We start from the raw sequence: 55,205 nt of genomic DNA on the forward strand, positions 1-55,205 counted from the left end.
GTCGCTCAGCTCGCGAGCTGAGCGACATACCGCCTTGCTCACCCGGTCGTGGACCAGGTCGTCGCTCGGGTCCTCGCGCCTTGGCGTCAGGCGCATTCGATGGCGCCTGACGCCGAAGCGGCGCTCCGGGCCTCACTCGATCCCTTTCCCCGGTCTCCTCGCGGCTCCGGGCCTCGCTCCTTCGTCGCTCGGGTCCTCGCGCCTTGGCGTCAGGCGCAGACGCCGTCCGTGCAGTCGTGGTCCAGCAGTGCCGTGGCGAGAACCTGCTGCATGTCCTCGGGCCGCGGGGCGGGGTAGTACGCCGAGTGCATCGTCGTGGAGATCTGCGTCAGGGCCTTCGCATCGACGTCCGAGCCGATCCCGATCGTCGTGATCGCGACCGGGCGCTTCGGGTCGGCCTTGGCGAGGCGCGCCGTCAACTGCGCCAGGCTGAGCCCGCATGGGTCGTCGTTGCGGCCGTCGGTGAGGATGACCACCGCGTTGACCTGTCCGGGCTTCCAGCCGTCGAGCACCTCCTGGTAGGCCGCCCAGATCGTGTCGTAGAGGCCCGTGCCGCCCCCGACCCGTCTGGACAGGGACGCCGTGGCCTGCGAGACCCTCGCGAGGTGTTGTTCGTCGCTGAGGGGCCCGATCGGGGCGAGCTGCTTGTAGTCGGCACCGGCCGGTCCGATGCCGATCGAGAACGCCCACAGCCCCAGCTCGCTCGACCTGGGCAGGGAACCGAGCGCGAGCTGCGCCGCCTGCTGGGTGATGCCGATGCGCGTCGAGGCCCCGGCGCGTTCCTTCATCGAGCCCGACACGTCGATGACGGCGAGCAGGCGGAAGTCGAGCGTCGCCGCCTGCCAGGCGTTGCCCGCGGTGGTGACCGCCTGCAGCGTCGGCGCGGCAGCGGTGAAGGTGGCCGTCACGGCCCCCGGGCCGGCCGGGACGGCCCTGGTGTCGACGGTCGGTCGCAGCCCACTGCCGGCGAGGGCCTGCACGGCGGCGCCACTCGACAGGAAGGTGCGCAGGTCCCGGATGGCAGCCACCTTCGCCGGCTCGGTCGCAACGCTCACGAGGGAGTACTCGAACGACGCCGTCCGCTCGCCCGGCACGACGGCGGCGAACGGACGCGTCGTGGCGGCCAGGTTGTGCGCGATGACATCGACCTCGGCCGCGGGGAAGATCGCTGCCGTGCTGGACCCCTTGTCGGTGGCGAAGAGGTCCTCGGTCGAGGGCGCCACGCCCTTGGCAAGGTGGGGCAGCGCCGCGCGGGCGTCGCTGCCGAGGACGGGCAGGGCGGAGGCCAGGGCGAGCATCCCCGCCGTGGTGGTGCGTGGGTCGCTGAGCCGGACCGGTTGGCCCGAGGCGAGGAGAGCTTTCCAGTTGGTTCCGGCCGGGACGGTCGACGCGGACTGGCGCGATACCGCGAGGACGAGCGGGCTCGTCGCGAACGGCTGCGCCGGCTCGAGGGCGACCTTCTTGGCCGAGGTCACCTTGTCCGCCCAGACCGCCGAGTCGGTCACCCAGGCATCGGGGCGCTCGCCCTCGCCGCCGCTCAGCCTCTCGGCAACGTCAGCCGACGGGTGCGCCTCCACGGTGAAGTCGGCACAGGTGGCGCCAGACTGTTCCCCGTAGGCCTTGACGGCAGCCTGGAGCGCCGGTCGCGCCGACGGCGGTGCCCAGATCCGGACCGGTGCGGACGTCTGGCAGCGCTGCTGCGCCGCCGGGCTCGCGGCAGGGGTGCCGGCGTCGGGCCGCCCCAGCCACCAGACGACGGTCCCGACCGTCGTCGCGACGAGGAGGACGACTGTGAGCGCCGCAGCTGCCCTGAGCCGCCGCAGCCGCTGCCGGGCCGCCCTGCGCTCGGCCTCCCGAATGGCGGCGCGTGACTCCAACAGGCTGCGCTCGTAGGGTCCGATCTTCCGACGAGGCGCCTCGGGCTGGTCGCTCACCCGTCTCCTCCACCTGTTCGCGGCCACATGGACAGGGGCCTGGCCCCGCTGACCCGGCGGCCCCACGGGATTGTTGCCTCCCGTGGGGGTCGTTGTCGACCCTGTGAACCGGCTGGATGCTCAGCCGAGCTCGGCGCGGGACGGCGCATACGCGCCCGCCACGGCGACGGTGCGGGCGGCCGTGGCGAGCGCCCGCTCGACGGCGGGCGCGACCTCGCGAAGGGACGCCTTGCAAAGGCGTCCCCGGGCCTCGACGGAGCCCAGCAGGTCCGCATCGAGCAGCCCGGAGAGGAGCCCCGCCATGAAGGAGTCGCCCGCTCCCACCGTGTCGACGAGCCGCGTGGCGGCGGCCGGCAGGGTCTCCTGCTCGCCCGAACCCGTGACCCGCACGAGGGCGCCGTCGCCCCCGCGCGTCACGACCACCAGCGCCGGTCCGAGCGCAGCCCACTCGGCGGTGAGCTCGTCCAGGGGGCGGCCCGGCGAGAGCCAGGCGAGGTCCTCGTCGCTCGCCTTGATGACGTCGACGAACGGCAGGATGCCCGTCACCGCCGCCCGGGCCTCCTCCAGGCTCATGAGGGCGGGCCGGAGATTGGGGTCGTACGAGACGGTGGCCAGCTCGGCCGCCTGCTCGAGGAACCGCCGTACCTGTGTCGCCCCGGGCTCGAGCACGGCGCCGATGCTGCCGACGTGGACGTGCCCGAAGGACGCGGGGCTCGGGAAGTCGTCCGGGGCCCACTCGAGGTCGAAGGTGTAGGTCGCCGAGCGCAGCTCGTCGAGGTGTGCGTGCGCGACCGGGGTCGACCGCGCCCCGCGCGAACCGGGGCTGAGCGCGATGCCGTGTGAGCGGCATACCGTCTCGATGCGGTCGCCGCGCGCGTCCGCGCCGATCCAGGTGGCGAGCTCGACGTCGTGGCCGAGGGCACCGAGGCCGAAGGCGACGTTGGCCGGGCTGCCGCCGACGTGCTCCACGACCGAGCCGTCGGCGCTCGTCACCCGGTCGACGAGCGCCTCACCGACGACGAGGGTGCGCACGTCAGGGTTCGATCATCTCGGTGCTGCCGAACCACCCCGGCCGGCTGAAGTTGTGCTCGCTCTCGATGGTGCGGATCGTGCCGCTGCGCGACCGCATGACGAGGGAGTGGGTGCGGGCCGAGTTGCTGCCGTAGCGCACACCGCGGAGCAGCTCGCCGTCCGTGATGCCTGTCGCGACGAAGAAGCAGTCGCCCCGGACGAGGTCGTCGGTGGACAGGACGCGGTCGAGGTCGTGCCCGGCATCGAGGGCCTTCTGCCGCTCGTCGTCGTCCTTGGGCCAGAGCTTGCCCTGGATGACGCCGCCGACGCACTTGATCGCGCACGCCGCGATGATCCCCTCCGGCGTACCACCGACGCCGAGGAGCAGGTCGACGCCGGTGTTGGGGCGAGCTGCCATGACGGCGCCCGCGACGTCACCGTCGGTGATGTAGCGGATCCGCGCGCCCGTCTCGCGGACCTCTTCGGCGAGGCGCTCGTGGCGCGGCCGGTCGAGCAGGACGACCGTCACGTCGGCCGGAGTCTCGTGCTTGGCCTTGGCGACACGTCGGATGTTCTCGGCGACCGGGAGCCGGATGTCGACGACGTCGGCCGCCTCCGGCCCGGTCGCGAGCTTGTCCATGTAGAAGACGGCCGAGGGGTCGTACATCGCGCCGCGTCCGGCGACCGCCATGACCGAGACGGCGTTGGGCATCCCCTTGGCCGTCAGGGTCGTCCCGTCGATGGGGTCGACCGCCACGTCGTACTCGAGGCCGGTGCCGTCGCCGACGTGCTCGCCGTTGTAGAGCATCGGCGCGTTGTCCTTCTCGCCCTCGCCGATGACGACGATGCCGTTCATGCTGACCGTCGAGATCATGGCTCGCATCGCCTCGACGGCCGCGCCGTCGGCCTTGTTCTTCTCACCTCGGCCGACCCAGCGGCCACCCGCCATGGCGGCGGCCTCGGTGACTCGCACCAGCTCCAGTGCGAGGTTGCGGTCAGGGGTGCTGGCTCTCATCATCGAGTCCTTCGTCGGCGCGGCGTGTCGCAGCAACTCTATCGGTGCCCGTGGCCCCGTTTTGGTCTGCCCGACGGCGTCGGGGAGGATGTCCGGGTGAGTTCTCCCCAGCCCCGGCGCAGCGCCTACTCCATGGGTTCCCTGCCCAACATGGTGCGCTCGATGCTCGTCCTCGGGGTGATCGTCGCAGGACTCATCGCCATCGTGCCGCGCATCAACCACGTCGAGCGCCCCGCTGTCGATGCCGCCGGCAAGGGCGCCTACGTCGCCCAGCTGACGGGCTGGCCGGTCGAGCTGCCCACGGGACTCGGGAAGGACTGGGTGCCGACCGTGGCGACCGACTCGCCGCTGACCGACAGGGTGCGGACCTTCACGACCGTGTGGTCCACCCCCAGCGGCGCGGACATCGCGCTCAAGGAGGCAACCAACGTCACGTCCGGCTGGATCTCGCGATCGGCCAACGACGGGACGAGGTCGGGTCAGGTCCAGATCGGCTCACGCACCTGGGAGCGCTACGTGGTGCAGACCCGTCAGGAGTTCTCCTACGTGCTGAAGGGGTCGGCCAAGGACGACCTGACCATCGCGGCCACCACAACGGGGTCCGAGGAGGAGCTGAAGACCTTCCTCGCTGCCCTCGAGCGGGTCAAGCCCGCCACCTGACCGCTCAGGACTGCTCGTCGTCGAAGACCGCGTCGTCGGCGTGCAGCTCGGGCTCACCAGCAGCCGCGCCGCTCCCGGCCGCCGCGGCGGGACCACCGGTGGGAGCCGGACGCGTGGCCCGCTCGATCTCGGCCTGGGCGCCGTCGAGCCACCGCTGGCAGTGTGCTGCGAGTGCCTCGCCCCGGCGCCACAGCTGCATGGAGTCCTCGAGAGGTGCCTGCCCTGCCTCGAGCTTGGCCACGATGGCGATCAGCTCCTCGCGGGCGTCCTCGTAGCGGAGGTCGGCGATGTCGGGGAAGGTGGAGGCGTCGGGCATTCGGTCACCCTATTCCGCGGCCGGGGCCGGCCGCTTGCGTCGGTTGCGGGCAGGGGAGGAGTCGCTCGCACTCGCGGACGAGGCGCGGTCGTCTGCCGCGGGGTCGCCGTCGCCGTCCGCCTCGGTGCCCGCCGCGACCGGGCGGACACCGAAGTCGCCTCGGGCGACCCGCACCCGGAGCAGCTCGCCGATGCCGATATCGGTCCGGTCCATGACGATCCGGCCGTCGCGGTGCTGCACGACCGCGTAGCCGCGCTCGAGGGTCGACTGTGGCGAGAGGGCGGTGACCTGGCGCCGCAGGTGCTCGACCTGGTCGGCTGCCCGGTGCAGGCGGGCCTCGATGCGAGTGTCGGCGCGTTGCCGGAGCGCGGCGACCTCCGTGCGCCGCAACCGCACGAGCGCGACCGGGTCGGCCATGACGGGACGGCTCGTCAGCGCCCGCAGGGACCGGCGCTCGGACTCGACCCGGCGGGCGAGCGCCTGGCGCATCCGCTGCCGAGCGGTCGCAACGGCCGCCACCTCCTGGGCGGCATCGGGGACGAGCCGCTTGCCGGCGTCGGTCGGCGTCGAGGCTCGCCAGTCGGCGACGAGGTCGAGCAGGGGCTGGTCGACCTCGTGGCCGATGGCGCTGATGACCGGGGTGCGGGCCTGCGCGACCGCCCGGACCATCGCCTCGTTGGAGAAGGGGAGCAGCTCCTCGAGGGCGCCGCCACCCCGCGCGATGACGATGACGTCGACGCTCTGGTCGGCGTCGAGCTCGCGCAGTGCCGCCACGACCTCGCTCACGCAGCTCGCCCCCTGGACGGCCACCTCTCGGATCTCGAACCGCACGGCCGGCCAGCGGCGGCGCGCGTTCTCCACGACGTCGCGCTCGGCGGCCGAGTTGCGGCCCGTGATCAGGCCGACCCGACCGGGCAGGAAGGGGACGGGGCGCTTCCGAGCCGGGTCGAAGAGGCCCTCGGCGGCGAGGGTGCGCTTGAGGATCTCGACGCGGGCGAGCAGATCACCGATGCCGACCGGGCGGATCTGGCGAGCCTCGAGCTGGAGGGTGCCGCGCTTCGTCCAGAAGGTGGGCTTCGCCTGCAGCACCACCCGGGCGCCCTGGGCGAGGGGGATCGGCATCGCGTTGACGGCGTTCATCGGCACGGAGACCGACAGGGACATGTCGACGTCCGGGTCGCGCAGCGTCAGGAAGGCGGTCGCCCCCCGTGCGTTGAGCTGCACGACCTGTCCCTCGACCCACAGCTGGCTCATCCGGTCGACGTAGTCGGAGATCTTCAGGCTCAGCACGCGAACCGGCCAGGGCTGCTCCGGCGTGGTGTCGGCCGCCCTCTGGGGCAGCGGGCTCGTCATGCTCACGCGAGCAACGATAGGTGGAGCGGCGGACAGCCGGCCGTCGGACATCGGGTCATCCACAGGCCCCACGTACGATGGACGCATGCCTGAGCCCGAGAAGAAGGTCCTGCTCGCTGCCCCGCGGGGCTATTGCGCCGGCGTCGACCGGGCCGTCGTGACGGTCGAGAAGGCGCTCGAGCTGTACGGGCCGCCCGTCTATGTCCGCAAGCAGATCGTGCACAACAAGCATGTCGTGACGACCCTCGAGAAGCGTGGTGCGATCTTCGTTGACGAGACCGACGAGGTGCCGGAGGGCGCGACGGTCATCTTCTCCGCCCACGGCGTCGCACCGATCGTGCACGAGGAGGCCCGCGCGCGCTCGCTGAAGACGATCGATGCCACCTGCCCGCTCGTCACCAAGGTGCACCGCGAGGCCGTTCGCTATGCGGACGACGACTTCGACATCCTGCTCATCGGCCACGAGGGACACGAGGAGGTCATCGGTACCTCCGGTGAAGCACCCGAGCACATCCAGCTCGTCGGTGGCCCGGACGACGTCGACCAGGTCGAGGTCCGCGATCCGGAGAAGGTCGTCTGGCTCTCGCAGACCACCCTGTCGGTCGACGAGACGATGGAGACGGTCCGGCGGCTCAAGGAACGGTTCCCGGCCCTGCAGAGCCCCCCATCCGACGACATCTGCTACGCCACCCAGAACCGGCAGTCGGCCGTCAAGCAGATGGCCAAGGACACCGACCTGATGCTCGTCGTCGGCTCGCGCAACTCGTCCAACTCGGTCCGTCTCGTCGAGGTGGCCCTCGAGCACGGCGCCCGATCGGGTCATCTCGTCGACTACGCCGAGGAGATCGACGATGCCTGGCTCGAGGGCGTGACGACCGTGGGCGTCACCTCAGGCGCCAGCGTGCCGGAGATCCTCGTGCGCGACGTCCTGAAGTGGCTCGCCGACCGCGGCTATGGCGCCGTCGAGACCGTGGTCTCCGCCGAGGAGTCACTCCTCTTCGCCCTGCCGAAGGAGCTGCGCCGCGACATGAAGCAGCTGTCCGGGCAGAAGCCCGACAAGGTCCGTCACGACGGTGCGTTCGAGGACGCCGGCTCGCTGCACTGACCCGCGTCGCTCGAGAGTGTCCTCTCGTCGGGGTTGTGCTCTCGACCGGCGATGTTGTGCTGTCGGTCGGGGGCTAGACCGCTTCACTGGTGTCCCGGCCGCCGCTGGCACCCGGGCCGTGGCCACGGCGTTCCTCGGCGAGGAAGTCGTCGTCGCGACGGTCGCTCGAGACGGGGATCAGCTCCGGCGCGCTGAGCGACCGGGGCCCCGCCGCGAGCGGCTCGAGCAGCGGCGCGTCCTCGGAGACGAGGTCGAGCTCGTGCATGCGCCGGGCCGTCACGAGCACGCGGGACTCGAGGGTGCCGACGAAGCGGTTGTACTGCTCGACCGACCTCGCCAGGCTCTGCCCCATCCCCGCGACATGGCCGCCGAGCGTCACCAGCCGGGCGTGCAGCTCCTGGCCCAGCCGGAGCAGCTCGAGGGCGTTCTGCTCCAGCGCGTCCTGCTGCCAGATCGCCCCGATGGTCCGGAGCACCGCGAAGAGCGTGCCCGGCGAGGCGAGGACGACCTTGCGCGAGAGCGCGTGCTCGTAGAGCCCCGGGTCGTCCGCGAGCGCGGCCCCGAGCACCGCCTCGCCCGGCACGAAACAGATGACGATCTCCGGCGACCGGGCGAACGCGGTCCAGTACGCCTTGCCGGCCAGCGACTCCACGTGCCGCCGCAGCGCCGTGGCGTGCGCCGCCAGCAGCTCACCGCGCTCCGTCTCGCCGACCCCCTCGCCCTGCGACTGCAGGAAGTGCGACATCGGCGCCTTGCTGTCGACGACGACGTGCCGGTCGCCCGGCAGGTGGATGACGGCGTCGGGGCGCACCGTCGCACCGTGCCGGCTCACCCGCGTCACCTGCTCGTCGAAGTCGCACTGCGGGAGCAGGCCGGACAGCTCGAGGACCCGGCGCAGCTGGAGCTCGCCCCAGGCCCCTCGGGTGGTCGACGCGTTGAGCGCGCTGGCCAGGGTGGCGGTCTCGGAGCGCAGGGAGTCGGTGGAGCGGCCGACGGCGGTCAGCCGCTCGGCCAGCTCACCGAACTGGTGCACCCGGTCCCGCTCCAGCGCGCCCACCTGGCGCTCCACCCGGCCGATCGTCTCGCGGAGCGGGGCGAGGAGCAGCCGCGTGGCCGCGTCGTCCTCGCGCGCCGACTCGAGGTGGACGACCCGTGCCCTGAGGACATCCCGCTCCGACTCGGCGCTCGCCGCCCGCGCGAGCAGGCCGGCGCGCGCCCACGACCACGCCAGCGCGGCACCGAGGACGACACCCACGAGGAGCCCGGCCAGAAGCGTCACCACGTCCATGCCCACACCCTGTCAGCCCGCACCGACACTCTCTGCTAGAGATGGACCCGTGCACGAGTTCGACACGGCCATGCAGCTGCGCGACGAGGGTGACGGCACCTGGAGCGGTGCCTTCCACGACGACTGGGCGATCGGCAACGCGATCAACGGGGGAGTGGTCATGGCCCTGGGCCTGACCGCGCTCGGCCGGCACCTCGAGGCCGACCCGGCCGAGGCGAACCGGCACGTCGACCCCGTCGTCATCTCCGCCTACTTCATGACCGCCTCGCTCGGCGGAGCCTGCCGGGTCGAGACGCAGACCCTCCGGTGCGGGCGCCGCCTGTCCACCGGCCAGGTGAGCGTCGTGCAGGAGGGGCCCGACGGGGCTCCGGTCGAGCGGATGAGAGCCCTCGCGTCGTTCGGCAACCTCGACACCGTCGACACCACCCGGCAGTCCGACCCGCCCGACCTGCCGCCGCCCGACCAGTGCCTGAGCTCCGACCTGGCCCCGCCGGACTTCCTCAACCACAGCGCCTTCCTCGACCGGGTCGACCTGCGCCTCGACCCCGACACCGCCGGCTGGGCCATGGGCCGCCCGTCGATGCGCGGGGTGATGCAGGGCTGGCTGCGCCTCAAGGACGGCCGCGAACCGGACTCGACGATGCTGCTGTGGGCCCTCGACGCGTTCCCTCCGGTGGCGTTCGACCTCGGCATCTACGGATGGGCGCCGACTCTCGAGTTCACCGGACACGTCCGTCGCCGGCCGGAGCCGGGCTGGCTGCGCGTCGTCATCTCGAGCGACACCTTGACCGGCGAGCTCATGGAGGAGGACGCCCGGATCTGGGACTCGGCCGGCCACCTCGTCGCCCAGTCGCGCCAGCTCTGCAGCGTGCGGACCCAACCGACCGGCTGACCGCGCCTGCCGACGCGAGCAGGCTGAGCGGCATACGGCATGGTCGGGAGGCCACCGAACGGCCACTAGACTCTTGACCCCGTGGCACTCACCATCGGAATCGTCGGACTGCCGAACGTCGGCAAGTCAACGCTCTTCAACGCGCTGACCAAGAACCAGGTCCTCGCCGCGAACTACCCGTTCGCGACGATCGAGCCGAACATCGGCGTCGTCCCCCTGCCGGACGAACGGCTCGACCGGCTCGCCAAGGTCTTCGGCTCCGAACGGATCGTGCCGGCGACGGTGAGCTTCGTCGACATCGCCGGGCTCGTCCGCGGCGCGAGCGAGGGAGAGGGGCTCGGCAACAAGTTCCTCGCGAACATCCGTGAGTCGGACGCCATCTGCCAGGTGGTGCGCGCGTTCCAGGACGACGACGTCGTCCACGTCGACGGCAAGGTCGACCCCGCCGGCGACATCGAGACGATCGAGACCGAGCTCGTGCTCGCCGACCTGCAGACGCTCGAGAAGGCCGTCCCGCGCCTCGAGAAGGAGGTCAAGGGCCGGAAGACCGACAAGGGGGTCCTCGACACGGCCCTCGCCGCGCAGCGCGTCCTCGAGGAGGGCCGGACGCTGTATGCCGCTGGGCCGGCTGCCGGGGTCGACATGGAGGCCGCGACGGGGCTGGGGCTGCTCACGACGAAGCCGTTCATCTACGTGTTCAACCTCGACGAGGACCAGCTGACCGACGACGCGCTGAAGAAGCAGCTGGCCGAGTCGGTCGCGCCGGCTGACGCCGTGTTCCTCAACGCGAAGCTCGAGATGGACCTGATGGACATGGAGCCGGACGAGGCGCTCGAGATGCTGCAGGGCTTCGGGGCGGAGGAGTCGGGGCTGAACCAGCTGGCCCGCAAGGGATTTCACACCCTCGGGCTGCAGACCTATCTCACGGCCGGCCCCAAGGAGGCGCGGGCGTGGACGATCAAGCAGGGCTGGACGGCGCCGCAGGCAGCCGGGGTGATCCACACGGACTTCCAGCGCGGCTTCATCAAGGCCGAGATCGTCTCGTTCGAGGACCTCATGGAGGCTGGCTCCATGGCGGCGGCCAAGGCGGCCGGCAAGGTCCGCATGGAGGGCAAGGACTACGTCATGCAGGACGGCGACGTGGTCGAGTTCCGCTTCAACGTGTGACCGGCCGCCGCCGGCCGGCCCCCTGGCTCACGGCATCGAGCACGAGGCTCATTCCGAGAGGTCCCGCGGCAGTGGTGTCCGCGCGTCCGAGCGCCCGATTCGGCGGACCGTCACGACGCCGAGCGCCATGAGCGCGACGCCACCGAGCGAGACGAGGACCCAGCCGCCCATCCACCCGCCGGCGAGCGCGGTCGGGTAGCCCACGCCATACAGCAGGACGGCGATCGCGATGAGCCGGCCCTGGGCGCGGTTCGGCCGTGGCAGGTCGCTCATTGCCCGGACCTCGTGACGGCGGCCGGGGTCACGGCTGCCCCGACGAGCGCGGTTGTCGCGCGGGCGGCGGCCCCCCGGGCGGATCTGCCGCGTGCAGCCGCGAGATGTAGTCCTGCCAGGCGGCGAGCTGTGGGTCCGCCTCGATCGCCGGGACGGTGGCGCTGCCATCGGGCGTCGGCGCGGCCGCGGTGGCCTGCGCCCCCTGCCGCGCCTCCGACCGGAGCTTGTGCCAGATGTAGACGACATACCCGGCGATGAGCGGCCACTCGAACGTGTAGACCCAGCTGAGCGGGTTGCCGCCCAGCGCCCGACCGAGCTCGACGCCGGCGGCGGCGAGGCAGACGGCGACCCCTGCGACGGTGGCCGTCGTGAGCCGGAGGGTCCCGTGGGACCGTCCAGCCGGGGGCTGCTGCGGCGTCACTGGGCACCTGCCGGGCCAGTCGGGACGAGCGTCTCGTCGAGGCGGCGCGCCTTGCGCTCCTCGGCGCGCAGCCACACGGGGACGGCGAGGGCCACCCAGCCGACCTGGACGACCATGCCGAGGCACCACATGATGGCCCCCGCCAGCTGCTGGTCGCCCAGGGCATCGGACCCGAAGGGCCCGTCGACGGCCAGGTAGGAGGGGTACAGCACCGCTCGTGCCGTGTAGATGAAGAAGCCGGTCATGCTCATCGGGCCGGCCATGAGGAACAGGGACAGCACCCGGGCGAGCGGCGACGGGCCATGGGGGACCGGGTTCGAGCCCACCAGCGGGTAGTAGAAGACGAGCGCCACGCCCAGGTACAACGGGTGCTCGACGTAGTCGTGCACGAACGGGTGACGAATGGCGTAGTCGTAGAAGGGCGAGAAGTGGGTCGCCACGATCGTGCCGGCGAAGAGCACCCAGCCCACCCAAGGAATGGTCAGCCAGGTCGCCAGGCGGCTGCGCAGCACAGGGACGATCCAGGTCCGGCGGACCCGAGGGGAGCTCACCTCGAGCAGCAGGAGGACGGGAGCGCCGAGGACGAGCAGGGGAGCGGTGACCATCGTCAGCACGAGGTGCTGCACCATGTGCGCGCTGAACAGCGTGTCGTCGAGGGCACCCGGCGGCCCGACGACGACGAACAGGCCACTCAGGACTCCGGCGGCATGGGCCACCATTCGGCGGGCCGGCCAACCGGACGGCCGGGTCCGACGAATGCGGCGCACGGCCATCCCGTAGACGCCCAGGGCGAGGGCAGCGAGCAGGATCGGCGCGGGCCTCGGCGCCCAGGTGGAGAGGACCTCCCGCCACACCTCCATGGTGTGCAGGCTAAACCTGAACACCCCGTGAGCAACCTGAGTGCAACCTAGGAGTTTCCTGCCAGTTTCGCGTCCATCTCTGGCAACTTCTTGTGAACTTCCCGAGCCGGTGTCAACGTGAGGCGTATCACATTGCGTGTTTCTCCTCAGGGAGAAGGGGTGGGGGCTCGATGAAGAGTCTCGTGGGGATTGGGGCCACCGTGCTGGCCGGTGGCATTGCGCTGGGTCTGACCGGGGTGGCGGTGTCCCGTGCGCAGAGTGATCCGTCGACGGTGACGGCGGTGGTCAAGGGGACCGCCCAGACGCCGCAGGGCACCGTCCCGCATGCCTTCCTGGAGCTGCAGACCTGGCCGGACAGCATGGCCGGCCCGCACGGCAAGGATGGCGGCCCCCATCCGGACTGGGTCAGCTACGGGCCGGGGACCCATCTCGTGCTGCCGGCGCACAGCCTCGTGACGCTGACGATCCAGCAGTACGACTCGGGTGAGGAGATCACGAACCACTACTTCGCCAAGGTGCTCGGCACCGTCGATGGCACCGAGACGGTCGACGGCAAGGTCGTCTCGGAGGTCGACCCGACGGCCATCGGACACACCTTCACGCTGCACGGGCTGGCGCAGGACGGGCAGGACGAGCTCTTCGTCAACGCCCCGCTGCCGGCCATACCGGACGGGGCGAAGAACCTGGCCAACGGCTATCCCGAGCCCCATGTCGTCACGTTCTCGTTCCTGACCAAGGGGCCCGGCGAGTACGTCTTCAACTGCGAGTTCCCCTGCGGTGACGGGACGTACGCCAAGTTCGGCGGCCCGATGTCCACCCGGGGATACATGTCCGGCACCGTGACGGTGACGTCATGAGCACCGGGCGCCACGAGGGCCAACGCCTCGACACCCGGACGACGTGGCGCCGGCCGCCGGTGCTGCCGATCCTCGTCATCTGGGCCGTCCTCACCGTCCTGCTGCTCCTCTTCGCGCCGGTCCCGGCGCGGCTGATGGGCCGGCCGGCCTCCCCGACGATGCAGGAGATCGAGACGACGGTGACGTGGTTCACCGGGCTGTCCGCTCCGGTCGCCGCGCTCGTGTGGGCGATCCTGCTCTACTCGGTGTTCCGCTGGCGCCACCGCGGCCCGCAGCCGCCGCCCGAGGACGGCTCCGGGCGCCGGGACAACCGACGCGTCTTCACGATCTGGGTCCTCGGCTCGGCGGTCCTGTGCCTCTTCCTGCTCGTCTGGGGGCTCGTCGTCATCGCGCCGCGGACGTCCGAGGCGAACCCGGCGCAGGAGCCGATCCTCGTGGACGTCACCGGGCAGCAGTGGGCGTGGAGCTTCACCTATCCCGACGAGGGCAACAAGAGTGCCACCGAGCTCTACCTTCCCGTCGGGCAGACCGTGGCCTTCCGGGTGACCTCGAAGGACGTCATCCACTCCTTCTGGCTCGTGCAGCTGGGCATCAAGGTCGACGCCAACCCCGGCGAGACGACGGTCGCGACCGTGCGGCCGACCCAGATCGGCACCTTCCAGCTCAGGTGCGCCGAGCTGTGCGGGCTCTACCACTCGTACATGCAGACGACGGTCCACGTCGTCAGCGTGGCGGACTACGAGGCCTGGGCGCAGAGCCCGGCGGAGGCCCACTCATGATCCCGACCCAGCTTGTCCTCAGGAGGTCATCGTGACGACTTCCGTCACTGCTGCTCCGTCACCGCCGGTTGCTCCCGTGACCGCGGGCGGCATCATGCGGCACCTCAACGTCGTCACCGGCATCGTCATGGGCGTGCTCCTCGCCACGGCGACGTGGTGGGTGACGAGCTCGACCTTCCCTGTCCTCGATGAGGGGGACCACAAGGACGACGCCGTCACCATCCTCACGTTGGTGGCATGGGTGATCGGCTTCCTCATCGGCGTCGGCGCCTTCGTCGGCCCGGCCCGGTGGCTGCTCGGCCGGGACCTCACCGTCGAGGACGAGCACTACCTGGCCGGCAAGGACGCGGGCGTCGCGCGGTACTTCCGGTTCACGACGGACCACAAGGTCGTCGGGATGCAGTACCTCGTCACGACGATGGTGCTCTTCGGCTTTGGCGGCACCCTGGCCATGCTCATCCGCACCAACCTGATCACCCCCGGATCGCGCTTCGTCGACCCGGCGACCTACAACTCCCTGGTCGGGATCCACGGGATCACGATGATCATCGCGACGATCATCATGGTGAGCGGACCGTTCGGCAACTTCATCCTGCCCATCATGATCGGCGCCCGGGACATGGCGTTCCCGCGGCTCAACGCGCTCAGCTTCTGGCTGCTCTTCGCCGCGGTGCCGGTGCTCATCTCGTCGCTCTTCCTCGGGGGCATCTCGACCGGATGGTCGGCCTACGCGCCGCTGTCCGACCAGGCGAACCGCGGCATGGACGCGTTCCTCGTCACGATCGTCACCTTCGCGATCTCGACGGGGGTCGCCGGCATGAACATCACGACCACCGCGGTGCGGATGCGGGCACGCGGGATGACGTGGTCCCGGACGCCGATCTTCGTCTTCGGCACCGTCGCGAGCGTCGCCCTGGGACTCGTCGCCTTCCCGATGTTCGAGGTCGCGATGATCGAGCTCGGGATGGACCGGGGGATGGGCGCCGGGTTCTACGACCCGTCGATCGGCGGCAGCGGCTGGCTCTACGCGAACCTCTTCTGGCTCATGGGCCACCCCGAGGTCTACGTCATCCTGCTCCCGGCCATCGTCGCCCTGATGGAGATCACGCCGGTCTTCACCCGCAAGCCGCTCTTCAGCTTCACTAGCGCGATCCTCGGCATCATGGGGATCGCCGGCCTCAGCCTGTTTGTCTGGGCGCACCACATGTATGTCGCTGGGTGGGCCCCCGTGCTGGGCGGTCCCTTCATGGTGACGACGGAGCTGATCTCCATCCCGACCGGCCTGCTCTTCCTCGTGCTGCTCGGCACGTTGTGGCGCGGCCGGGTCTGGATGCGGCTGCCGGTCATGGCGGTCTATGCGCTGCTGTGGAACTTCACGATCGGCGGCATCACCGGCATCTACCTCTCCGACATCCCGGTCGACCAGGCGATGCACGGGTCGATGTTCGTCACCGCCCACTTCCACTACACGCTGATGGGGGCGGGCCTCACCGGTGCCATGGGGGCGCTCGCCTACTGGTTCCCCAAGATGACCGGCCGCATGCTCCACGAGAAGGCGGGCGCAATCGGTTTCTGGGTCGCCCAGGTCGGCTTCAACGTCACCTTCATGGGGATGTTCGCGGTCGGGCTGGCCGGGCAGCCGCGTCGGGTCGCCGACCCGGGCACGTACTTCCGCGTGGGCAACCTCATCTCGTCCATCGGCGCCTACACGATCATGCTCGGGATGCTGACGTTCCTCGGCGCGATCATCTACTCGTGGCGGGCCGGATCGGTCGCGAGCGCCAGCCCATGGGGTGCCCGCACGCTGGAGTGGCAGACGCCGACGCCGGTCCCGCTCGAGAACTTCGAGGTGCTCCCCGTCGTCACGCAGGACTTCTACGGCTACGGCGAGGACGGCCACCGCGCGGCCGCAGGAGCTCCGGCTCCTGGCACGCCGGGAGGGCCCGGGGCGCCACCGCCGCAGGGGCCGGACGCGCCGCCCCAACGGGTGGAAGTCGGTGCGCCATGACGTCGCCCACCCCCGCGCTCGTCGCGGGCCACCTCGACCCCGAGGCCGCCCGGCGGATGAACAAGCTCGGCGTCATCCTGCTCATCGTCGGGGACGCCTTCTTCACCTTCTCCCTCGTCTTCACCTACCTGTACCTGCGGGGGCTCAACACCAACGGCCAATGGCTGACGCAGAAGGGCGCCCACCCGGTCTCCGCGACCTATACCTGGCTGGTGGTGCTCGTGGTCGCCGCCAGCTGGCTCGCCTACCGCTGGGCCGAGCGAGGCGGGACCGACAAGGCGCGCATCGTGCTCGGTGCCGGGCTGGCCTCCGCCCTGGTGGTCCTCGACCTGGGCCTGCAGGTCGGTCAGATGGTCGGAGCCGGGTTCACGCCACGGGACGGCGCGTACCAGTCCGCCTGGATGGCGCTCGCCGGCTACCACGTCGTCCACCTCCTCCTGACCCTCTTCCTCGGAGTGGCCATCGTCAACCGGGCCCGGCTGGGGCGCTTCGCCGAGACCGCCTGGCACGTCACGATGGTCGGCTACTGGTGGACCTGGCTGGTGCTCGCGACGGTGATCATTGCCGCTGCCACCTCGCTCGCCACGACCGTGCCGCGGGCATGACAGCCGAGGCGCTCCCGACCACCCGGGTCCTCGTCCTGCGCACCCGGGTCGCGGCCTATGTCGCGCTCACCAAGCCGCGCATCGTCGAGCTGCTGCTCGTCACGACGCTGCCCGCGATGCTGCTCGCCGCCCGGGGCTGGCCGCCCACGGGCACCGTGGTGGCGACCCTCGTCGGCGGCAGTGCGGCGGCCGGCTGCGCCAACGCCTTCAACTGCCTCATCGACCGTGACATCGACGAGAAGATGCGCCGCACATCGCGCCGGCCGCTGCCGCGGACGGAGGTCTCGCCGAGCGGGGCCGCGACCCTGGCCACGGCCCTCGGGGTCGGCTCCCTGGCCCTCCTGGCGGTGACGACGACGCCGCTCGCCACCGCGCTCACGGCGACGGCGATCCTCGTCTACGTGGTCGGCTACACGATGGTGCTCAAGCGCCGGACCCCGTCGAACATCGTGTGGGGCGGCGCCGCGGGATGCCTGCCGACGCTCATCGGCTGGGCGGCCGTCACGGGATCCGTATCGTGGTCGGCGGCGGTCATGTTCCTCATCGTCTTCTTCTGGACGCCGCCGCACTTCTGGGCGCTCGCCATGCGGTTCCGCGAGGACTACGCCACAGCAGAGGTGCCCATGCTCCCGGTCGTCGTGGCGCCGGCCGTCGTGGTGGCCCGGGTCCGGTGGTACACGGCCGCCATGGTTGCCACCTCGCTGCTGCTCGTTCCCGTCGCGCCCACGGGGCCCCTGTATGCCGTGTCCGCCGTCGCCCTCGGCGCCTACTTCGGGTGGGAGGTGCACCTGCTCTCCGTGGCGGTCCGCGCGGGCGGCCGCGCCCGTCCGTTGCGCGTCTTCCACGCCTCCATCACCTACCTCAGCTGCCTCTTCCTGGCCCTGGGGATCGACGTCTTCCTGCACCGGTGAGCACTCGGCGCGGAGGCCCGAGTCGGCTGCCGTGGTCCGGTGCTGCCGTGCTCCTCCTCGTGCTCCTCCACCTGCTCAGCGGCGCGGGCCCGGCGGCAGCCCACGCCGAGCTGCAGAGCGCCGACCCGGCTGATGGCGCCACGCTGACCGCGCCGCCCGCCCTCGTCACGCTCCAGTTCAGCGAGGCGGTCTCCGTCGTGCCGCGCTCCATCGTGGTCCTCGACGACCGGGGCAGCCAGGTCGACTCGGCCGACCCGCACCACCCCGGCTCCGACGCCACCCGGGTGGTCGTCACGCTCCGACCACGGCTGCCGTCCGGGACCTACCGGGTCGTCTGGCGGGTCGAGTCCGACGACGGCCATCCGGTCTCCGGGAGCTACTCCTTCGGCATCGGAGTGGCCCCGAGAGCCGCCGTGGCGCAGAGCCCGTCGACGGATGGGGTCGTCGGCGGGCTGCACTGGCTGGGTGAGCTGCTCGCACTCTCGGGGCTCGTCGTGCTGGCCGGTGCCGCCTTCTTCATCGTCTGGCTGTGGCAGGCGGGACGGGACTCCTGGCGAGCCCGTCGAGTGCTCGGCTCGGCCCTCGCCGGGACGCTGCTCGGCAACCTGCTCCTGCTCCTCGTCGGCGGAATCTACGGCGCCGGCGGGTCGGCGTCGGACCTCTTCAGCCCCGCGGCGGCGCCTGCGGTCGGCACCACCGCAGGGCGGCTCACCGCCGTGCGCCTCACGGTCCTCGTCCTTGCCGCGCTGTGGTGGCGCCGCCGGGACCGCTCCGGGCAGCTGCCGTCCCGGTTCGACGTGGTCGGCCTGTGGCTCCTCGTCGCGGTCACCCAGGCCGTCGGCGGTCACCCCGGGCACACGACGTCGCCCCTGCTCACCTCCCTCGTCGACGTCGTGCACCTGACCGCGGTCAGCACCTGGATCGGCGGCCTGGCCCTGCTGGTCGTGGCCGTGCTGCGTCCGCAGGGGGAGGGCCACGACGTGCCCGCCACCTTGCTACGTCGCTGGTCGAGGGTCGCTGCCGGCGCCGTGGGGGTCCTCGTCCTGAGCGGTGCCATCTCGGCTCTCGTCGGGGTCGGCAGCTGGGCGGCGCTCGTGGGCACGACGTATGGCCGACTGGTCCTCGGCAAGGTCGCCGTCCTGCTTTTGGTCATCGCCGTGGCCGCCTTCAGCCGTCGGCTCGTCGCCCGGGTCGTGCGCCCGGACACCGTCCGGACGCTGCGCAGGCTGGTCGCTGCTGAGACGTCGGGTGCCGTCGTGGTGCTGGGGCTCACCGCCGCGCTCGTGTCGACCGCGCCCGGGCGCGAGACGTACGTGCCGAGCATGTCGACGACGGTGGCCGCAGGTGCCGGCCCCGCAGCCGTTCGCCTCCACATCACGGTGCGGCCCACCACGCCGGGGTTCGAGGGGCTCACCGTCGAGGCGACGTCCCGCGACGGCAGCGCAGTGCCGATCGACGCCGCCCGCGTCCGGCTCGTCAACCCCGCCCACGGGATCGGGCCCATGGAGTATCCCGTGGCGACCTCGACCGGAGCAGTGCGCGACGTGCTGATCAGCGTCCCGGCGCCCGGCCGCTGGGACGTCGGCCTGACGCTCCGGCTGTCGGGGAACTGGGTGACCGCGGGCTTCTCCTACGCGGTGGGCTGAGCGTCGTCCGGCGAAGGACACCGGTTGGTTGGCGTTCTCGGCCGTGAGCGGCCACCATGACGGTGTGGAGCAGGAGCAGACAATGACCGTGGGATCGGACCAGCCGTGCGCATCGTGATCGGAGCCCCGGGCAACGGGGCAGCACTGAAGGACGCCATGAAGGCGTGGCTCGAGGCGGACGACCGGGTCAGCGAGGTGCTGGACCTCTCGACCCCAGAGATCACCTACCCGGACGTGTCCTTCCGGGCGGCTCGGGCGATCGTCGAGGGCCGGACCGACCGGGGCATCCTCGTCTGTGGCACTGGCATCGGGACAGCCATCGCCGCCAACAAGGTCGCCGGCGTGCGAGCCGCGACGGCGCACGACCTGGTCACGGTGCGAGGCTCGGTCCAGAACTACGACGCACAGATTCTGTGCATGGGACAGAACGTCATCGCCGCCCCGGCGGCCAACGCCCTGCTCGACCTGTGGCTGGACCTGCGCCATGACCCGGCCGGCAGCTACGCGCCGAAGCTCGAGGAGATTGCCGCCCACGAGGCGCGCTGACGACGGGGTCGATCGCCAGCTCCGCGCCGTCTCACGCACCGTCCTGCGGATCACCGGGGGTCGTGACCACGTCGCTGACCCACTCGACGAGAGGGCGCACGTCCCGCCAGGAGTCTCGAACGTGGACGGCGAGGGCCGGGGTCGTGACGAGGTCGGCGTCCGTGACCCACCGGCTCACGCTGAGGGACCGGTGCCGGAGCAGCTCGATGCGCGGATGGTCCCGGCTCCACCCGCGCGGTGCGGACTTGAGCCGGTCGCCGCCGACCTCCCACCCGGAGGCCGCCAACGTCGTGACGAGCCGTGCCAGCTCGCCCCCTGCCGGGCTGTCGACGGCGCGCCGGAACGACGCCAGTGCCGGCGGATCGAGGTGGTAGGCGCCGGCCCCGACGCGGAAACCGTCGGCCGACACCTCGGCGTACCAGCCGACGCGTGGACCCACGCCGACGAACACCCCCTGGTGCGTCTTGTACGGGCTCTTGTCCCTGGAGAAGCGCAGGTTGCGGTTCGGCCGGAACACCCGCCCCGGACCGAACTCGTCCTCGAGCGCGGCGAGGAGCGCCGCCATCGGGCCGCGCACCTCCCGCTCGTACGTCTCGCGCTCGGCGTGCCAGAACTCGCGGGTGTTGTTCTCCTCCAGCGCCACGTAGAACTCGACGGCCGCGTGCGGAAGCCCGGTGAACGTCATACGGGAAGGCTATGGGCCGGGACGGAGCCCTCGATGGTCGCCTGCCGTGAGCAGGACGGGGGACCATCGCACCCATCGCTGCTCACGAAGGCTCCGCCTGATCACTGTCCGTGTACGTGAACGAGGTGGTAGCGGTTGGTGACCCGGAGGAGGTCCAGCATCCGAGGCAGCAACTGCTCTGGCGTCTCCGTCGGGTCGGTGCCGAACTCGACGTCGAGCGGGTCGCGGCCCACAGCGCGGTGGATCTTCTTGGCCTCCGCAGAGGAGAGGTCAATGGTCGCGTCCCGCCCGAAGATCCCGAGAGTCCGGGCGAGGTGTTCCCGCGGCTCGCCGGACACCTCCCCGAGCACGGTCACCGCGTCGTCGATCCACCTCGTGTCGCCGTCCTCGGCGTCCTCCATCGCTTCGCTCAGCTCCTCGAACAGGGCGAAGTGCGTCGCCAGCGCCCCCGGCCACACCTCCTCGTGTGCGTCCCAGGGGAGGCGGGACGCCTGGGACGTGTAGCGCACTGCACGCTCCTCGTCCCCCTCTTCGAGGGCACGGAGCGCCTTGGTGACGAGATTCTCCGCGCCGGCGTGCAGGCCGCTTGCCGCTCGCGACTCGGTCTGTCCCGAGACCGCGAGGATGTCGCCGAACCCCCTGTTGCGTCGCTCGTCGAGGTAGCTGGCCCATGCGTCCGTCACCAGAGCAAGACTAGGGCAAGCCGCCGGGACGGCTCAGTGCCAGCCGAGCTCCGGCGCGACGTGCTTGAGGATGCTTTCGATGACATGGGCGTTGTAGTCGACGCCGAGCTGGTTCGGCACCGTGAGCAGCAGCGTGTCGGCGGCGGCGATGGCCTCGTCCTCGGCGAGCGCCTTCACGAGCCGCTCCGGTTCGTCGGCGTACGACTTCCCGAACCGGGCGAGGCCGCCCTCGAGCATGCCGACCTGGTCCTGGCTCGCGGCCTCGTGCCCGAAGTAGGCACGGTCCATGTCGCTGACGATCGGGAAGATGCTGCGGCTCACCGACACCCGGGCCTCGCGCGTGTGGCCGGCCGCCTGCCACGCGTCGCGGAACCGCTGGATCTGCTCGGCCTGCAGCTGGTGGAACGGCACGCCGGTGTCCTCGGTGAGCAGGGTCGAGCTCATCAGGTTCATCCCCTGCTCGGCCGTCCACTCCGCGGTCGAACGGGAGCCGGCGCCCCACCAGATGCGGTCGCGCAGGCCGGGGGACTGCGGCTCAAGGCGCAGCAGACCCGGTGGGTTGGGGAACATGGGGCGGGGGTTCGGCTCGGCGAAGCCCTTGCCATCGAGCATCTGCAGGAAGACGGCGGTGTGCTGACGCGCCATGGCGGCGGCGTCCGAGCCCTCCTCGGGGACGTAGCCGAAGTAGCGGAAGCCGTCGACGACCTGCTCGGGTGAGCCGCGGCTGATGCCGAGCTGGAGCCGCCCGCCGGAGATGAGGTCGGCGGCGCCGGCGTCCTCGGTCATGTAGAGCGGGTTCTCGTAGCGCATGTCGATCACGCCCGTGCCGATCTCGATCCGGCTCGTCCGGGCGCCCACCGCGGCGAGAAGGGGGAACGGCGAGGCGAGCTGACGCGCGAAATGGTGGACCCGGAAGTAGGCGCCGTCCGCGCCAAGCTCCTCGGCGGCGACCGCCAGCTCGATCGACTGGAGCAACGCATCTGAGGCGGTGCGGGTCTGTGAGTGCGGTGACGGCGTCCAGTGGCCGAACGAGAGGAACCCGATCTTCTTCATGCCCATGCAACTCCGTTCATGTCGTGTTCCTTCCGTGGGCGACCGCAATCAGGTGGCGGCCGCCCGGTCGATGATCCCGAGCCGACGCAGCAGGTAGAGCACGGCAGCGGCGAAGTCGTTGCCGGACGTGTCGCGCTCGACCCGCTCCCAGTCGACCTGCTCGCGCAGCGCCCGAGCCACCGCGAGCGGCATCGTCAGGTCGCAGTAGTGCTCGTCGAGGGCGTTGAGCTTGGAGGCGACGAGCTCGGTGGCGGGCATCACGGGCATGTCGACGGAAAGCACCTGCATGACCGTCGCCCGCTCCACCAGGTCGCGGCCGGCGGTCAGGTCCGAGTCGCGGAAGATCACATCGACCATCGCCCCGTTGGTGAAGACCTTGAACAGCCAGTCCTCGGGCGGCTCGACGACGTCGAGGCCCTCCTCGGCCAGGAACTTGGCCGCCGCCGCGGAGTCCTCCTCGGCGATGAGGAAGTCGACGTCGTGGTCCGGCTCGGGGCCGCCGCGGGCCCAGGCGGCATACCCGCCCATGAGGGCGAAGGGCACGCCCGAGCGCTTCAGCGCCACGGCGACCGTCTTGAGCGCCTCACGCAGGTCCGGTGTCTCCTCGCTTCCCATGCCTCCTCTCTACCCGAGCAGCCGCCGTCGCACCCGCCCGGACGAGTCACCGCGCGCCGGGCGGGTAGGGGCACGGCCATGAGAGTCGCGACGTTCAACATCCTCAACGGGCGTGTGCCGACCGACCAGCACGTCGACCTGGAGGGGTTCCGCAGGGCCATCCGGGAGATCGACGCGGACGTGCTCGCGCTGCAGGAGGTCGACCGCAACCAGCACCGGTCCGACCACGCGGACCTCACCGCGATCGCGGCCGAGGCGATGGGCGCGCAGGAGCACCAGTTCGTCGCGGCCCTCGCGGGCAGTCCCGGATCCACGTGGATGGCCGCCACGGGCGAGGAGCAGCCGGACACGGCGGCCTACGGGATCGCGCTGCTGTCGCGCTACCGCGTCCAGGGCTGGCAGGTCGTCCGGCTCGCGTCGCTGCCGTTCCCCGTCCCGATGCGCTTCCAGGGCAGCCGGGTGCCCGAGCTGGTCCGTGACGAGCCCCGGGTCGCCGTGGTGGCCGCCGTGGAGACGCCGCACGGCTGCGTGACCTTCGTCAACACCCACCTGTCCTTCATCGACCGGTGGAACGGCCGCCAGCTGCGCCACCTCGTGACGAGCCTCGCCGACGAGTCGGGGGCGTTCGTGCTCATGGGGGACCTCAACATGGGGCCGGAGCCGGCGGCCCGGATCAGCGGCCTGCGGCCGGTGGCGTCCCAGCTGACGTTCCCCGCCGAGGCGCCGACGCAGCAGCTCGACCACATCCTCGTCGGCGGCCCGATCCGTGGCGGTGGCGACACGGCGCTCGCCCTGCCCGTCTCTGACCATCGGGCTCTCGTCGCCGAGCTGTCGCTCGACGAATGAGGGGCCCAGGGGTATGCCGCTGTGCTGGATCCCGCTCGTCGGTCGCGTCCGTCGGGTCGGGGCGCGCGGCGTGCCTCAGCGGGCAGCGCCCTGGCCGAACGCCTCGGTGATCGGGGTGTCGCCGTCGTTGAACTCGTAGACGCCCCGGACGCTCGCCGGCGACTCGAGGACGGCAGCGATGGCGGCCGCGACGTTGGCCCGAGACACGTGGCCCGCGGGCTGGTCCGCGCCGACACTCACCTTGCCGCTGCCGGGGTCCGTCGTGAGGCCGCTCGGGCGCAGGATGGTCCAGTCGAGGTCGCTGACGGCGAGGTGGGCGTCGGCAGCCGTCTTGGCCTCGGCGTAGGCGTGGAACGAGTTGTCCTCGGGCACGCCATGGTCCGCGCCGGCACCGAAGTAGGAGACCATCACGAACCGGCGGGCCCCGACTCGTGAGGCGGCGTCGATCGTGCGGATCGCCGCGTCCCGGTCGACGGCATACGTGCGCTCCGGGTCGCCTCCGCCCGCGCCCGCGGACCACACGACGGCGTCGAACCCCCGGACGAGGTCGTCCGTGCCGGCGTCATCGAGCGTCTCGACGTCCAGGACGCGGGCGACCGCTCCGGTCGCCTCGACGTCGCTTACGTGGTCGGGGTTGCGCACCACGGACACCACGTCGTGGCCGGCGCCGACGAGGATCGGTGCAGCGAGGAGCGCGACCTTGCCGTGTCCGCCGATGAGCGCGATGCGTGCCATGGGTCCTCCTCGGGGCTACAGGTGCCTTCGTCCCTCGTCAGGCTAGCTTCGCGCCGCGGTGTCGGTCTCGGCCGCCGAGATGGTGGGGAAGTGACGAGGCACGAGGAGCAGGAGGATGCCGAGCGTCGCGACGGCGGAGACGAGCAGCGCGACGAAGACCGCGTGCGTCGACGCGTGCAGTGCCGACCGCATGAACTCGGCGGCGTCGGCGGCGGGATGGCCGGTCAGTGCGCGGCTCACCTCGTCGACGGTGCCGGCCACCTTCCCCTGCAACGAGGGCGGCGCACTTTCCAGTCGCGCGGCGAGGACGGCGTTCGTGACCGCACCGAACACGGCTGCGCCGAGGCTCTGGCCGAGGAAGCGGGAGAACATCGCCCCGCCGGTCACCACGCCGCGCTCACCCCAGTCGACGGTCGACTGGAGACCGACGAGGAGCGGTGCGGTGATCAAGCCCATCCCCGCCCCCATGAGCAGGCTGCCGAGGACGGGCTGCCAGACCGGGGCGTTCTCGCCCATCAGCACGAAGACCACGCCCGCAGCGATGGCGAAGAGTGCGCCGACGAGGGCGGTGTCCCGGAACCCGATCCGCAGGTAGAGCCGGCTGGACAGCCCGGAGGCGAGCGGCCAGCTCATGCTCATCGTCGCGAGGACGAAGCCGGCGGCGATCGGGCTCAGGCCGCCGACCGCCTGGGCCCAGGTGGGCAGGAAGGTCGACAGCCCGATCACGGCCAGTCCCGCCATCGCCGTCGCGAGATAGGACCCGGCGGTGAGCCGTCGCGTCCACAGCCATGGCGGCATGACCGGCTCGGGGGCCCGCCGCTCGACGGCCACGGCCGCGAGACCGATCAGGAGGGCGACCACGAAGATGACGACGCTCGGCGTCGACCACCATGCCCAGGCGGTGCCGCCCTCGAGCAGGCCGAACATGCCGAGACCGGCCGCGGTGAACAGCAGCGCGGCGCCGAGCCAGTCGATCCGGTGCTGGTGCCGCTCGACGTGCTCGTGGACGTCGCGGACGATGAAGGTCAGCGCCAGCGCGCCGATCGGCACGTTGACCAGGAAGATCCAGCGCCACGAGGCGTACTGCGCGAAGACGCCACCGAGGGTCGGCGCGACGACGGCGGAGATGCCCCAGACGCTCGAGAGGTAGCCCTGGATGCGGCCGCGCTCCCGGATGTCGTAGAGGTCGCCGGCGAGCGTCTGCACCGTCGCGCCGATCGCGCCCGCGCCAAGACCCTGCAGGCCACGGAAGACGATGAGCGCGAGCATGTTCCACGAGAACGCCGACAGGACCGACCCGAGCAGGAAGATGACCGAGCCGAGGACGAGGACCGGCTTGCGGCCGTAGAGGTCGGCGAACTTCCCGTAGATCGGGATCGTCATCGTCTGGGCGAGCAGGTAGATCGAGAAGACCCAGCCGATGAGGGAGAACCCACCGAGGTCGCTCACGACCTGGGGGATCGCCGTGGCGACGATCGTCGTGTCCATGGCGATCAGGGCCATGGCGAGCATGAGGGCGATGAGGACTGGCGTGCGGTGGTCACGCTCACGACGGGGCCGGCTCAGCGGCATACCTGCTCCTTCACGCACATCACTCCATCCTGCCCTCGTAGTCTTCCCGTATGCCGCTCACCTCGTCCGTCGTGCTCCGTCCCCTGCGCTCCGGTGAGTTCGCCGAGGCCCGTCCCCCCGACTCGGAGTTCGACGACTTCGGACCCCGGGGCGGCTACCCGGCCCCGCCGCCGTGTCGTCTCGACGACGACGGCGCGCTCGCCGTCGTCGTCGACGGCCAGCCGGTCGGGACGGTGAGCTGGACCTGGGTGCAGTGGGGCCCGACCCGGGCCTCGCGCTGCCCGATGATCGGCATCTGGGTCCAGGCGGGCTCGCGGGGCTCGGGGGCCGGCACGGAGGCGCAGCGCCTGCTCGTCGACCTGTTCTTCAGGCACACGGCGACGAACCGGGTCCAGGCGCACACGGACGTCGCGAACCTCGCCGAGCAGCGGGCGCTGCAGCGGGCCGGGTTCACCGACGAGGGGGTCGTCCGGGGTGCCCACTGGCGCGACGGTGCCTGGCACGACGGCCACCTCTACTCGGTGCTCCGCACCGACCGCCGCCCCTGACCGTCGAAGGAGCGCAAACTCCGGTTGTGACCCGTCGAGCGAGCGCAAACTCCGGAGTTTGCGCTCACTCGACGGGGGAGTCAGATGGCGCAGCCGTCCGGGCCACAGGCACCCGAGTCGCTTTGCGCGCCAGCCGGACTCACCATGACGAGCGGGTTCGACTCCTGCCACACCTGGGCCAGGGCCTGGCTGAACACCTCGGTCGGCTGCGCCCCGGAGATGCCGTACTTGTTCTCCAGGACAAAGAACGGAACCCCTTGGATGCCAAGGCTGCCCGCCTGTCGGATGTCGGACTGCACTGCGGCCCGGTAGTGCCCGTCCACGAGGGCTGACTCGACCTCGCCCCGCTCCAGTCCGGCCGCGACCCCGATCCGCGTCAGCGTCTCGAGCGAGCCGATGTCCTCGCCGTGCTCGAAGTGGGCCGAGAGCAGCGACTCCTTGACGGCGCCGGCGAGGCCATGTTCGGCCGCGAGGTGGAGCAGCTCGTGGGCCCGGCCGCTGTTGGCGACGACGAGCGCGTCGAAGTCGTAGGCCAGGCCCTCCTCGGCTGCGATCCCTGCGACGTGGGCGAGCATCTGGCGCACCTGCTCGGGCGGCATTCCCTTGCGGGTCGCGAGGTAGTCGGCCTCGGTGCCGTCATAGCGCTCCGGCAGGGCCGGGTCGAGCTGGTAGCTGTGCCACGTCACCTCGACGGCGTCCCGGTGCTCGAACGCAGCGAGGGCCTTCTCGAACCGGCGCTTGCCGATGAAGCACCACGGGCAGGCGATGTCGGACCAGATGTCAATCTTCATGGAAACTTCAACAAACGAGGTGGGTCGTTGCTTCCCGCCCCGCGCGCAGCGGGCGGTGCCCCCCGGCGCGAGCTGAGCGGCATACCGCGGCGTTAGTCTCGGGACGAGCGGAAGCGAGGCGGACGATGGCAACGGTGCACGTCAAACGGGTCTACGAGGACGCTTCCGACGAGGACGGCTACCGAGTCCTCGTCGACCGGGTCTGGCCACGCGGGCTGTCCAAGGAGGCGGCCCACGTCGACGAGTGGGTCAAGGAGGCCGGCCCCTCGACCGAGCTGCGCACATGGTTCGGCCACCGACCCGAGCGGTTCGCGGAGTTCGCGCGCCGCTATCGCGACGAGCTGGACGGCAGTATGCCGCTCAGCCACCTTCGCGACCTGGTGGCCGACCACGACGTGGTGACCCTCGTCTACTCGGCCCGGGACGAGGAACACAACCAGGCCGTGGTCCTCGCCGACGTCCTCCGCGGGTCCTGACGGTCAGCTGATGCCGGTCAGCAGGTCGCCACGCTCCTCGCGTCGGCGCCGCTGCTCGACCGGGTCCGGCACCGGGACGGCGGCGATCAGCTGCTTGGTGTACTCCTGCTGCGGGGAGCCGAGCACCTGTTCGCGGCTGCCGATCTCGACGATCTTGCCGCGTTGCATCACCGCGACCCGGTTCGCGAGCATGTCGACAACGGCGAGGTCGTGGCTGATGAAGATGCACGCGAACTGCAGCTCCTCCTGCAGCTGGGCGAACAGCTCGAGGACGCGGGCCTGCACGGACACGTCGAGCGCGGAGGTCGGCTCGTCGGCGATGAGCACCTCGGGACGGAGGGCCAGCGAGCGGGCAAGGCTGACCCGCTGGCGCTGGCCGCCGGAGAGCTCGTGGGGGTAGCGCTGGCCGTAAGCGGCCGGCAGCTCGACCCGCTCGAGCAGCTCCTCGACGCGCCCGCGCTGCTGGGCGGCGTTGAGCCTGCCCTCGGCACGCAGGGGCTCGGCGATGCAGTCGCCGATCGTCATCTGCGGGTTGAGCGAGGCGGCCGGGTCCTGGAAGACGAAGCCGTAGCGGCTGCGCAGCGACTTGAGGTGCCGGTCGGACAGTCCCGAGATCTGCTGGCCGCTCAGCCGGACGACGCCGCTCGTCGGCCGTTGCAGACCGACGACGCAGCGGCCCACGGTCGACTTGCCCGAGCCCGACTCGCCGACGAGGCCGAGGACCTCACCGCGGTGCACCGTGAGCGAGACGTGGTCGACCGCCCGGAAGCTCGGCTGGCCGAACTTGCCGGGGAACTCGACGACGAGGTCGTCGATCTCGAGCACCGGCTCGGCGTCCGCCTCGACGGACAGGTCACGACCCGAACCGTGGCCGAGGTGCGGGACGGCGTCGAGCAGGCGGCGCGTGTAGGGGTGCTGCGGGTCGGCGAAGAGCGGCTCGACGGGCGCCTCCTCGACAATCCGGCCGCGGTACATGACGACGACCCGGTCGGCCATGTCGGCGACGACTCCCATGTTGTGGGTGATCAGGACGATGGCCGTGCCCAGCCGGTCGCGCAGGTCGAGCAGCAGCTCGAGGACGGCCGCCTGGACCGTGACGTCGAGGGCCGTCGTCGGCTCGTCCGCGACGATGACGTCGGGCTCGCACGCGATCGCCATGGCAATGACGACCCGCTGCTTCTGGCCACCGGACAGCTGGTGCGGGTAGTAGTCGACGCGCCGCTCGGGGTCGGGGATGCCGACCAGGTCGAGCAGCTCGACTGCGCGGGCACGGGCGTGCTTGCGCGAGACCTTCTCGTGGGCCCGGATGCCCTCCATCAGCTGCCAGCCGATCGTGTAGACCGGGTTCAGGGCCGTGGAGGGCTCCTGGAAGATCATCGACACCTCGTCGCCGCGGACGGCCCTCAGGGTGCGGTAGGGCGCCCCGATGAGCTCCTCGGGAGCCGCGGAGTCGGTGCTGAGCGTCGCCGAGCCCGAGACCGACGCGCTCGCCGGGAGCAGGCCGAGCACGGCGCGGGAGCTGACCGACTTGCCCGAGCCGGACTCGCCGACGACGGCCACGACCTCGCCCGGCGCGACGTCGAAGCTGACGTGGTCGACCGCGCGGACGGGGCCGCTGTCGGTGCGGAAGCTGACGCTGAGGTCGGTCAGGCTGAGGGTGGCGACCCGTCGCTCGCCGCCGGCGCGCCGCACCGGTGCCTCCTCGGTCGCTCCTTCTGCGGCGGCATCGGCCGCGATCTCCGCGGCGTCCGCCTCGCTCGTGTCCCCGCGTCGGGCCCGCAGCCGCGGGTCGAGCAGGTCGTTGAGGCTCTCGCCGACGAGGGTGATCCCGAGGACGAGCAGCACGATCGCGGCGCCGGGGAAGACGCCCGTCCACCAGATGCCGTTCGTCGCGTCGGACATGGCCTTGTTGAGGTCGTAGCCCCACTCGGCGGCCGCCGACGGCTGGATGCCGAAGCCGAGGAAGCCGAGCCCGGCCAGCGTCAGGATCGCCTCGGAGCCGTTCAGCGTGGCGATGATCGGCAGGGTCTGCCGGACGTTGGCGAAGATGTGCCGGACGAGGATGCGTGGCACGGGAGTGCCGACGACCCGGGCGGCGTCGACGTACGGCTCGACCTTGACGCTGAGCGTCGCGTTGCGCACGACCCTGAAGTACTGGGGGATGAACACGACCGTGATCGACAGCGCCGCGGCCATGACCCCGGCGGTGACGCCCGACTGGCCGCCCGAGACGACGATCGCCACGATGATCGCGAGCAGCAGCGAGGGGAAGGCGTACATCGCGTCGGTGATGAGCACCAGGACGCGGTCCAGCCAGCGACCGACGTAGCCGGACAGCAGGCCGAGGGGCACACCGATGCACAGCGACAGGATGACTGCGAGCACGACGACCTCGAGCGCCGTACGTGCGCCGTAGACGACTCGGGAGAAGACGTCCTCGCCACCGACGCTCGTGCCGAACCAGTGGGCCGCCGACGGCGCGCCCTGGATCGGGAAGTCGTGCCCGTTCGCGCTCGCGTCGTTGAAGCCGTAGGGGGCGATGAGCGGCGCGAAGACGGCGAGCACGACGAACAGGGCGATGACGACGAGACCGGTGAGGAGCATCCCGCGCTGGACGCCGCGGGTGTTGCGGATGAGGGCGAACATGGCTGCTCCTGACTCAGAACCGGACGCGCGGGTCGACGAAGGCGACGATGACGTCGATGAGGAGGCTCGCGATGCTGACGACGAGCGCGAACAGGGTCACGATGCCCTGCACCGCGACGAAGTCGCGTTTGATGAGGTACTGCGCCAGCGTGTAGCCGAGGCCCTGCCACTCGAAGGTCGTCTCCGTCAGCACGGCGCCCCCGAGCAGCATGGCGATCTGCATGCCCATGACGGTGACGACGGGCACGAGCGCGTTGCGGAAGGCGTGCTTGCCGACGACGCGGCGCTCGGGGACGCCCCGGGCACGGGCCGCCGTGACGTAGTCGGAGTTGAGCGTGCCGATCAGGTTGATCCGCACGAGCCGGAGGAACACGCCGCCGGTCAGCAGGCCGAGCGTCAGGGCGGGGAGCACGGCGTGCTGGAGCACGTCCCAGATGTAGCTCTGGTCGCCCCAGAGGATCGCGTCGAGGATCATGATGTTCGTCTTCGGCTGCACGTTGGCCAGCCCCAGCTCGGTCGCGATGCTCGAGCGGCCCGCGACCGGCCAGCCGAACGGCGAGAAGGCAAGCTTGAAGAGCAGGCCGAGGAAGAAGACCGGCGCGGCGTAGACGACGATCGAGAACAGGCGCAGCACGACGTCGGGTGCCCGGTCCCGGTAACGGGCCGCGAGGCGCCCGAGCGGGATACCGATGAGGAAGGCGACGAGGAGCGACCAGAACGCCAGCTCGAGGGTCGCCGCCCCGTTGACGACGAAGATGTCGGTGATCGACCGGTTGTCGGTCAGGGTGTGCCCGAAGTCGAACCGGAGGATCCCGCTCAGGTAGTCCCAGTACTGCCCGAGGATCGGACCGTTCAGGCCCGCCGCCGTCTTGCGCGCCTCGATCTGGTCCGGGCTGAGCCGGCCGCCGAGGGCCGCCGTGATCGGGTCACCGATGACCCGCATGAGCAGGAACACGAGGGTGACGAGGATCCAGATCATCGGGATCACGAGCGCGACCCGGACGATGAGGTATCTCAGCAGCGGCGGCATACCGCCCTTGGTGCGGTGCTCCGGCTGAGGGTCAGTCGGTTCCTCGGTGCCGAGGACCTCCGCGATCGCCATGGGTCAGGACCTTCCAACGCAGGACACGGGGCGGGCCCGGGAGCGCAGCAGAAGCTGGCACTCCCGGGCCCACCTGTCGTGCCGTGGAGACTACTTCGAGAGAGAGGTGAACCGGAACTTGAAGGCTGCGTCGAGGGTCTCCTGCACGCCCTTGACGTCATCCTTGGCCACGGCCACCTGGGCTCCGTAGAGCATCGGCAGCGTCGGCACCTCCTTGGCCACCTTGTCCTGGATCTGGCCGAGCAGCTGCTCGCGCTTGGCCTTGTCGCCCTGCGTCACCTCGTCGGTGAGCAGCTTGTTCATCTCCTGGTTCGAGTAGTGCGACTGCAGGAAGTTGTTCGGACCGAAGAACGGGGACAGGTAGTTGTCCGCGTCGGGGAAGTCCGGGAACCACCCGAGCTGGTAGATCGGGTACGAGTCCTTCGTGCGCTCCTTCGAGTAGGTCGTCCACTCGGCGGACTGGAGGTTGACCTTGAAGAGGTTGGTCGCCTCGAGCTGGCGCTTGATCTCGTTGTACTCCTGGTCGGAGTTGCTCCCGTAGTGGTCCGGGTTGTACTGGATCTGGAGCGAGACGGGGATGCTGACCCCGGCGTCGGTCAGGTACTTCTTCGCCTGGTCGACGTTCGGCTTCTCGCCGTAGAGGGCCTTGAACGCCTCATTGGCGCCCGGCAGGCCCGGCGGCACCTGGGAGTAGGACGGCTTGAAGGTGCCCTTGTAGACCTTCGTCGAGAGCGCGTCACGGTCGATGCTCGACGCCATCGCCTGACGGATCGCGAGCTTCTGCGCGTCGTTGCTGCCCGGCATCGTCTTGAGGTTGAAGACCATGTAGCGCAGCTCGCCGCCGGCGCCGGTGTAGACCTTGATGCCGTTGACGCTCTGCAGCGACTCGATGTCGGTCGGGGTCAGGGACCGCCACGCGACGTCGATGTTCTTGTTCTGGATGTCGAGCTTGAGGTTGTCGGCCGAGGTGTAGTACTTCATCGTCACCTGGGCGATGCTCGGCTTGTTGAACGCCCCGTTGTAGGACGGGTTGGCCTTGAACTGGGCGATCTGGTTCTTCTGGTAGCTGCCGATCGTGTACGGCCCGGAGAAGCCCTGCGCCTTGACGGCCTCGTCGTCGGAGAGCACCTTGTTCGGCGGGTAGACCTTCTCGTCGACGATCGGCCCGGCCGACGTGACGAGGATCTGCGGCCAGGTCTGGTCGTTGGCGGCCTTGAGCTTGAAGACGACCGTCTTGTCGTCCTTGGCGGTGACCGACTCCATGTTGCCCAGGAGCGCGGCCGGCCCGTTCGGGTCGTTGATGTCGACGATGCGCTTGAACGAGAAGGCGACGCTCTTCGCGGTCAGGGGGTCCCCGTTGGCGAACCTGAGCCCGTCCTTCATCGTGCAGGTGTACTCGGTCGGGCTGGTGAAGTCGCACTTCTCGGCGGCATCGGGCTCCGGCGCGTTCTTGCCCTGCGGGAAGTTGAGCAGGTACTGGTAGACCTGCGTCTGCACCTGCATCGAGCCGTTGTCGTACGCACCCGCCGGGTCGATCGAGACGACCTTGTCGGTCGTGCCGACGATGAGCGACCCACCGCCGGCGCCCCCGCCTCCTCCGGTGCTGCCCGTGCCGGTGTTGTTGCCGGTGTTCCCGGCGCCACACGCCGAGACAAGCAGCCCGAGGGCGGCGGCGCCCGCGAGAGCTGCTGCCCCACGACGAATCTGCATGACGTTCCTCCTAGATGGTCAGAACCGCTCCGGCCCGCGTCCTGCGCAGTCCCGTCGCGAATGCAGGAACCGTATCGGCACGCGGGCCGGGACGAAAGAGTCTGCGGGGATTGTGGCCGATCTGCAGCCTTTTTCGTCTCTGGCCCCGGCACCGCACCGGGCTGGCAGCGGCCGACGCAGGTCCGCGGGTACCCGGTGCCCTCGGTGGACCCGCGGGTGAGAATGGGGCATGACCGCCGAATACAGTGACCAGCCCCTCGACCGGACCGACGACGCTGCGGAGGCAGCCGGGCGGCGTCAGCATGACGACGACGTCCCCCCGGGCGCCGTGGTCGCGGGCCTCGACGGGAGTGACAAGGACGGCACGGTCCTCGCCTTCGCGGCCCGTGAGGCCACGCTGCTCGGCGCGCCCCTGCACCTGTTGACTGCCCAGGAGATCCACGCCGGGCTCGTCGGCGCCTGGGACGCCGGCTTCGTGCCGATCGGCCTCGAGCCCGAGCTCGGCGACAGCGGCGCCCGCGTGATCGACGAGGCCCGAGCGAGGATCGGGCGCGAACACTCCGACCTCGCCGTCACGGCGAGCCGGCCGTGGGGCACGCCGTCGCAGGCGCTCGTGGATGCCTCCGAGCAGGCCCGGATCGTCGTCGTCGGCAGCGGCCGCAAGGGGACGCTGGAGCGGATCCTGCTCGGGACGACCTCGCTCGACACGGCCATGCACGCCGCCTGCCCCGTCGTCGTGGTCGGCGAGGACCCGGGCGAGGTGACCCGGCCGGTTGTCGTCGGCATCGACGGCAGCGAGCACAGCGTGCGATCCGCCACCGTCGCGGGCGACGAGGCTGCCCGCCGGGGCGTGTCCCTCGTCGTCGTCACGACGTGGCGGCTCGAGGTCGTGGACGGCATCGTCGTGACCGAGGAGGGCAGCCCCGAGTGGCAGCAGGTCGAGCAGCGCTACCGGGCGATGATCGACCAGGTGCTCCAGCCGGTCCGCGCAAAGCACCCCGACCTGAGCGTCGAGGTCGATCTGCGCAACGGGCGGCCGGTCGACGTGCTGCTCGAGCGCTCGCAGGACGCGGGGCTCCTCATCGTCGGCAGCCGCGGGCGTGGAGGCTTCGCCGGTATGGCGCTGGGCTCGGTCAGCCACAAGCTGCTCCAGCGCGCTCTCGTGCCCGTCGGAGTGGTGCGGGCGGAGCCCCGCACCGACTGAAGCCCCGCGCCTTGGCTCAATCGGTCTCGTCGTCGAACTGGCCGATGACCCTCTCCAACACGTCCTCCATCGACACGAGCCCGACCGGTCGGTCCGGCGGCCCGACGAGCACGAGCTGTTGGCGGGCCGCCCGCATCCGGCCCAGCGCCTCGAGCAGCGTCAGGTCGGGGGAGAGCAGCTCGGCGGGGGAGACGACCGGGTCGATCGGCTCGTGCGCCGGCGCGCGGACCACGTCGCGGACGTGCACGAGGCCGACCGGGGTGCCGGCCCGGACGACGACGAGTCGCGAGCGGCCCGACTCGTGGGAGATCTCCTCGGCCTGTGCCCCGGTCGCCCCCGCCGGCACGACGACCGCCTCCTCGAGGGGGACCATGATCGAGGCGAGGGTGCGGGTCTCGAGGTCGATCGCCCCGGCAAGCACGCGGTGCTCCGGCTCGGTGAGCGTGCCGTGCTCGCGGGAGGAGGAGATGAGCAGCTGCAGCTCGCGCGGCCCGTGGGCCTGGGCGAGCTCGGGCTGTGGCGTGACCCCGACGACGCGCAGCGACGCGTTCGCCATCCCGTTGAGGGCGGTCAGGACCGGCCGGACGAGCCGGGCGAAGGCCCGGAACGGCAACGCGAGCAGCAGCGCCGACCGCTCCGGGTGGGCGATGGCCCACGACTTCGGTGCCATCTCGCCGACCACCATGTGGAGGAAGACGACGACCGCGACGGCGAGGACGACCCCGATGACGGTGGCCACCTCGTCGGGGACGCGCACGGCGCCCAGGCCCGAGCCGATGAGGTCGGCGACGGCCGGCTTTGCCAGCGCGCCGAGGCCGAGGGTGCACAGGGTGATGCCGAGCTGCGCGCCGGCCAGCATCAGCGACAGCTCTCGGGACCCGGCGACGGCGGCCCGGGCCGACCGACTGCCGTCCTTGGCGAGGTCCTCCAGCCGGTGACGCCGGCTGGCGACGAGGGCGAACTCGGCTGCCACGAAGAAGGCGTTGAGCACGAGCAGGACGATGGAGACCAGCAGCGCCGTCATCATCGGTGCTCACCTCCTGCCCGATGCGCGCCGGGTGTCTCGGCCGGCTCGGGTGCTGCCGGTAGCGCCTCGAGCGCTTCCAGCCGGACCGTCTGCGGCACGTGGCGGTCAACGGCCGTGACGACGAGGCGGCCCGCCCCGGCGGTCACCTCGCTCACGCCGTCCGCGGTGCTGACCTGAAGGGGCGCCTCCGACGTCGCCTCGACCTCGATCCCGTCCCCGACGACCGGCGTGCGGCCGAGGACCTCGAGCACGAGCCCGCTGACGGTCTCGAACGGGTCGGCGGCATGCAGGAGCAGGCCGGTCCGGGCCGCGACCTCGTCGAGCCGCAGCCTCGCCGGCACGACCCAGGCGCCGGGGCCGTCGGGGACGGCCTCCACGTCCGGCACGTCGTCCTCGTCGAGGATGTCGCCGACGACTTCCTCCGCGATGTCCTCGAGCGACAGGACGCCGGCGAAGCCGCCGTGCTCGTCGATCACGACGGCGAGCTGCCGGTGCTCACGCCGCAGCTGGTCCAGGACAGCCCCGAGGCGCGCGCTCGTCGGCACGACACTGGCTGGCGACGCGACCCCGCCGACCTGGGTGGTGCTCCGCTCCGCGGCCGGCACGGACAGCAGCTCGGCCAGGCCGACGACGCCGACGATGTCGTCCCGGTCCCGGCCGGTGACCGGGAAGCGGGAGTAGCCGGTGTCGAGCAGGGCGACGAGCTCGTCGACCGACGCCTCAGCGGGGATCGTCACGACCCGCACGCGCGGCGTCATCGCGTCGTCGGCGGTGAGCTCGCGCAGCCGCAGGCCGCCCTCGAGGGTGCCGGACAGGTCGTCGCGCAGCAGACCGCCAGCATGGGACTGGTCGATGATCCGGGTCAGGTCCTCCGGTGTCGCGCCGTGGTCGAGCTCCTCGACGGGCTCGATCCCCACGGCGCGGAGCAGCCGGGTGGACGTGGCATCGAAGAGGCGGACGAGCGGCCCGACGACGGTGAGATAGACCAGCGTGCTGCGGCTCAGCGCACGGGCCACCGCCACCGTGCGCGCGATGGCGAGGTTCTTCGGGGCCAGCTCGCCGAAGACCATCTGGACCACCGTGGAGAAGACGAGGACCGCGGTGACGCTCAGGCTGAGCCGAGCGGCATACGACAGGTCGGTGAAGCCGAGCAGGTCGGCGAGCCCGACGCCGACGAGCGGCTCCGAGACGTAGCCGACGAGCAGGGCCGTCACGGTGATCCCGAACTGCGCAGCCGACAGGGCGAAGGAGAGGCGCGAGGTCACCCGCAGCGCGCGCCCGGCCGCGGCGTCACCCGAGTGGGCGAGCTCCCGCAGGGCGTTGCGGTCCACCGCGACATACGCGAACTCCTGGGCGACGAAGTAGCCCGTCGCGGCCGTCAGCGCCAGGACGAGGAAGATGCCGAGGACGAGGTCCATGGGTCAGCACCACGCCGTCGCGCGGGAGTGGGGGAGCCGGGCGTCACCCGGCTCGGGACTGTGGCCCTCCTGGGCCGCGGAAGTCATGGCGGAAGGATACCGGTGCTGGTCAGCATGCCGGGAATCACGGCCTGATGTGTCACCATCTTCTCCGTCATGCGCACCGAGAACCCCACCCACGATCCCGTGAGCGTGCGGCTGGTCGTCGGTGCGGCGCTCGTCGACGACCTGGCTGCGCCCACCCGCCTGCTGGCCGCCCGGCGCACCGAGCCCGTCGAGCTGGCGGGCGGCTGGGAGCTGCCCGGTGGCAAGGTCGACCCCGGTGAGTCACCGTTGGTCGCGCTCCACCGCGAGATCGCGGAGGAGCTCGGTGTCGGCATCGTCGTGGGCGCGCTCGTGCCGGGTCCGCTGCCCGGTCACACCTGGCCGCTCGGGAGCCGCTACGAGATGATCGTGTGGTTCGCGGAGGTGGTCGAGGGTGAGCCCGAGCCGCTCGAGGACCACGACGAGCTGCGCTGGCTCACGCGGGCCGGCCTGCACGACGTCGCCTGGCTCCCCGCCGACCTGCCCATCGTCGACACCATCGCAGCACGGCTGCGTGACGACGACACCCCACGACCCTGAGAGACTGACACCCATGCCCCTGACCACCCGTGCGGACATCCGCAACGTCGCCATCGTCGCCCACGTCGACCACGGCAAGACGACGCTCGTCGACAAGATGCTGTGGCAGGGCGGTGCCTTCGACGAACGGCAGACCGTCGAGACCACCGGCGAACGCGTCATGGACTCCGGCGACCTCGAGCGCGAGAAGGGCATCACCATCCTCGCGAAGAACACCGCGATCCACTACAACGGCCCGTCCGCCGTCGCCGCCGGCCTCACCGACGGCATGACGATCAACATCATCGACACGCCCGGTCACGCGGACTTCGGCGGCGAGGTCGAGCGCGGCCTGTCCATGGTCGACGGCGTCGTGCTGCTCGTCGACGCGTCCGAGGGCCCGCTGCCGCAGACCCGCTTCGTCCTGCGCAAGGCGCTGACCGCCCGGCTGCCCGTCGTCCTCTGCATCAACAAGGTGGACCGCCCCGACGCGCGGATTGCCGAGGTCGTCGACGAGGTCTACGAGCTGTTCATGGACCTGCTCGACTCGGGTGCCGACGTCGACTCGGTCCTCGAGTTCCCGATCGTCTACGCCTCCGCCAAGGCCGGACGCGCGTCCCTGACCCGGCCCGCCGACGGGCAGCTGCCCGCCGAGGAGAACCTGGAGCCGCTCTTCAAGACGATCCTCGAGACGATCCCGGCGCCGACCTACGACGAGGACGCTCCGCTGCAGGCGCACGTGACGAACCTCGACTCGTCGAACTTCCTCGGCCGCATCGCCCTGCTCCGCGTCCACAACGGCAGGATCAGCAAGGGCCAGCAGGTCGCCTGGTGCAAGCACGACGGCACCGTCGACCGGGTCAAGATCACCGAGCTGTTGATGACCGAGGGGCTCGATCGCAAGCCCGCGGCCGAGGCCGGCCCCGGCGACATCATCGCGATCGCCGGCATCCCCGAGATCATGATCGGGGACACGCTGGCGGACCCGGACGACCCGCGGCCGCTGCCGCTCATCACGGTCGACGAGCCGGCCATTTCCATGACGATCGGGACGAACACCTCCCCGCTCGCCGGTCGGGTGCGGGGCGCCAAGGTGACGGCCCGCCTCGTCAAGGACCGTCTCGACCGTGAGCTCGTCGGCAACGTCTCCCTCCGCGTGCTGCCGACGGAGCGGCCCGACGCCTGGGAGGTCCAGGGCCGGGGCGAGCTCGCCCTCGCCATCCTCGTCGAGCAGATGCGCCGGGAGGGCTACGAGCTGACCGTCGGCAAGCCACAGGTCGTGACGCGCGAGGTCGACGGCAAGGTCCACGAGCCGGTCGAGCGCCTCACCATCGACACCCCCGAGGAGTTCCTCGGCGCGATCACGCAGATCATGGCCGCGCGCAAGGGCCGCATGGAGCAGATGACGAACCACGGCACCGGCTGGGTCCGGATGGAGTTCCTCGTCCCCAGCCGTGGCCTCATCGGCTTCCGCACCGAGTTCCTCACCGAGACGCGCGGCACCGGCATCGCGCACCACGTCTTCGAGGGCTACGAGCCATGGCACGGCAGCATCACGACCCGCACCAGCGGCTCCCTCGTCTCGGACCGCAAGGGCGTCGTCACCTCCTATGCGATGGTCAACCTGCAGGAGCGGGGCACCCTCTTCGTCGAGCCGACGACCGAGGTCTACGAGGGCATGATCGTCGGCGAGAACTCCCGCGCCGATGACATGGACGTCAACATCACCAAGGAGAAGAAGCTCACCAACGTGCGCGCCTCCTCCTCGGACAACTTCGAGAAGATCGTGCCCCCGCGCAAGCTCAGCCTCGAGCAGAGCCTGGAGTTCTGCCGCGAGGACGAGTGCGTCGAGGTGACGCCGGAGTCGGTCCGCATCCGCAAGGTCGTCCTCGACGCCCACGAGCGCGCCCGCACCGCGGCCCGGTTCCGCGCGGCCGCCAAGGCGGAAGGCTGAGCGGTGCGGTTCCGGCGTGTCCTGGCCGGCGCGCTGGCGGCGCTCGCCGTCGGCGCCGGGGCGGCCTGCACCTCGGTGACGGGAGGCACGGCGGCGACCGGCCAGGTCGCCGCGTCGAAGGCCCCCGCGGCCAAGGGCGGTGACCTGCACGTGCTCGTCGCCGGGGACGTCCGTACGTGGGACCCGCAGCTGATGTATGTCGGCCCCGAGGCGTTCTTCGCGCAGCGCACCTTCGTGCGGACCCTGACCACCTACGGCACCGGTCCACACCAGCGTGACCTCGTGGGTGACCTGGCGACGACGACCGGGACGCCGACCCAGGGCGGCCGGACGTGGACGTTCACGCTGCGGGACGGGGTCGCGTGGCAGGACGGCTCACCGATCACGTGCGAGGACGTGCGGCACGGCGTCGCGCGCACGTTCGACCGCTCCACCCACATCGCCGGCACGAACTACGCGAGCTTCCTGCTCGACGTGCCCACCCAGGTGACGGCCGAGGGCCTGGAGAAGCCGGTCTACGGCGGCCCCAAGGACACCCGTAACGCCCCGGCGTTCAACAAGGCGGTCGAGTGCCGGGGCCGCCAGGTCGTCTTCCACCTGCGCGAGCCGGAGCCCGACTTCCCGCATCTCGTCGCCCTGGCGGAGTTCGCCCCTCGCCAGGCGGCCATGGACAGCGACGACACCCGACAGGGCCACGCCGTCATGTCGAGCGGCCCCTACCGGCTCGCGGGCAACTGGGACTCCGCCAAGGGCGGCACCTTCGTGCGCAACGAGCACTGGGACCCGGCCACCGACCCGGTGCGCAGGGCCTATCCCGACCGCATCGTCGTCGAGGCCGGCCTCGACGAGAGCACCGTCCTGCAGCGCCTGCTCAACGCCCAGGGCACCGACGCCCAGGCCGTGTCCTGGGTGCAGGCGTCGCCGACCCTGCGCAACCAGGCCTCTCCTGAGATCAGGGCGCGGATGACGTCGCCGTGGAACGGCGAGGTCGACTACCTCGCGCTCAACATGCGAAGCCCCGTCATGTCCAAGCCGGAGGTGCGCCACGCGTTCGCGCTCGCGACGAACCGGGCGACCTACGTCACCGCCAACGGCGGGCCCGACGCCGGAGCACCGTCCTGGTCGATCCTGCCGCCCAGCGTCAGCGAGCGAGGCGTCGCACCGGAGACCGGCCGCCCCGTCGAGGGTGACCCGGAGGGCGCGCGCGCCCTCCTCGCCAAGGCAGGCGTCCGCGCCCCTGTCAAGGTGCGGGTCGTGCACGTCCAGAGCGCGCTGGGGGACAAGGCGTATGCCGCTCTCGCCGCCGCGTGGGAACGTGCCGGCTTCGACGTGGAGCTCGATGCCGTCCCTCCGGAGGAGTACTACGAGACGATCGAGCGACCGGACTCCGCCACGAAGTACGACGTGCTCCGCGGCGCCTGGAGCCCGGACTGGCCATCGGCAGGGGCCGTCCTCCCGGCGCTCTTCGACGCCCGGATCAACGTCGACTCCTCCGGGCCGGGACAGGACGTCGGCTATTTCTCCGACGGGCCGTTCAACGCGCTCGTCGACAAGGCGACCGCCACCGCGGACCCCGCCCAGCGGCGCGGCATCTGGGAACAGGCCGACGACCGGGTCCGGGGCCAGGGCGGCTATGTCGCCCTCGCCGCCTTGAAGTCGACCTACCTGCACGGGCCGGCGGTGGCCCACTACGAGGACCATGTCGTCGGTGGGATGGTGGACCTCGCCACCGTCGCCGTCCGCTGATCGGAGCCCCATGTCGCGTCGCCTCCTGTTCGTCCACGCGCACCCGGATGACGAGACGCTCACCTGCGGCGTGACGATGGCCCACCATGTCGCCGCCGGCGACGAGGTGCACGTGCTGACGTGCACGCTCGGTGAGGAGGGCGAGGTGATCCCCGCGGAGCTGCGTCACCTCGAGGGCCATCCCGGCGACGACCTCGCCCGTCACCGTCTCGGCGAGCTCACCGAGGCGATGTCCCGTGTCGGAGCCCACCTCCACGTTCTCGGCTCCGATCCCGGCGCGGGCCGGCTCTCGCGCTACCGCGACTCGGGCATGGCCGGCTCGGAGGCGGCCGCCCGTCCCGAGGCGTTCGTCAACGCCGACCTCGACGAGGCGGGCGGGCTGGTCGCCGAGGTCATCCGCGCCGTTCGCCCGGACGTCCTCGTCACCTACGACGCCGAGGGCGGGTATCGGCACCCCGACCACATCCAGACGCACCGGGTGACCCGGGCGGCCCTCGACCAGCTCGACGACGCCGAGCTGCCGGACCGGGTCTTCCAGATCCTCGTGGCACAGTCGTGGGCCGAGGAGGACCGCGCGCTCCTGCCCGAGCTCGGCGCAGGGGCATACGGACTCGTCCTGCCCGCGCCCACCGACCCGTTCCCGCCCTCGGTCGTGCCCGACACGCGGGTCACGCACGTCGTCGTCGACGCGGCGGCCCGAGCCGTCAAGAACGCGGCGCTGCGGGCGCACCGCACCCAGGTCACGGTCTTCAGCGAGGACGTGCACGCCCTGTCGAACCACATTGCGGCGCACACCAGCGTGCGGGAGGGCTTCGGCCGGGTCGACCCGCGCACGTGGAGCGCGATCGGCGTGGGGGAGCGGCACGACTCCCTCTTCTCCTGAGCCGCGCCGGAGCCACCCCCGGGCCGCCCGACCCCCGGGCCGTGTGGAGCCTGATCCAACGACAACGATTCGGGGACGACACGGCCCGGCACGGCGCGGCCACCCGGGGACGAGCGGGACGCCGGGCTATCGTCCGGGCAAGACCGTTCGTCCGGAGGAACCATGGCCCACAGCGACCGTCGCAGCACCATTCTGCGGCTCGCCGTCTCCCTGCTCGTCCTCGGTGGGGCCTATGTCGCCCTGTGCGTGTGGACGTCCGGGCACGTTCCGGCGAGCGCGACCGTCGGTGGGATCCGGATCGGCGGCATGGCGCCCGATGACGCCGTCGCCACCGTCGACAAGCAGAGTCGTGCCGTGCTGGCCACCCCGATCGTGCTCACCGTCCCCGGCGCGGACAAGCCGCTCGAGGTCGACCCGCAGGAGGCCGGCTTCTCCGTCGACACGCAGCGCAGCCTCGATGGCCTCACCGGCTTCACCCTCGACCCGCGGACCGTCTGGCACAAGCTGACCGGCTCGGTCGAGCTGCCGCTCCTGACGGGTGCCGACGACGACCGCCTGACCGCCTACCTGCAGCGGGTGGCACCCTCCGTGCAGTCGCCGGCCGTCGAGGGCGGCATCGCCTTCGAGGACGGTGAGGTCGCCGTGACCCTGCCGCGGCCGGGGCGCACCCTCGACCTGGCCGGCACGAAGCTGGCCCTGCGGCGCGCGTTCCCCGACACGACGACCGCCACGGCCGCGGTGAAGGACCTCGAGCCGGCCATCGGCGCCGACCAGATCCGCGCCGTCGCCGACGGCTTCGCCCGCACCGCCGTGTCGGCGCCGATCGTCCTCGTCGCCGACGGCAAGTCGACGCCACTGCAGCCCGAGCAGTTCGCCCCGGCCATCTCCTTCGTCGCGGACGGTGCCGGCAGCCTCCGGCCGAAGATCGACGAGGCCAAGCTGGCCGCCGTCATCGCCGACACCGTGAAGGTCAAGACCACGAAGGCCAAGGACGCGACGTGGGCCTTCGAGCCGGGCAACGGGCGGCCCAAGATCGTGCCCTCCGTCGACGGCACCGCCGTCGACCAGGAGGCCGTGACCAAGGACGTCATCGCGGCGATGACCTCCGAGGCGCGCACGGTCACGATCAAGGCGACCGTGACCAAGCCGTCCTTCACGACGGCCGACGCCGACGCGGCCGGAGTCAAGGAGCTCGTCGTCGACTTCACCTCGCCCTTCCCGCCCGAGGACACGACACGGACGCACAACCTCGTCGTCGCGACCCGCACCATCAACGGCACCTATGTCCCGCCCGGAGGCACCTTCTCGCTCAACGGAATCCTCGGCGAGCGGACGACCGACAAGGGCTACGCCGACGGCACGGTCATCATCAACGGGCGGCTGACCCGCGGCACCGGCGGCGGCATCTCCCAGGTGTCGACGACGATCTACAACATGGCCTACTTCGCCGGCGCCGACATCGTCGAGGCCACGCCCCACGCCTTCTTCATCCCCCGCTATCCCGAGGGTCGCGAGGCCACGGTGTTCTGGCCCACCGTCGACAACAAGTGGAAGAACGACACCCCGCACGGCATGCTGCTGCAGACCTGGGTGGAGGGCGGCAAGGTGCACGGTCGGGTCTGGTCGACGAAGACGTGGGACGTCAAGTCGGTCAAAGGACCGCGGCGCAACGTGGTGCAGCCCAAGACGATCCGCGACGACTCACTCACGTGTTACCCGCAGCAGCCTAACCCGGGATTCGACGTGACGGTCACGCGGCAGTGGTTCAAGCCCGGCTCGTCGACCCTCGTCAAGAGCGAGGACGTGCACACCCACTACATCCCCGAGCACAAGATCATCTGCACCAACCCGAAGGCCAAGCCCTGAGCGGCCGCTGCGAGCGATGGCCGGGGCCCGAGCTCGACCCACGGCCGCCCCAGCCCAGACCCGGACGGCTCAGGCGTCGGCCGGGGCGAGGTACGTGTAGTCGTGGTGCCGGGTGAAGCCGAGCTGCTCCCAGAAGGCCACTGCTCCCGTGTTGTCGCCTGACACCTGCAGGTAGACCGAGGGCATGTTGTTGTCCCGCGCCGCCATCGCGATCGCCGACACGAGAGCCGTCGCGATCCCGCGGCGCCGGTGCTCGGGGTGGACCCAGAGACCGAAGATCCCCGCCCACCCGGGGTGGATCGCCATCCGGGCGATGCCGACGATCCGGCCGGACGCCTCGTCGCGCACCGACATGAACAGCTGGCCCCTGCTGCCGGTCAGCACGCCCTCCGTGACGCCGGGGACGACCGTGCGGGACTCGCCATAGGCCATCAGCCACTCGGGCTGGAGCCGGGCGTCGCCGGTGACCGGCGGGGACTGCTCCGTCAGCGGCGGCAGCCCCGCGAGCGGTGCGGTCATGACGTGCACGCGTTCGCCGGCCGCGTGGCCGACCCCTGCGGTGTAGCCGCGGCCGAGCAAATGAGCACCGACCTCGTCATCGGCCGGGTCGAAGTCGACCGGACCGGCCACCTGGAACATCGGCTTCTGGTCCCGCTGGCGATACCACTTCTCGACGAAGTCGACGGCCCGGTCGAGGGGGAGCGTCGGATCGCCCACTGGCAGAGCGGAGTTCGCCCGACCGGTGAAGCCGGGCGCGGATCGCAGCAGCCACGCGCCGAGGGCACTCTGCTCCACGGCGACCCAGCCCTTGGCCATCAGCAGCTCGAGGTCGGCGACGCCCACCCGCTGATGGGCCGGTCCCGGTCGGCTCGGTGGCGGGGGGACGTCCTTTGCGGCGACGACGTCCCGGCGCGGGATCGTCACCTGGCCGAACGCGCTGTCGACGACGAGGCTCTGCTCGTCGCGCGACCGGAGCATGCCCAGCACGTCGGTCGCGCTTGCCTCGGACCCCTGGGGAAGCCGGTAGCGCACGACCACCCGTTCGCCGACCGTCAACCGCCCGGACAGGTCTGCGGCACGTCGTGCATCCGATGGGTCCGTCGCGGCTGGGCCAGTCATGTCCGGCATACTAGGGCTGCTGCAGACCACCCCGCCCAGGAGGACTCCTTCCCATGACTTACGTCATCGCCCAGCCTTGCGTCGACCTCAAGGACAAGGCGTGCATCGAGGAGTGTCCGGTCGACTGCATCTACGAGGGCAGGCGCTCGCTCTACATCCACCCAGACGAGTGCGTCGACTGCGGCGCGTGCGAGCCCGTCTGCCCGGTGGAGGCGATCTACTACGAGGACGACGTGCCGGAGGAGTGGAGCGACTACTACACCGCCAACGTCGAGTTCTTCAACGACCTCGGCAGCCCCGGTGGTGCGGCGAAGCTCGGCATGATCGACAAGGACCACCCGATCGTCGAGGCCCTGCCGCCCCAGCCGCACGACGAGTGACGGCCGAGTGACCGTCCTCGACCTGCCCGACTTCCCCTGGGACTCGCTCGCGCCCTACAAGGCGCGAGCGAGCGCGCATCCGGACGGCATCGTCGACCTGTCCGTCGGCACGCCCGTCGACCCCACTCCCGAGATCGTCCAGCGCGCCCTCGCCGCTGCCGCGAACGCCCCCGGCTACCCCCAGACGATCGGCACCCCGGAGCTGCGCACCGCCCTCACCGAGTGGTTCGCGCGGCGTCGTGGGGTCACGATCGCTGCGGACGCGGTGCTGCCGACCATCGGCAGCAAGGAGCTCGTCGCGTGGCTGCCTACCCTGCTCGGCCTCGGCCCGGGAGACATCGTCGGGATCCCGGCCATCGCCTATCCCACCTACGACGTCGGTGCCCGCATCGCCGGCGCAGACTCCGTCGTCGTGCAGAGCCTCACGAGCCTCGGCCCGCTGACGGCCGCCACGACCCCGAAGCTGCTCTGGGTCAACAGTCCCGGCAACCCCACCGGCCAGGTCCTCGGCGTCGAGCACCTGCGCAAAGTCGTCGACTGGGCCCGGGCCCATGGCGTCGTCGTCGCCAGCGACGAGTGCTACGCGGAGCTCGACTGGCGGCCCGGCCGGGTGGGCCGGGCGACACCGAGCATCCTGCACCCGGACGTGTGCGGCGAGACCCACGACGGCCTGCTCGCGCTGTACTCGCTGTCCAAGCAGTCCAACCTCGCCGGCTACCGCGCCGCCTTCGTCGGCGGTGACCCGGCCCTCGTCCAGCGGATCCTCGAGGTGCGCAAGCACGCCGGCATGATGATGCCGACCCCGGTGCAGCACGCGACCGCGGTGGCGCTGCGGGACGACGCGCACGTGGTGGCCCAGCGAGGGACCTACGCACGCCGCCGCGAGCGGCTCGTCACGGCCGTCGAGCGCGCCGGTCTGCGGATCGAGTACTCGGAGGCAGGTCTCTACCTGTGGGCGACCCGCGGCGAGGACTGCTGGCGGACCGTTGCGGACCTCGCCGACCTGGGCATCCTCGTCGCGCCCGGGTCGTTCTACGGACCGCTCGGCGAGCGGCACGTGCGGATCGGTCTCACCGCGACCGACGAGCGGATCGACGCCGCGTGCGCCCGGCTCTGACACCACCTGCCACATCGGTATCCCCGAGGTGGCCTGTTTTCCACGAGCGGACCCCGCTGGGGTAACGTCGCGGACGAACCAGACTCCGGCCCTCCCAGGGGTCGGCCCCGAGGAGGCGATGGAACAGTGACGCAAGCAGTGGACGGGACCCTCAAGGTAGGAGACAAGCAGGTCGACTTCGCAGGTGTCGACGCGGTCGAGGGCAACGACGGGCTCAACATCTCGTCCCTGCTCAAGCAGACCGGCCTCGTGACCTACGACGTGGGCTTCGTCAACACGGCGGCCTGCAAGAGCGACATCACCTTCATCGACGGTGACCAGGGCATCCTGCGCTACCGCGGCTACCCGATCGACCAGCTCGCGCAGCAGTCGACCTTCGTCGAGGTCGCGTACCTGCTCATCTACGGCAAGCTGCCCTCGTCCGACGAGCTGAAGCGGTTCGACGACCTCATCCGTCGGCACACGATGCTCCACGAGGACCTTCGCGCCTTCTTCAACGGCTTTCCCCGGGACGCCCACCCGATGCCCGTCCTCTCCTCGGCGGTCTCGGCCCTCGGCACCTTCTACCAGGACAGCCTCGACCCGTTCGACCAGGACCAGGTCGAGATCTCCACGGTGCGGCTCCTCGCCAAGCTGCCGACCATCGCGGCCTACGCGCACAAGAAGAGCGTCGGGCAGCCGTTCATGTACCCCGACAACTCGCTCGGCCTCGTCGAGAACTTCCTGCGCATGACGTTCGGCATGCCGGCCGAGCCCTACGAGCTCGACCCGGTCGTCGTCAAGGCCCTCGACCAGCTGTTCATCCTCCACGCCGACCACGAGCAGAACTGCTCCACGTCGACCGTCCGCCTCGTCGGCTCGGCCCACGCGAACATGTTCAACTCGATCTCCGCCGGCATCCACGCCCTGTCCGGCCCGCTGCACGGCGGGGCGAACCAGGCCGTCCTGGAGATGCTCGGCCAGCTGCACCAGTCGGGCGAGGACCCGAAGAAGTTCATGGAGCGGGTCAAGAACAAGGAGGCGGGCGTCCGCCTCATGGGCTTCGGGCACCGCGTCTACAAGAACTACGACCCCCGCGCCGCGCTCGTCAAGAAGTCGGCGGACGAGGTGCTCGAGAAGCTCGGCGCCAACGACCCGCTGCTCGACATCGCGAAGCAGCTCGAGGAGGTCGCCCTCGCAGACGACTACTTCGTCGAGCGCCGGCTCTACCCCAACGTCGACTTCTACACCGGCCTGATCTACAAGGCGATGGGCTTCGAGTCGAAGATGTTCACCGTCCTGTTCGCGATCGGCCGCCTGCCCGGCTGGATCGCCCAGTGGCGCGAGATGATGACCGACTCCGAGACGAAGATCGGCCGTCCGCGCCAGATCTACACCGGCGAGGCGGAGCGGGACTACGTGCCGCTCGACAACCGCTGAGACCGTCGCACGTCAACGGCCCGCCCCGCCCGGGGCGGGCCTTTCGCGTTCCCGGCCCTCCGTCGCGCGCCACGCGCGGTCCGCGGGGCCTCACGAGCGCGAGGTGAGCGGCATACCGTATGCCGCTGAGCGGGCGCCCGCTGTCGGCGCCCTCCCAGCCCGCGCCCCTCAGGACAGGGAGATCCGCACGGTCGTCGTTGCCGTGCCGGCCGACCAGCGGTCACCGTCGGCGCGGTTCCACGTCCGGTCGCCGACCGAGACCCGGTTGATCCCGTAGCCCTCGGCGTTCGCGACCGCCCACTGGGCGACCGCCCAGGCCCGGCGGCCGCCCTGCGCCGTGACGGTCAGCGAGGTGCCGGACCCCGAGGCCCGGACACCGGCCTGCTGCTGGAGGGCCGCGGCGACGTCACGGGCCGGGGCGTGGGAGGTGGCCGGGTCGAGCCGACAGGTCAGCCCCGCCGGTGACCAGCCGCTCAGTGTCGAGGCGAGGACCCGGCCCTGGCCCTCGTGGTCACGGTAGGCCTCGGGGTAGGCGCTGCGCTGCACCCGCTGGGCGATCTTCGTGATGTCGGCGGTCTCGTAGCCCTTGAACTTGACGAGCTCGTCGTAGAACTTGTTCGTCGCATAGACCGGGTCGAGGATCTGCTCCGCCGTGCCCCAGCCCTGGCTCGGGCGCTGCTGGAAGAGGCCCAGCGAGTCACGGTCGCCGAAGCGGATGTTGCGGATCTTCGACTCCTGGTAGGCGGTCGTGAGCGCGATCGTGGCGGCCCGGGCCGGCAGGTCGCGCTTGAGGGCGATGGCGGAGATGAGGGCCGCGTTCGCGGTCTGCTCCGGGTCGAAGGTCTCGGTCATCCCGGCCGCCCTGATGGTGCAGACCGGCTGCTGGCTGCCCTTGACCGCTGACACGGCGAACCACGCGGCGCCGGCCACGAGGGCGAGGACCACGAGCAGGGCGACAGGGCCGCGCCGCCGGCGTCGCGCCGGACGGGCAGTCGGTCGGGGCCGGCGGGACTCGGCGAGAGCCGGGCCGGAGCGGTCGCGGGGCATCGGTTCCCTTCTGCGGGAGCCGGGTCGTCCGGCTCAGTTGGCGTGCAGTGCCTCGTTGAGGGTGATCCCGGTGCCCGCCCGGTCGCGAGCCTCGACGACGCCGGTCTCGCTGTTGCGGATCAACAGCAGGTTGCTCGACCCGGACAGCTCGCGCGCCTTGACGACGGACCCGTCGGGCAGGGTCACCTTGGTGCTCGCGGTGACGTAGAGGCCCGCCTCGACGACGCAGTCGTCACCGAGGGAGATCCCGACACCACCGTTGGCTCCGACCAGGCAACGCCGGCCGAGGCTGATCCGTTCCGTTCCCCCACCGGAGAGGGTGCCCATGATGGAGGCACCGCCGCCGATGTCGGACCCGTCGCCGACGACGACCCCCTGGCTGATCCGGCCCTCGACCATGGAGCTGCCGAGCGTGCCGGCGTTGAAGTTGCAGAAGCCCTCGTGCATGACGGTCGTGCCGGGGGAGAGGTGCGCCCCGAGGCGCACCCGGTCGGCGTCCGCGATCCGGACCCCGGGCGGCACGACGTAGTCGGTCATCCGCGGGAACTTGTCGATCCCGTGGACCTGGACCGGGCCGTCGGCGCGCAGGGCCAGCCGGGTCTGCTCGAAGCCCTCCACCGCACACGGCCCGTGGTTGGTCCAGACGACGTTGGCGAGCGCGCCGAAGAGGCCGTCGAGGTTGATCGTGTTCGGCTGGACGAGGCAGTGCGAGAGCAGGTGCAGCCGCAGGTAGGCGTCGCTCGCGTCGGTCGGGGCCGCGTCGAGGTCGATCTCGACGAGCCGCACCTCCGTGCGGACGCCGCGCCGCTTGTCCTCACCGGCAAGGGCGGTGAGCCCGTCGGGTGCCTCCGCGTCGTCGGGCGCCGCCCCGAGCGCGGGCTGCGGGAACCACGTGTCGAGGACCTGTCCGTCCTGCGTGATCGTCGCCAGTCCGTGTCCCCATGCGGTGCGCTCAGCCATGCGGCAAGGCTATGTGGTGGCCCGCCGCCGCACGAAACGCCGCCCGAGTGGTGGGCCGGCTGCCGCTAGCCTTCCGGTATGCCGCTCACCGACCCGTCGTCCGCGACTGCCCTGCTCGACCTGTCGAGCGACGTGACGTCGCTGACTGCCGCCGTCTGCGACATACCCTCGGTGAGCCGGCAGGAGGGTGCGCTCGCCGACGCCGTCGAGGCGGCGCTCGTGGGGCTCGGCCACCTCGAGGTGACCCGAGACGGCAACACCGTCGTCGCCCGGACCTCCCTCGGCCGGCCCGAGCGGGTCGTGCTCGCCGGCCATCTCGACACCGTGCCGATCAGCGCCTGTCCCGGGGAGGACGAGCCGAACGTGCCGACGCGGCGGCGCGGTGACGAGCTGTGGGGACGGGGCACCGTCGACATGAAGGGTGGCGTCGCCGTCATGCTCCGGGTCGCCGCGCAGGTGACCGAGCCGACCCGCGACCTGACGTTCCTCTTCTACGACTGCGAGGAGATCGAGGCGGAGTTCAACGGCCTGGCCCGGCTGGCCGAGCAGCGTCCCGACCTGCTGGCCGGGGACTTCGCCGTCCTGCTCGAGCCGACCGGGGCGACGATCGAGGGTGGCTGCAAGGGGACGCTCCGGGTCGACGTCGTCACCTCCGGTGTGGCCGCCCACTCCGCGAGGCCGTGGAACGGGCACAACGCGATCCACGACGCCGGAGTCGTGCTGTCTCGGCTGACGGCCTACGAGGCCGAGACGGTCACCGTCGACGGCCTCGACTACCACGAGGCGCTGCAGGCGGTCGGCATCTCCGGCGGCATCGCCGGCAACGTGATCCCCGACCGTTGCGTCGTCACGGTCAACTACCGGTTCGCGCCGGACAAGTCGGTCGAGGAGGCCTTCGCCCACGTGCGGCACGTCTTCGACGGGCTCGAGTGCGTGCTCGGTGACGCGGCGCCGGGGGCCCGCCCCGGGCTGCAGGTGCCCGCCGCGGAGGCGTTCGTCGCGTCGCTCGGCGTCCCCGTCTCGGCCAAGGAGGGCTGGACCGACGTGGCACGTTTCTCGCGGCTCGGGGTCCCGGCCGTCAACTTCGGGCCCGGCGACCCGAACCTCGCCCACATGGACGACGAGCGCTGCCCGGTCGAGCAGTACGTCCTGGCCGAGCAGGCCCTGCTGCGCTGGCTGTCCTGACCCGACGCCTCGGCTGGGAGCGCCGGTCCCGGTCGACGCGCATAGGGTTGGCCCTGTGACCGAACCTGGACCCGGCGAGAAGCCGGACGAAGAGCCCCTCGTGAGGCGCGACACCGAGCGCCGGTCGGGCCCGGTGACGCTGCGGCGCAAGCGCGTGCCCGAGACGACGACCGACCAGCGGCTGCTCGACCGCAAGCAGCCGACCGACTGGCTGCATGCCGACCCGTGGCGGGTGATGCGGATCCAGTCGGAGTTCGTCGAGGGCTTCGGCACGCTCGCCGAGCTCGGCCCGGCCGTAGGGGTGTTCGGCTCGGCCCGGATCCTGCCCGACGACCCGGCCTACGCCATGGGGGTCGAGGTCGGCCGGCTCGCCGCGGAGGCGGGCTTCGCGGTCATCACGGGCGGCGGTCCCGGCGCCATGGAGGCGGCGAACAAGGGCGCCTTCGAGGCGGGTGGCACCTCGGTGGGGCTCGGGATCGAGCTGCCCTTCGAGACGGGCCTGAACCCCTACGTCGACCTCGGCATCAACTTCCGCTACTTCTTCGCCCGCAAGACGATGTTCGTCAAGTACTCCCGGGGGTTCATCGTGCTGCCGGGCGGCTACGGCACCCTGGACGAGCTCTTCGAGGCGCTCACCCTCGCCCAGACCCGGAAGGTGACCGAGTTCCCCATCGTGCTGATGGGGACCCGCTACTGGCAGGGCCTGCTCGACTGGCTGGGCGACGGGCCGCAGGCCAAGGGCATGATCGGGCCCGGTGACATCGAGCGCCTCACCCTCACCGACGACCCGGCCGAGGCCGTCAAGATCATCCAGACCTACGAGGAGCCGGGCGCGTGAAGTGGTTCATCCTCCTGGTCGGCATCGTCGTCCTGTGCGGGGTGGTCGCCCTGCTTCTCGGCTACGTGGGCGGCGGAATGGGGCGCACCACCACGACGCTCAGCCACGAGCCGCTCCCCGAGGACGAGCTGAGTGACGCGGACGTGGAGCAGCTCCGGTTCGACGTCGGGCTGCGTGGCTACCGGATGAGCGAGGTTGACGCCGTCATCGGCAGGCTGAGGCGCGCGCTGAAGGAGAAGGACGAGCAGATCGCAGTGCTGCGCGGCGAGCCGTCGGGACCGGTCGAGCGGCGCGAGACCCCCTCGGCCGGATGACCACCCGCACGACCCGCTCGCGGCTGAGCTTCGGCGTCGTCGTCCTCGCGCTCTACGCCGGCTGCCGGGCCATCACGACGGTGGTGCTCCTCGCCGTCCTGCCGCGGCAGGTTCCGAGCAGCATGACGGGCGGCGCTGACGTGCCGGTCACCTACTGGCGGTTCACCGCGCTGTGGGACGGGGAGTGGTACCAGCGGATCGCGCTGCACGGCTATCCCGACACGTTGCCCCTCGGTGCCGACGGTCACGTCCAGCAGAACCCGTGGGCCTTCTATCCCCTCTTCCCCTTCGCGTCCCGGGCCCTGATGCGGATCACCGGGCTCGACTTCCCGACCGCGGGGTCGACGATCGCACTGCTCTGCGGGTTCGGGGCGGCCGTGCTCATGGGCCTGCTGCTGAGGGAACGGATCGGCGACCGGGCTGCGCTCGTCGTCGTCGTGCTGTGGGCCAGCTTCCCCGCCTCGGTGACCCTCCAGCTCGCCTACACCGAGTCCCTCGCGATGCTGCTCCTCGTCGGCTACCTCTACGCCCTGGACCGGCGTCGCTGGCTCGTGGCGACCGGCGTTGCCCTGCTCGTCGGCCTGTCGCGACCCATCGCCGTGCCCCTCGGTCTCGTGACCCTCGTCGTGGTCGTCGTGCGGTGGCGCGGTCGGGACCGCCGCCCCATCGGGGCGCGCGAGTACGCAGCGATGGCGGCGGCCCTGGTCGGGTGTGCCGTCGCGGGCTTCCTCTGGCCGGCGATCGCCTGGTGGCGCACGGGCAGCCGCAGCGCCTACCCCGACACGATGGCGGCCTGGCGCGGACCGGGCGAGCTCGAGCCGTTCACGCCCTGGTGGGGGACCGCCACGTGGTGGCTGGGGGACGGCTGGGGGCCCGTCGTGCTCCTCGCCGTGCCGGTCGTCATCATCGCCATGGTGGCCGGCCCGTGGGCAGCCGCGCTGCGGGCGGACCTGCGGGCGTGGTCGCTCGCCTACCCGCTCTACCTGGCGGCGGTGCTCGACCCGTTCACGAGCATCGTGCGCTACCTCATCCCGCTGTTCCCGCTCCTCGTGCCGCTCACCGGAGCCGGGTGGTCGGACCGGCGCGGCACGACGTGGCGGCGGCTTCTCGTGCGCGCGGTGCCGCTCCTCGTCCTGTTCGTGGTCGGCCAGTACTGGTGGACCGACACGCTCTGGCGGTTCGTCCCGCCGACCGACTACCCGCCGTGACCCGGGACGGCGCCCGGTCAGCGGCCGGTCAGCGCCGGTCAGCGGCCGGTCAGCGGCCGGTGAAGGTCGGCTTCTCCTTGGCCAGGAAGGCGTCGACCGCAGCCCGGTGGTCGGCCGTGGCGCCGGTCCGGTTCATCAGCTCGCCCTCGTGGGCGAGGGCGGCGCTGAGGTCGTGGGTGGAGCTGTAGGCCAGGGCTCGCCGGATCGAGCCGTAGGCCAGAGTGGGGCCCTGGGCGAGCATCGTCGCGAGCTCGCGCACGGTGTCCTCGAACGCCTCCACGGGCACCACCTTCGTCAGCAGCCCGAGCTCGAGCGCCTCCGCCGCGGGAACCGAGCGGGGGAAGAAGAGCAGCTCCTTCGCCTTGGCTGCCCCGACGAGCCGCGGCAGGTGCCACGAGGCGCCGGAGTCGCACGAGAGCGCGATGCCGGCGAACGACGTGTTGAGCGAGGCGGTGTCGACGGCGATGCGGAAGTCGCAGGCGAGCGCGAAGCTGAGGCCGGCACCCGCGGCCACTCCGTTGAGTGCCGCGATGACCGGCTTGTCCATGCCGGCGAGGGCCTCGACGATCGGGTTGTAGTGCTCGGCGACGGTGCTGGCGAGCCCGGCGTCGCCGGCCTGGAGGTTCGCGACGTGCTCCTTGAGGTCCTGCCCGACGCAGAAGGCGCGCCCGGTCCCGGTGAGGACGACACACCGCACCGCCGGGTCCGCGCCGACCTGCTCCAGGGTGTCGCGCAGGGCCTCCTTGAGGGACCGGTCGAGGCTGTTCATCGCCTCCGGGCGGCTCAGTCGCACCCAGGCGACCCCGTCGGTGGTCTCGAGCTGGAGCGGGGCGTCGTGCACGGTCTCGGTCATGGCGCAACTCTGGCCCATCGCCGCCGTGGTGGGAAGCGGAGGCGCCCGCGGCGTGGCCCACACCACACCGGGATTAGGCCTCGTCGGTGCCGTCCGGAATAATGGTGCTCAGCACCCACGCATGTCTAGGGAAGGGGAGTCATGGCAGCAATGAAGCCGAGGACCGGAGACGGACCGCTGGAGGTCGTCAAGGAGGGCCGCGGCATCGTGCTGCGCATGCCGCTGGAGGGCGGCGGTCGTCTCGTCGTCGAGATGACTCCGGACGAGGCAGCAGCCCTGCGCGACGCGATCCAGGGGTGCGACGGCGTCAGCTGACGCCCGTGCTCCTCGAGGCCCTTGGTCCGCCCGGACCGGGGGCCTTCGTCGTCTCCGGGATCAGCGCTTCACGGCGATGAGCAGGCCCGAGCTGACCGGCAGGAGGGCGACGGTGAAGTGCTCCTGGTCGCGCAGGTGCCGGCCGACCTCTCGCAGGGTCGTCGTCTCGGCGTCCCGGGCGGCCGGGTCGGCCTCCTTGTCCGTCCACGACAGGACGAGGGTGCCACCCCGCCGGAGCAGGCGGCTGGCCTGCTCGACGTAGGACGGGTAGTCGGAGCGGTCCGCGTCGACGACGAGCAGGTCGTAGGCGCCGTCGGTCATCCGGGGCAGGACTTCCGAGGCGCGCCCGGTGATGACCCGCGTCCGCTGGTGGGCGATGCCGGCGGCGCTGAAGGCGTCGCGGGCCGCCCGCTGGTGCTCTGGCTCGATGTCGATGGTCGTGAGGACGCCGTCTGGGGCCATCCCGCCGAGCAGCCACAGACCCGACGCGCCGGCCCCCGTGCCGATCTCCATGACGGCCTTCGCGCCGATGGCGGCGGCGAGCGCCTGGAGCGTCGCTCCGGCCCCGTTGTCGATCGAGTTGACCCCGAGCTCCTCGGCCCGCCGTCGCGCTGCCTCCACGTGCTCGGTCGGAGCGATG

The 55,205-nt window shown here is 71.2% G+C and carries 54 protein-coding genes (1 of these 54 running past the window's edge); 28 read left to right on the forward strand and 26 right to left on the reverse strand.

Annotated elements, in window-relative coordinates; all coding sequences use genetic code 11:
• Window positions 1–209: 209 nt before the first annotated feature.
• The 3 genes from N864_RS01480 to glpX form a co-directional block, all read right to left on the reverse strand.
• Window positions 210–1,934 (reverse strand): substrate-binding and VWA domain-containing protein, encoded by a 1,725-nt coding sequence (locus tag N864_RS01480; protein WP_034712596.1) that lies wholly within the window; start codon window positions 1,932–1,934, stop codon window positions 210–212.
• 120 nt (window positions 1,935–2,054) lie between these two features.
• Window positions 2,055–2,966, reverse strand: a complete 912-nt coding sequence (locus tag N864_RS01485) for a PfkB family carbohydrate kinase (protein WP_034712599.1) — start codon at window positions 2,964–2,966, stop codon at window positions 2,055–2,057.
• A gap of 1 nt (window position 2,967) precedes the next feature.
• Complete coding sequence (glpX, locus tag N864_RS01490) at window positions 2,968–3,960, reverse strand: class II fructose-bisphosphatase (RefSeq protein ID WP_034712601.1); 993 nt, start codon at window positions 3,958–3,960, stop codon at window positions 2,968–2,970.
• 96 nt (window positions 3,961–4,056) lie between these two features.
• Between glpX and N864_RS01495 the strand changes: the two genes are divergently transcribed.
• The gene (locus tag N864_RS01495) at window positions 4,057–4,620 is read left to right on the forward strand and encodes a DUF4245 domain-containing protein (RefSeq protein WP_034712604.1); all 564 of its coding nucleotides are present in this window, start codon (window positions 4,057–4,059) and stop codon (window positions 4,618–4,620) included.
• A 4-nt stretch (window positions 4,621–4,624) separates the two neighbouring features.
• Here the strand turns inward: N864_RS01495 and N864_RS01500 are convergent, their stop codons facing one another.
• A complete protein-coding gene (locus N864_RS01500; protein ID WP_034712607.1) occupies window positions 4,625–4,936 on the reverse strand; it encodes an exodeoxyribonuclease VII small subunit in 312 nt (103 codons plus the stop codon).
• A gap of 9 nt (window positions 4,937–4,945) precedes the next feature.
• Window positions 4,946–6,289 carry an exodeoxyribonuclease VII large subunit gene (xseA, locus tag N864_RS01505; protein WP_051518056.1) on the reverse strand — a complete coding sequence of 448 codons (1,344 nt, stop codon included), beginning with the start codon at window positions 6,287–6,289 and terminating at the stop codon, window positions 4,946–4,948.
• Window positions 6,290–6,374: 85 nt separating this feature from the next.
• Here xseA and N864_RS01510 point away from each other — a divergent pair, with 85 nt between their 5' ends.
• Window positions 6,375–7,394 carry a 4-hydroxy-3-methylbut-2-enyl diphosphate reductase gene (locus tag N864_RS01510; RefSeq protein ID WP_034712609.1) on the forward strand — a complete coding sequence of 340 codons (1,020 nt, stop codon included), beginning with the start codon at window positions 6,375–6,377 and terminating at the stop codon, window positions 7,392–7,394.
• 73 nt (window positions 7,395–7,467) lie between these two features.
• On the opposite strand, the gene N864_RS01515 is transcribed toward N864_RS01510, so the two are convergent.
• Window positions 7,468–8,682, reverse strand: coding sequence for a DNA recombination protein RmuC (locus N864_RS01515; RefSeq protein WP_051518047.1), 1,215 nt, complete (start codon window positions 8,680–8,682; stop codon window positions 7,468–7,470).
• 49 nt (window positions 8,683–8,731) lie between these two features.
• Here N864_RS01515 and N864_RS01520 point away from each other — a divergent pair, with 49 nt between their 5' ends.
• Both N864_RS01520 and ychF read left to right on the forward strand, forming a co-directional pair.
• Window positions 8,732–9,574 carry a thioesterase family protein gene (locus N864_RS01520; RefSeq protein WP_240474163.1) on the forward strand — a complete coding sequence of 281 codons (843 nt, stop codon included), beginning with the start codon at window positions 8,732–8,734 and terminating at the stop codon, window positions 9,572–9,574.
• Between the two features lie 81 nt (window positions 9,575–9,655).
• Window positions 9,656–10,741 (forward strand): redox-regulated ATPase YchF, encoded by a 1,086-nt coding sequence (ychF, locus tag N864_RS01525; protein ID WP_034712611.1) that lies wholly within the window; start codon window positions 9,656–9,658, stop codon window positions 10,739–10,741.
• A gap of 48 nt (window positions 10,742–10,789) precedes the next feature.
• Here ychF and N864_RS01530 read toward each other — a convergent pair whose 3' ends face one another.
• Genes N864_RS01530 through N864_RS01540 form a run of 3 tightly spaced genes read right to left on the reverse strand, consistent with a single transcriptional unit; the run spans window position 10,790 to window position 12,295 of the window.
• Window positions 10,790–11,014, reverse strand: coding sequence for a hypothetical protein (locus tag N864_RS01530; protein WP_034712613.1), 225 nt, complete (start codon window positions 11,012–11,014; stop codon window positions 10,790–10,792).
• 28 nt (window positions 11,015–11,042) lie between these two features.
• The gene (locus N864_RS01535) at window positions 11,043–11,435 is read right to left on the reverse strand and encodes a hypothetical protein (RefSeq protein ID WP_034712615.1); all 393 of its coding nucleotides are present in this window, start codon (window positions 11,433–11,435) and stop codon (window positions 11,043–11,045) included.
• Window positions 11,432–12,295 (reverse strand): cytochrome c oxidase assembly protein, encoded by an 864-nt coding sequence (locus N864_RS01540; protein ID WP_034712617.1) that lies wholly within the window; start codon window positions 12,293–12,295, stop codon window positions 11,432–11,434. The genes N864_RS01535 and N864_RS01540 overlap by 4 nt, the downstream gene beginning before the upstream one ends.
• Before the next feature lie 170 nt (window positions 12,296–12,465).
• On the opposite strand from N864_RS01540, the gene N864_RS01545 reads away from it, so the two are divergent.
• The 7 genes from N864_RS01545 (at window position 12,466) to N864_RS01575 (ending at window position 19,647) form a co-directional block, all read left to right on the forward strand.
• Window positions 12,466–13,152, forward strand: a complete 687-nt coding sequence (locus N864_RS01545; RefSeq protein ID WP_034712619.1) for a hypothetical protein — start codon at window positions 12,466–12,468, stop codon at window positions 13,150–13,152.
• The gene (gene coxB, locus N864_RS01550; RefSeq protein ID WP_051518049.1) at window positions 13,149–13,931 is read left to right on the forward strand and encodes a cytochrome c oxidase subunit II; all 783 of its coding nucleotides are present in this window, start codon (window positions 13,149–13,151) and stop codon (window positions 13,929–13,931) included. Before N864_RS01545 ends, coxB begins: the two co-directional genes overlap by 4 nt.
• Before the next feature lie 31 nt (window positions 13,932–13,962).
• Window positions 13,963–15,939, forward strand: a complete 1,977-nt coding sequence (locus tag N864_RS01555; protein ID WP_205620836.1) for a cytochrome c oxidase subunit I — start codon at window positions 13,963–13,965, stop codon at window positions 15,937–15,939.
• Window positions 15,936–16,544 carry a cytochrome c oxidase subunit 3 gene (locus tag N864_RS01560; protein ID WP_034712621.1) on the forward strand — a complete coding sequence of 203 codons (609 nt, stop codon included), beginning with the start codon at window positions 15,936–15,938 and terminating at the stop codon, window positions 16,542–16,544. The genes N864_RS01555 and N864_RS01560 overlap by 4 nt, the downstream gene beginning before the upstream one ends.
• Window positions 16,541–17,455, forward strand: a complete 915-nt coding sequence (locus N864_RS01565; protein ID WP_034712623.1) for a heme o synthase — start codon at window positions 16,541–16,543, stop codon at window positions 17,453–17,455. The genes N864_RS01560 and N864_RS01565 overlap by 4 nt, the downstream gene beginning before the upstream one ends.
• Entirely contained in the window at window positions 17,452–19,101 is a 1,650-nt protein-coding gene (locus N864_RS01570; protein WP_162164486.1) for a copper resistance CopC/CopD family protein, read from the forward strand. Before N864_RS01565 ends, N864_RS01570 begins: the two co-directional genes overlap by 4 nt.
• A gap of 105 nt (window positions 19,102–19,206) precedes the next feature.
• The gene (locus tag N864_RS01575) at window positions 19,207–19,647 is read left to right on the forward strand and encodes an RpiB/LacA/LacB family sugar-phosphate isomerase (RefSeq protein ID WP_034712627.1); all 441 of its coding nucleotides are present in this window, start codon (window positions 19,207–19,209) and stop codon (window positions 19,645–19,647) included.
• Between the two features lie 31 nt (window positions 19,648–19,678).
• On the opposite strand, the gene N864_RS01580 is transcribed toward N864_RS01575, so the two are convergent.
• The 4 genes from N864_RS01580 to N864_RS01595 form a co-directional block, all read right to left on the reverse strand.
• The gene (locus N864_RS01580) at window positions 19,679–20,332 is read right to left on the reverse strand and encodes a DUF2461 domain-containing protein (RefSeq protein ID WP_034712631.1); all 654 of its coding nucleotides are present in this window, start codon (window positions 20,330–20,332) and stop codon (window positions 19,679–19,681) included.
• Between the two features lie 101 nt (window positions 20,333–20,433).
• The gene (locus N864_RS01585) at window positions 20,434–21,015 is read right to left on the reverse strand and encodes a hypothetical protein (RefSeq protein WP_034712634.1); all 582 of its coding nucleotides are present in this window, start codon (window positions 21,013–21,015) and stop codon (window positions 20,434–20,436) included.
• A 33-nt stretch (window positions 21,016–21,048) separates the two neighbouring features.
• Window positions 21,049–22,068 (reverse strand): LLM class flavin-dependent oxidoreductase, encoded by a 1,020-nt coding sequence (locus N864_RS01590; protein ID WP_034712710.1) that lies wholly within the window; start codon window positions 22,066–22,068, stop codon window positions 21,049–21,051.
• A 48-nt stretch (window positions 22,069–22,116) separates the two neighbouring features.
• The gene (locus N864_RS01595) at window positions 22,117–22,683 is read right to left on the reverse strand and encodes a nucleotidyltransferase family protein (RefSeq protein ID WP_034712637.1); all 567 of its coding nucleotides are present in this window, start codon (window positions 22,681–22,683) and stop codon (window positions 22,117–22,119) included.
• Between the two features lie 78 nt (window positions 22,684–22,761).
• Here N864_RS01595 and N864_RS01600 point away from each other — a divergent pair, with 78 nt between their 5' ends.
• A complete protein-coding gene (locus N864_RS01600) occupies window positions 22,762–23,529 on the forward strand; it encodes an endonuclease/exonuclease/phosphatase family protein (RefSeq protein WP_034712640.1) in 768 nt (255 codons plus the stop codon).
• A gap of 75 nt (window positions 23,530–23,604) precedes the next feature.
• Here N864_RS01600 and N864_RS01605 read toward each other — a convergent pair whose 3' ends face one another.
• Both N864_RS01605 and N864_RS01610 read right to left on the reverse strand, forming a co-directional pair.
• Window positions 23,605–24,264 (reverse strand): SDR family oxidoreductase, encoded by a 660-nt coding sequence (locus N864_RS01605; RefSeq protein WP_034712643.1) that lies wholly within the window; start codon window positions 24,262–24,264, stop codon window positions 23,605–23,607.
• Window positions 24,265–24,306: 42 nt separating this feature from the next.
• Complete coding sequence (locus N864_RS01610) at window positions 24,307–25,836, reverse strand: MDR family MFS transporter (RefSeq protein ID WP_051518050.1); 1,530 nt, start codon at window positions 25,834–25,836, stop codon at window positions 24,307–24,309.
• A 50-nt stretch (window positions 25,837–25,886) separates the two neighbouring features.
• Here N864_RS01610 and N864_RS01615 point away from each other — a divergent pair, with 50 nt between their 5' ends.
• Entirely contained in the window at window positions 25,887–26,384 is a 498-nt protein-coding gene (locus tag N864_RS01615; protein WP_051518051.1) for a GNAT family N-acetyltransferase, read from the forward strand.
• Window positions 26,385–26,464: 80 nt separating this feature from the next.
• Here the strand turns inward: N864_RS01615 and N864_RS01620 are convergent, their stop codons facing one another.
• Window positions 26,465–27,175 carry a DsbA family oxidoreductase gene (locus N864_RS01620; protein WP_034712646.1) on the reverse strand — a complete coding sequence of 237 codons (711 nt, stop codon included), beginning with the start codon at window positions 27,173–27,175 and terminating at the stop codon, window positions 26,465–26,467.
• Between the two features lie 125 nt (window positions 27,176–27,300).
• On the opposite strand from N864_RS01620, the gene N864_RS01625 reads away from it, so the two are divergent.
• Entirely contained in the window at window positions 27,301–27,651 is a 351-nt protein-coding gene (locus tag N864_RS01625) for a DUF488 domain-containing protein (protein ID WP_034712648.1), read from the forward strand.
• 3 nt (window positions 27,652–27,654) lie between these two features.
• Here N864_RS01625 and N864_RS26300 read toward each other — a convergent pair whose 3' ends face one another.
• From N864_RS26300 to N864_RS01640, 3 genes are all read right to left on the reverse strand, one after another.
• Window positions 27,655–30,297 carry a dipeptide ABC transporter ATP-binding protein gene (locus N864_RS26300; RefSeq protein WP_081793269.1) on the reverse strand — a complete coding sequence of 881 codons (2,643 nt, stop codon included), beginning with the start codon at window positions 30,295–30,297 and terminating at the stop codon, window positions 27,655–27,657.
• Between the two features lie 13 nt (window positions 30,298–30,310).
• Complete coding sequence (locus N864_RS01635) at window positions 30,311–31,399, reverse strand: ABC transporter permease (protein WP_081793270.1); 1,089 nt, start codon at window positions 31,397–31,399, stop codon at window positions 30,311–30,313.
• A 90-nt stretch (window positions 31,400–31,489) separates the two neighbouring features.
• Window positions 31,490–33,109 (reverse strand): ABC transporter substrate-binding protein, encoded by a 1,620-nt coding sequence (locus N864_RS01640; protein ID WP_034712650.1) that lies wholly within the window; start codon window positions 33,107–33,109, stop codon window positions 31,490–31,492.
• Window positions 33,110–33,338: 229 nt separating this feature from the next.
• Here N864_RS01640 and N864_RS01645 point away from each other — a divergent pair, with 229 nt between their 5' ends.
• A complete protein-coding gene (locus N864_RS01645; protein ID WP_051518052.1) occupies window positions 33,339–34,313 on the forward strand; it encodes a universal stress protein in 975 nt (324 codons plus the stop codon).
• 16 nt (window positions 34,314–34,329) lie between these two features.
• On the opposite strand, the gene N864_RS01650 is transcribed toward N864_RS01645, so the two are convergent.
• A complete protein-coding gene (locus N864_RS01650) occupies window positions 34,330–35,340 on the reverse strand; it encodes a hemolysin family protein (protein WP_205620837.1) in 1,011 nt (336 codons plus the stop codon).
• A complete protein-coding gene (locus tag N864_RS01655; protein ID WP_034712652.1) occupies window positions 35,337–36,758 on the reverse strand; it encodes a hemolysin family protein in 1,422 nt (473 codons plus the stop codon). Before N864_RS01655 ends, N864_RS01650 begins: the two co-directional genes overlap by 4 nt.
• Window positions 36,759–36,914: 156 nt before the next feature.
• Here N864_RS01655 and N864_RS01660 point away from each other — a divergent pair, with 156 nt between their 5' ends.
• From N864_RS01660 to N864_RS01680, 5 genes are all read left to right on the forward strand, one after another.
• Window positions 36,915–37,382, forward strand: coding sequence for a (deoxy)nucleoside triphosphate pyrophosphohydrolase (locus N864_RS01660; protein WP_051518053.1), 468 nt, complete (start codon window positions 36,915–36,917; stop codon window positions 37,380–37,382).
• A gap of 13 nt (window positions 37,383–37,395) precedes the next feature.
• Window positions 37,396–39,315, forward strand: coding sequence for a translational GTPase TypA (gene typA, locus N864_RS01665; RefSeq protein ID WP_034712654.1), 1,920 nt, complete (start codon window positions 37,396–37,398; stop codon window positions 39,313–39,315).
• A 3-nt stretch (window positions 39,316–39,318) separates the two neighbouring features.
• A complete protein-coding gene (locus N864_RS01670) occupies window positions 39,319–41,061 on the forward strand; it encodes an ABC transporter substrate-binding protein (RefSeq protein ID WP_034712656.1) in 1,743 nt (580 codons plus the stop codon).
• Between the two features lie 10 nt (window positions 41,062–41,071).
• Entirely contained in the window at window positions 41,072–41,944 is an 873-nt protein-coding gene (gene mshB / locus N864_RS01675; RefSeq protein ID WP_034712658.1) for an N-acetyl-1-D-myo-inositol-2-amino-2-deoxy-alpha-D-glucopyranoside deacetylase, read from the forward strand.
• A 162-nt stretch (window positions 41,945–42,106) separates the two neighbouring features.
• Window positions 42,107–43,810, forward strand: a complete 1,704-nt coding sequence (locus tag N864_RS01680) for a VanW family protein (protein WP_034712660.1) — start codon at window positions 42,107–42,109, stop codon at window positions 43,808–43,810.
• A 69-nt stretch (window positions 43,811–43,879) separates the two neighbouring features.
• Here N864_RS01680 and N864_RS01685 read toward each other — a convergent pair whose 3' ends face one another.
• Window positions 43,880–44,929, reverse strand: coding sequence for a GNAT family N-acetyltransferase (locus tag N864_RS01685; RefSeq protein ID WP_240474164.1), 1,050 nt, complete (start codon window positions 44,927–44,929; stop codon window positions 43,880–43,882).
• A gap of 53 nt (window positions 44,930–44,982) precedes the next feature.
• On the opposite strand from N864_RS01685, the gene fdxA reads away from it, so the two are divergent.
• The 3 genes from fdxA (at window position 44,983) to N864_RS01700 (ending at window position 47,845) form a co-directional block, all read left to right on the forward strand.
• Window positions 44,983–45,309 carry a ferredoxin gene (gene fdxA / locus N864_RS01690; RefSeq protein WP_034712667.1) on the forward strand — a complete coding sequence of 109 codons (327 nt, stop codon included), beginning with the start codon at window positions 44,983–44,985 and terminating at the stop codon, window positions 45,307–45,309.
• Between the two features lie 7 nt (window positions 45,310–45,316).
• Entirely contained in the window at window positions 45,317–46,426 is a 1,110-nt protein-coding gene (gene dapC, locus N864_RS01695) for a succinyldiaminopimelate transaminase (RefSeq protein WP_034712669.1), read from the forward strand.
• Window positions 46,427–46,564: 138 nt separating this feature from the next.
• On the forward strand, window positions 46,565–47,845 hold the full coding sequence (locus tag N864_RS01700; protein ID WP_034712672.1) for a citrate synthase: 1,281 nt from the start codon (window positions 46,565–46,567) through the stop codon (window positions 47,843–47,845).
• A 168-nt stretch (window positions 47,846–48,013) separates the two neighbouring features.
• On the opposite strand, the gene N864_RS01705 is transcribed toward N864_RS01700, so the two are convergent.
• Window positions 48,014–48,892: a hypothetical protein gene (locus N864_RS01705; protein ID WP_240474165.1), complete on the reverse strand. Its 879-nt coding sequence runs from the start codon at window positions 48,890–48,892 to the stop codon at window positions 48,014–48,016.
• A gap of 33 nt (window positions 48,893–48,925) precedes the next feature.
• On the reverse strand, window positions 48,926–49,852 hold the full coding sequence (gene dapD, locus N864_RS01710; protein WP_034712675.1) for a 2,3,4,5-tetrahydropyridine-2,6-dicarboxylate N-succinyltransferase: 927 nt from the start codon (window positions 49,850–49,852) through the stop codon (window positions 48,926–48,928).
• 78 nt (window positions 49,853–49,930) lie between these two features.
• On the opposite strand from dapD, the gene dapE reads away from it, so the two are divergent.
• The 4 genes from dapE to N864_RS01730 are packed head-to-tail and all read left to right on the forward strand — an operon-like array spanning window position 49,931 to window position 53,397.
• Window positions 49,931–51,037, forward strand: coding sequence for a succinyl-diaminopimelate desuccinylase (gene dapE, locus N864_RS01715; RefSeq protein ID WP_034712677.1), 1,107 nt, complete (start codon window positions 49,931–49,933; stop codon window positions 51,035–51,037).
• Between the two features lie 55 nt (window positions 51,038–51,092).
• The gene (locus N864_RS01720; RefSeq protein ID WP_155892771.1) at window positions 51,093–51,875 is read left to right on the forward strand and encodes an LOG family protein; all 783 of its coding nucleotides are present in this window, start codon (window positions 51,093–51,095) and stop codon (window positions 51,873–51,875) included.
• The gene (locus N864_RS01725; RefSeq protein WP_081793272.1) at window positions 51,872–52,189 is read left to right on the forward strand and encodes a DivIVA domain-containing protein; all 318 of its coding nucleotides are present in this window, start codon (window positions 51,872–51,874) and stop codon (window positions 52,187–52,189) included. The genes N864_RS01720 and N864_RS01725 overlap by 4 nt, the downstream gene beginning before the upstream one ends.
• Window positions 52,186–53,397 (forward strand): integral membrane protein, encoded by a 1,212-nt coding sequence (locus N864_RS01730; RefSeq protein ID WP_034712680.1) that lies wholly within the window; start codon window positions 52,186–52,188, stop codon window positions 53,395–53,397. Before N864_RS01725 ends, N864_RS01730 begins: the two co-directional genes overlap by 4 nt.
• 49 nt (window positions 53,398–53,446) lie before the next feature.
• Here N864_RS01730 and N864_RS01735 read toward each other — a convergent pair whose 3' ends face one another.
• Window positions 53,447–54,250: an enoyl-CoA hydratase/isomerase family protein gene (locus N864_RS01735; protein ID WP_034712689.1), complete on the reverse strand. Its 804-nt coding sequence runs from the start codon at window positions 54,248–54,250 to the stop codon at window positions 53,447–53,449.
• Window positions 54,251–54,391: 141 nt separating this feature from the next.
• Here N864_RS01735 and N864_RS23960 point away from each other — a divergent pair, with 141 nt between their 5' ends.
• Window positions 54,392–54,565 carry a DUF3117 domain-containing protein gene (locus N864_RS23960; protein ID WP_076262632.1) on the forward strand — a complete coding sequence of 58 codons (174 nt, stop codon included), beginning with the start codon at window positions 54,392–54,394 and terminating at the stop codon, window positions 54,563–54,565.
• Between the two features lie 60 nt (window positions 54,566–54,625).
• Here N864_RS23960 and N864_RS01740 read toward each other — a convergent pair whose 3' ends face one another.
• A protein-coding gene (locus N864_RS01740; protein ID WP_034712690.1) for an O-methyltransferase crosses the window boundary here: on the reverse strand, window positions 54,626–55,205 show its 3' portion. Its footprint extends 44 nt past the window's final position; the window shows 580 of its 624 coding nt (coding positions 45–624); the start codon falls outside the window, past its right edge; the stop codon is at window positions 54,626–54,628.

It is taken from the genome of Intrasporangium chromatireducens Q5-1 (genome assembly GCF_000576575.1).
Lineage (GTDB): Bacteria > Actinomycetota > Actinomycetes > Actinomycetales > Dermatophilaceae > Intrasporangium_A > Intrasporangium_A chromatireducens.

What these genes read in the sequence shown, in the direction of transcription:
- glpX (WP_034712601.1), bottom strand. Translation starts at nt 3,960, where the DNA reads ATGAGAGCCAGCACCCCTGACCGCAACCTCGCACTGGAGCTGGTGCGA.
- N864_RS01500 (WP_034712607.1), bottom strand. Translation starts at nt 4,936, where the DNA reads ATGCCCGACGCCTCCACCTTCCCCGACATCGCCGACCTCCGCTACGAG.
- xseA (WP_051518056.1), bottom strand. Translation starts at nt 6,289, where the DNA reads ATGACGAGCCCGCTGCCCCAGAGGGCGGCCGACACCACGCCGGAGCAG.
- N864_RS01510 (WP_034712609.1), top strand. Translation starts at nt 6,375, where the DNA reads ATGCCTGAGCCCGAGAAGAAGGTCCTGCTCGCTGCCCCGCGGGGCTAT.
- N864_RS01515 (WP_051518047.1), bottom strand. Translation starts at nt 8,682, where the DNA reads ATGGACGTGGTGACGCTTCTGGCCGGGCTCCTCGTGGGTGTCGTCCTC.
- N864_RS01530 (WP_034712613.1), bottom strand. Translation starts at nt 11,014, where the DNA reads ATGAGCGACCTGCCACGGCCGAACCGCGCCCAGGGCCGGCTCATCGCG.
- N864_RS01540 (WP_034712617.1), bottom strand. Translation starts at nt 12,295, where the DNA reads ATGGAGGTGTGGCGGGAGGTCCTCTCCACCTGGGCGCCGAGGCCCGCG.
- N864_RS01545 (WP_034712619.1), top strand. Translation starts at nt 12,466, where the DNA reads ATGAAGAGTCTCGTGGGGATTGGGGCCACCGTGCTGGCCGGTGGCATT.
- coxB (WP_051518049.1), top strand. Translation starts at nt 13,149, where the DNA reads ATGAGCACCGGGCGCCACGAGGGCCAACGCCTCGACACCCGGACGACG.
- N864_RS01560 (WP_034712621.1), top strand. Translation starts at nt 15,936, where the DNA reads ATGACGTCGCCCACCCCCGCGCTCGTCGCGGGCCACCTCGACCCCGAG.
- N864_RS01565 (WP_034712623.1), top strand. Translation starts at nt 16,541, where the DNA reads ATGACAGCCGAGGCGCTCCCGACCACCCGGGTCCTCGTCCTGCGCACC.
- N864_RS01580 (WP_034712631.1), bottom strand. Translation starts at nt 20,332, where the DNA reads ATGACGTTCACCGGGCTTCCGCACGCGGCCGTCGAGTTCTACGTGGCG.
- N864_RS01590 (WP_034712710.1), bottom strand. Translation starts at nt 22,068, where the DNA reads ATGAAGAAGATCGGGTTCCTCTCGTTCGGCCACTGGACGCCGTCACCG.
- N864_RS01595 (WP_034712637.1), bottom strand. Translation starts at nt 22,683, where the DNA reads ATGGGAAGCGAGGAGACACCGGACCTGCGTGAGGCGCTCAAGACGGTC.
- N864_RS01600 (WP_034712640.1), top strand. Translation starts at nt 22,762, where the DNA reads ATGAGAGTCGCGACGTTCAACATCCTCAACGGGCGTGTGCCGACCGAC.
- N864_RS01605 (WP_034712643.1), bottom strand. Translation starts at nt 24,264, where the DNA reads ATGGCACGCATCGCGCTCATCGGCGGACACGGCAAGGTCGCGCTCCTC.
- N864_RS01610 (WP_051518050.1), bottom strand. Translation starts at nt 25,836, where the DNA reads ATGCCGCTGAGCCGGCCCCGTCGTGAGCGTGACCACCGCACGCCAGTC.
- N864_RS01615 (WP_051518051.1), top strand. Translation starts at nt 25,887, where the DNA reads ATGCCGCTCACCTCGTCCGTCGTGCTCCGTCCCCTGCGCTCCGGTGAG.
- N864_RS01620 (WP_034712646.1), bottom strand. Translation starts at nt 27,175, where the DNA reads ATGAAGATTGACATCTGGTCCGACATCGCCTGCCCGTGGTGCTTCATC.
- N864_RS01625 (WP_034712648.1), top strand. Translation starts at nt 27,301, where the DNA reads ATGGCAACGGTGCACGTCAAACGGGTCTACGAGGACGCTTCCGACGAG.
- N864_RS26300 (WP_081793269.1), bottom strand. Translation starts at nt 30,297, where the DNA reads ATGTTCGCCCTCATCCGCAACACCCGCGGCGTCCAGCGCGGGATGCTC.
- N864_RS01635 (WP_081793270.1), bottom strand. Translation starts at nt 31,399, where the DNA reads ATGGCGATCGCGGAGGTCCTCGGCACCGAGGAACCGACTGACCCTCAG.
- N864_RS01640 (WP_034712650.1), bottom strand. Translation starts at nt 33,109, where the DNA reads ATGCAGATTCGTCGTGGGGCAGCAGCTCTCGCGGGCGCCGCCGCCCTC.
- N864_RS01645 (WP_051518052.1), top strand. Translation starts at nt 33,339, where the DNA reads ATGACCGCCGAATACAGTGACCAGCCCCTCGACCGGACCGACGACGCT.
- N864_RS01650 (WP_205620837.1), bottom strand. Translation starts at nt 35,340, where the DNA reads ATGATGACGGCGCTGCTGGTCTCCATCGTCCTGCTCGTGCTCAACGCC.
- N864_RS01655 (WP_034712652.1), bottom strand. Translation starts at nt 36,758, where the DNA reads ATGGACCTCGTCCTCGGCATCTTCCTCGTCCTGGCGCTGACGGCCGCG.
- N864_RS01660 (WP_051518053.1), top strand. Translation starts at nt 36,915, where the DNA reads ATGCGCACCGAGAACCCCACCCACGATCCCGTGAGCGTGCGGCTGGTC.
- typA (WP_034712654.1), top strand. Translation starts at nt 37,396, where the DNA reads ATGCCCCTGACCACCCGTGCGGACATCCGCAACGTCGCCATCGTCGCC.
- mshB (WP_034712658.1), top strand. Translation starts at nt 41,072, where the DNA reads ATGTCGCGTCGCCTCCTGTTCGTCCACGCGCACCCGGATGACGAGACG.
- N864_RS01680 (WP_034712660.1), top strand. Translation starts at nt 42,107, where the DNA reads ATGGCCCACAGCGACCGTCGCAGCACCATTCTGCGGCTCGCCGTCTCC.
- N864_RS01685 (WP_240474164.1), bottom strand. Translation starts at nt 44,929, where the DNA reads ATGACTGGCCCAGCCGCGACGGACCCATCGGATGCACGACGTGCCGCA.
- fdxA (WP_034712667.1), top strand. Translation starts at nt 44,983, where the DNA reads ATGACTTACGTCATCGCCCAGCCTTGCGTCGACCTCAAGGACAAGGCG.
- N864_RS01705 (WP_240474165.1), bottom strand. Translation starts at nt 48,892, where the DNA reads ATGCCCCGCGACCGCTCCGGCCCGGCTCTCGCCGAGTCCCGCCGGCCC.
- dapD (WP_034712675.1), bottom strand. Translation starts at nt 49,852, where the DNA reads ATGGCTGAGCGCACCGCATGGGGACACGGACTGGCGACGATCACGCAG.
- dapE (WP_034712677.1), top strand. Translation starts at nt 49,931, where the DNA reads ATGCCGCTCACCGACCCGTCGTCCGCGACTGCCCTGCTCGACCTGTCG.
- N864_RS01730 (WP_034712680.1), top strand. Translation starts at nt 52,186, where the DNA reads ATGACCACCCGCACGACCCGCTCGCGGCTGAGCTTCGGCGTCGTCGTC.
- N864_RS01735 (WP_034712689.1), bottom strand. Translation starts at nt 54,250, where the DNA reads ATGACCGAGACCGTGCACGACGCCCCGCTCCAGCTCGAGACCACCGAC.
- N864_RS23960 (WP_076262632.1), top strand. Translation starts at nt 54,392, where the DNA reads ATGGCAGCAATGAAGCCGAGGACCGGAGACGGACCGCTGGAGGTCGTC.